Raw genomic sequence first — 53835 nt, 5'->3', positions numbered from 1 at the left:
CGCGGCGCGGCGACCCCGGGCGACTACCTCACGCTGGACGATCTGCGCGCTCTTCTGGAGGGGCGATGAGTTTGACGCGTACGGAATGGGTGGTCCGGACCATCGCCGAGACCGCCATCGAGAACGAGAAGTACTTCGGCGACCTGGACTCCGTGGTCGGCGACGGCGACTTCGGATACTCGCTGGCCCGCGGCTTCGAGAAGCTCCTCGACGGCTGGGACGACCTGGACCGCAGCGACACCGGGACGTTCCTGAAGCGGACCGGGATGGTCATCGCCTCGCGGATCGGCGGAACGTCGGGGCCGCTGTGGGGCACCGCGTTCATGCGGGCCGGAGCCTCCGGCGGGGACGCGGTCGCGAGGCTGAGGGCGGCGATCGAGGGCATCAAGGCACGCGGGCAGTCCGACGTCGGTGACAAGACGTTGCTGGACGCGCTTGTGCCTCTGACGGACCGCCTGGAGTCGGAACTCGGCGACGGCGCGAGCGCGGAGCAGGCGATGCGGGCCGCCGCGGTGGCGGCCCGGGAAGCGGCGGACGCGACCAGCGACATGGTCGCCAAGCGGGGACGCGCGTCGTACACCGGCGAGCGGAGCAGGGGTTCGGTCGACGCCGGCGCCACAGCGGTGGCGGTCCTCGCCGAACGCATCAGCGAGACCTGGCAGAAGCAAGGAGCGGCGTCGTGAAGAAGTTCGTCAACGATCCCAAGAGTTTCGTACCCGAGATGCTGGAGGGCGTCGCCCTCGCCAACCCGGACACCCTCACCTACGTGCCCGCCTACAACCTGATCATGCGTACGGACGCACCACGCGCCGACAAGGTGTCGATCGTGCAGGGGTCCGGCTCCGGGCACGAGCCGGCGCACGTGATGGCCGTCGGCAAAGGCATGCTCGACGCCGCCTGTCCCGGAGACGTGTTCGCCGCGCCACCCATGGACTACGTGTACGAGACCGCCAAGCTGCTCGCCTCCGACAAGGGCGTCCTGCTGCTGGTGAACAACTACACCGGCGACCGGATGGCATTCGACATGGGTAAGGAGATGGCGGAGGCGGACGGCGTGCGCTGCGAGATCCTCACCATCAACGACGACGTGGCGGTGCAGGACTCCACGTGGACCGTCGGGCGCCGCGGGGTGGCCGGCAACTTCTTCGTCATCAAGGCGGTCGGTGCCGCCTCCGAACAGGGCGCCGACCTGGACGAGCTGCTGCGGATCGGCAACAAGGTCAACGACGTCACGCGCACGATGGGCGTGGCGCTGACCGCGTGCACCCCGCCGGCCAAGGGCTCGCCGCTGTTCGAGCTCGGCGCCGACGAGATGGAGTTCGGGGTGGGCATCCACGGCGAGCCCGGACGCGAACGGCGGGCGCTGGCGTCGGCCGACCAGATCGTCGACGACCTGCTCGGCGCGGTGGTGCCCGACCTGCCGTACGCGTCCGGCGACCGGGTGGCCCTGATGGTCAACGGGCTGGGCGGCACCCCGATCAGCGAGCTGTACATCCTGTTCCGGCACGCCCACCGGCGGCTCGCCGAGCAGGGCATCACGGTGGGGCGCAGCTACGTCAACGAGTACTGCACCTCGCTCGACATGGCCGGCGCCTCGATCACCCTGGTCCGCCTGGACGACGAGATCGAAGGGCTGCTGGAGGCGCCGGCCGAGGCCGCCGTCAGGGTCTTCTAGGCCGGGACGCGGCCGGCGATCTCCGGCGCGAACAGGGTCGCCGGCGGGTCGATGAGCTGGGTGACCCGGAGGAACGCGGCGGCCAGCGCCGGGTCGTCGGCCGCGGCCGTACGCAGGCGGAGCAGGAAGGCGCCGCGCTCCGGGTCGAGCATGGACCGGTCGCCGATCGCGTCCGGGAAGCGCAGGTCGTTGGCCATGACCGTGGTCCACGGCACGTCGATGACCGCGGCCGCCTCGGCGAAGAACCGGGCGGCCAGGTCGTCGGCGCCGTCCTTGAGCAGGCGGGCCAGGATGCTCGCCTCCAGCGCGGCCACCGTCATGCCCTGCCCGTAGATCGGGTTGAACGAGCACATGGCGTCGCCGGCGACCAGGAAGCCGGCCGGGAAGCGGTCGAGCCGGTCGTACCGGAACCGGGTGCTGGCCGGGTAGCGCATCTTCATCGGTTCGCCGATCGGGGTAGCGGTCCGCATGATCGTCGCGACGTCCGGGCTGTCCAGCTGCTCCGCCCACTCGATCATGCCCGCGTCGTCGGTCGGCGGGACGGCGCCGAACCAGCCGCTCACGCTGGCGATCCAGGTGTCGTTCTCCTGAGCCAGGACGAAGCCGCCCCGCAGCTTGCCCGGGTACGCGGCGATGGCCGTGCCGTACCGGCCGTCGAGGTGATGCGGCTCGCGGCGGTAGAGACGGCTCACGTACGTCAGCTGGGTCTCGATCCGCTGCTCCTCGACCTCCGGGTAGCCGAGCCGCGTCAGCCAGTGCCGCGCCCGTGAGCCGCGGCCGCCGGCGTCCACCACGAGGTCGACGTCGTCGATCCTGATCTGCTCGCCGCCGGCGGTCGCCAGGACGCCGGTGACCCGGTCGCCGGTCGGCGTCGTCACCAGGTCGGTCACCGCATGGTCGGGCCGGATCCGCACGTTGGGCAGCGCGGCCACCCGCCGGCGGATCGCGAACTCGAGCAGCGGCCGGCTGACTCCCAGCCCGATCATCCCGGACTGTCCCTGGGCCAGCGGCCGGCCGTCGACCCACCACTCCATCTCGTCCTGCACGTCGCAGGTCGGCGCGCTCAGGCCGATCAGCTCCGGGCTGAGCCCCTCGAACAGCTTGTCCATCTCCTGCCGGCCGCGCGCGAGCAGCCCGTGCACCTGGCCGCTCTGCGGCACGCCGCGCCGCGTCTCCGGGCGCTGCGGCAGCACGTCGCGGTCGAGCACGACGACCTCTTCGAACGACTCGTGCAGCGCCCGGGCGGCGAGCAGCCCTGCCAGCGAGGCGCCGACAACCACGGCCCGCCCGTTACTCGGTGTCCACATGCGGCCGAAGCTAACGCGCACCTACCGGACGAAACCAGCAGAAGAGTCGTACGCTCATCGTCCTCTGTGCGGCGAATACGAACTCTTCCGTCCCGGTGAACCGCGGGTCCGCGACGCCGTTGAACATCTAAGTCGTGTTTCAAAGCGCGCCTGGCCGGGTTTTGAAACACGACTAATCGCCGATGTCGTCCCAGTCGCCGCAGCGGCGGCAGGCGCCGCGCCAGTCGTCCGGGTCGGGGTCGTGCTCCCGGCCGGGGAGGAGTCTGCGGTGATCGCAATCGTCGCAGACCTCCTCCGCGTCACACGGGTGGTCCACGCCGATCACCGTACGGATCCGGTGCCGGATCAGCCGGTCCTCGTGGCCGCACCGCCGGCAGATCGCGACCAGCACGCACGGGTCGCCGGCCCTGGTCCGCGGACCGGGATCGTGCCGTTCGCCGCTGTCCGCGGTCTCGCCGCACGTCGTGCACCGGATGACGAAACGACAGGGATGCGAGCTCGCCTCGAAGACCGGGCCGGGGCCGGGACGCGCGCCGATGCGGATCCGCGGCACGGACGTGTGACCGACCCGGCGGCACAGCCGTCGGAAGCCGCGCGGCCACGGCCTGCCGGTGTGCCGGCGACGCCTCAGCAGTTGCCCGATTCCCATGGTCAGTCGCCGTCGTCGTCCCAGTGGCCGCACCGGCGGCACGGGTCGCCGAATTTCGGGTACGGCGGGTCGTGGGTCTCCGACAAGCCGACGTCGTGGTTGCCGCAGTCGTCGCAGATCTCGATGTGACCGCACGGGGTGACGGTCCGCCACGACGGGAGTTTGGCGCGTTCCTCGTCGGTCAGATCCTCGCCGAGCTTGATGTGGACCCGGTGCACGACCGTCGGCCTCCGATCGCCGCAGCGGCGGCAGACGTCCATCCGGACGCAGCCGGCGTTCTTCTCGCCGCTCTCGTCGTGCTCGTGGATCACGGCGGTTCGCAGCACTCGGCCGCAGACCGTGCACGAGGTCTCATAGGTGCAGGAGCCGGCGCCCGGGTATCGGCCGGCCCGCCGGTGCTGCCCGAGCAGGCACGCCGTCCGCCCGGGCGGCAGCCGCCGCAGGCACTTGTCGATCAGCGTGGTGACCAGGCCCCCGACGACGAGAAGGGCCGCGCCGCCGATGAGGTAGAGCAGCGTGGCGAGGGGTTCTCGGTACCATCGCACGCCGTCGAGTGTGGCAAGGCCGCGCGAGCCTCGGCCGGGTGCCGGTGATCAGGCTGTCCGGGACTCCAGGCGGACACGGACCACCGAGTCGATCGCACGCCCGACGTGATCCGCTGTCAAGTGCCGGGCCCGTGCGGCGTCGCCGGCCTCGATCGCGTCGACGATGGCGGCGTGGTCGGCCTCGGAGCGTTCCCGGCCGTCCTCGGTGGCCATCGACAGCCACAGCAGTGGCCCGAACTCGGCCTGCAGCCGCAGTTCCTCCTGGGTCATCCGGGCGGACCGGGTGGCCGCCGCGACCTCCGGGTGGAACTGTGCCTCGGCCCGCCCGGGCTGGGTGATCGGCGCGAAGAAGGCACGGTGAGCCAGGCTCGGCATCGTCCCTCCCCGTAACGGAACCGACCTTGTATTAATAAATATGAAGCCATATGTTTTCGCTCGTGGACACTGTTCCCGCGATCAGGCTCGCCGGTCTGCGCAAGTCGTTCGGGCCGGTCACCGCCGTGGACGGCATCGACCTGGAGATCGCCGACGGTGAGTTCTTCGCGATGCTCGGCCCGTCCGGGTCCGGCAAGACCACCGTGCTCCGGATGATCGCCGGGTTCGAACAGCCCACCGCCGGCGCCGTCGAGCTGGCCGGCGCCGACGTCACCCGGTCCGCCCCGTTCCAGCGGGACGTGACCACTGTGTTCCAGGACTACGCGCTCTTCCCGCATCTCACAGTCCGGCAGAACGTCGAGTACGGCCTGGCCGTACGCGGAAAGGGCCGGACCGAACGACGCGAGCTCGCCACCGCGGCCCTGGCCTCCGTGCGGATGGAGGCGTTCGCCGACCGGCGGCCCACCCAGCTCTCCGGCGGGCAGCGGCAACGGGTCGCGCTGGCCCGCGCGCTGGTCGTCAAGCCGCGGGTGCTGCTGCTCGACGAACCGCTCGGCGCGCTGGATCTCAAGCTGCGGCAGCAGATGCAGGTCGAGCTCAAGCAGCTGCAGCGCGACGCCGGCATCACCTTCGTCTTCGTCACCCACGACCAGGAGGAGGCGCTGACGATGAGTGACCGGATCGCGGTTTTCGACCACGGCCGGATCGCCCAGATCGGCACCCCGACGGCCGTCTACGAGCAGCCGCAGACCGAGTTCGTGGCCGGTTTCGTCGGAACGTCCACTGTGCTCGACCGTTCCGCGTCCGAGGGCGTGCTCGGCCGAAGCGGGACCTTCATGATCCGTCCTGAACGGATCCGTCTTACTCCGGCCGGCGAGGCCTCGGCCAGAGACGAGCGACACAGAACCGGAACCATCGCCGAGGTCGTCTACCTGGGCGCGACCACCAAATACCTCATCGACCTCTCCTCCGGCCACCGCATCACCGCCAGCGAGCCCAACGCGGGCAGCGTGCGGCAGCGCGGCGACCGCGTCCAGATCACCATCCGCCCCGAAGACGCCGTCCCCCTGGAGTGAGTCATGCGCAAGATTCTGGCGATAGCCGTCGTCGCGATGTTGACCGCGTGCGGCACCACCTCGGAATCCCCCACTGAGAATTCCCAGGGCTTCACCGCCCCCAAGCTGCCCATGCACGACAAGCTCGGCCCCGGCGAGGGCGCGGTGTCGATCCTGGCCTGGCCCGGGTACGCCGAGGACGGCTCCAACGACCCGAAGACCGACTGGGTCACGCCGTTCGAGAAGCAGACCGGCTGCCAGGCGACGATCAAGACGTTCGGCACCTCGGACGAGGCCGTGACGCTGATGAAGACCGGTGACTACGACGTCATCTCCGCCTCCGGCGACGCCTCGCTGCGGCTCATCGCGGCCGGTGACGTCGCACCGGTCAACACCGGCCTGGTGCCCAACTACGGCGACGTCACCGCGTTCCTCAAGGACCGGCCGTGGAACTCGGTCGGCGGCCAGATGTACGGCGTGCCGCACGGCTGGGGCGCCAACCTGCTGATGTACCGCACCGACGTGGTCAAACCGGCGCCGACCTCGTGGGCGGCCGTCTTCACCGACGCCGGCAAGTACCAGGGCAAGGTCACCGCGTACGACTCGCCGATCTACATCGCCGACGCCGCGCTGTTCCTGATGAAGACCAAGCCGGACCTGGGCATCAAGAATCCGTACGCGCTCGACGAGAAGCAGCTCGGGGCGGCCGTCGACCTGCTCAAGACGCAGAAGCCGAACGTCAGCGAGTACTGGTCGGACTACCTCAAGGAGGTGCAGTCCTTCAAGAGCGGCAACTCGGTCATCGGCACCACCTGGCAGGTCATCGTGAACACGGCGAAGGCCGAGAAGGCGCCGGTCGAGGCGATCCTGCCGGAGGAGGGCGCGACCGGCTGGTCGGACACCTGGATGGTGGCGGCGAAGGGCAAGCACCCGAACTGCGCCTACCAGTGGCTCAACTGGATCGTCAGCCCGCAGGCCAACGCGCAGGTCGCCGAGTACTTCGGTGAGGCGCCGGCCAACCAGAAGGCGTGCGCGCTGACCGCCGACAAGTCGTTCTGCGAGACGTACCACGCCGGCGACGCGAGCTACGCCGAGAAGATCTGGTACTGGAGCACACCGGTCCCGCAATGTCTCGACGGCCGCACGGATGTCCGGTGCACCGACTACGCCGCATGGACCCGGGCCTGGACCGAGATCAAGGGCTGAGACCTCCTATGCGTACGGTGTCAGCACGCTCCCGCCTCTCGAGCTGGCTCACCCGCACGCCCCGGGCGCGGCTCGCGCTGCTGCTGAGCGCGCCGCTGCTCTGGCTCGGGCTGGCGTACATCGGGGCGCTGGCGGCGCTGCTGATCACCGCACTGTGGAGCACCAACGCGTTCACCGGCCAGATCGAACGCGTCTGGACGCTGGACAACATCCGGATCGTGCTCACCGACCCGGTCTACCGAGCCGTCACGTTCCGCACGATCGGGGTGGCCGTGCTGGTCACCCTGATCGACGCGGCGCTCGCCCTGCCGGTGGCGTTCTTCATGGCCAAGGTGGCGTCGCCACGCTGGCGCCCGCTGCTGGTGGCCGCCATCCTGTTGCCGTTGTGGGCGTCCTACCTGGTCAAGGCGTACGCGTGGCGCAGCATGTTCGGCGGCGGCGGCCTGATCGACTGGCTGGGCGCGCCGTTCGGCATCACTTCGCCGGGGTACGGGCTGACGGCCACCGTGTGCACGCTGGCGTACCTCTGGTTCCCGTACATGGTCCTGCCGATCTTCGCGGGCCTGGACCGCCTGCCCGGTTCGCTGCTGGAGGCGGCCGGTGACCTCGGGGCCCGGCCCGGGCGCATCCTGCGCACCGTGGTCCTGCCGATGGTCTTCCCGGCCGTGGTCGCCGGTTCGATCTTCACGTTCTCGCTGACCCTCGGCGACTACGTGGCCGTGGAGATCGTCGGAGGCACCAAGCAGTTCCTCGGCAACCTGGTCTACGACAACATCGGCGCCGCCAGCAACCAGCCCTTGGCGGCCGCCGTCGGACTCGTACCCGTGGTCGTCATGATCGTGTATTTGTCCCTGTCCCGTCGCGCCGGCGCGTTGGAGCACCTCTGATGTTCCTCACCAAGGGCATGCGGGTCGGGCTGCGGATCGCCACCGGCGTGGTCCTGGCCGTGCTCTACGTCCCGCTGATCGTGGTGCTGATCAACTCGGTGAACGCCGACCGCGCGTTCGGCTGGCCGCCGTCCGGCTTCACGCTCGGCTGGTGGTCGCGGGCGGCACACAACGCCGGTGCGCTCGACGCCCTGCGGACGTCGGTCGTGGTCGGCCTGCTCGCCACCGTGCTCGCGCTGATCCTCGGCACCCTGGCCGCGATGTCGTTGCAGCGCTACAGATTCTTCGGCCGGGACGCGGTGTCGCTGCTGGTGATCCTGCCGATCGCCCTGCCCGGCATCGTCACCGGCATCGCGCTGAACAACGCCTTCCGCACCGTCCTCGGCGTCCCGCTGTCGCTGTGGACGCTGGTGGTCGCGCACGCCACCTTCTGCATCGTGGTGGTCTTCAACAACGTGATCGCCCGGCTCCGCCGGATGGGCGGCGACCTCGAGGAGGCGTCGATGGACCTGGGCGCCGACAGCTTCACCACGTTCTGGCGGGTGACCTTCCCGGCCATGCGCTCGGCCCTGCTGGCGGGCGGCCTGCTGGCGTTCGCGCTGAGCTTCGACGAGATCATCGTCACCCGCTTCACCGCCGGTCAGGGCACCACGACCCTGCCGATCTGGATCCTCGACAACCTCTTCCGCCCCAACCAGGCCCCGGTGGTCAACGTGGTCGCCACGGTCCTGGTCCTGCTGTCGATCGTCCCGATCTACATCGCCCAGCGCCTGGCCGGCGACCCCTCCGGCGGCCGCGTCTAGGGCGCCGGCGCGACCGCTGGCTTCTCCGTCCCACAGGCGGCCGTGGCGAAGCCGAGCAGGGCGGCGAGAGCAGCGGCGAACGGCCGCCGCATCATGGTGAGCCCCTCATGTGTTGAGCTGGGTGTAGACGATGTCGGTGATCGGCCGGAGCTCCTTGGCGGATGGCTTCGCCGCCGTCTCGGGGCTGCCGTACTCGAAGGTCATGGTCCATTCCCCGGCCGGGGAGTCCGGCACTGCCGGCATCTCCCAGACGATCGCGGCGGCCCGGCCCTCGGCGTCCAGCTTCACGTTGTACGGGATCTTCGTCCCGGCGCCCGTGGGCAGGCCGGTGAAGGCCATGCGCGCGACCAACCCGTTGCCCGTGCTGACGGAGCTTCCGTCCAGCGGAGCGCCTTCATCGTCGTCTTAGGGTACGCCCGAGCGGGGTCGCCCGGCGGACGTCCACTGTGGGGGCGGTCGGGCGGCGCACCATGGTGGCCTCCCGGGGGATGTCGGATCAGCCGCGGGAGCCTGGTCGGAAGGCCGCTCACCTGTCACGGTGGTCGGATGAGCCGGGTCGAGATCGTGGTGGGGGACCTTTTCGACAGCGACGCGCCGATGCTCGTCGTCCCGTGCGGTGTCGACGGCTCGATATCCGCGCGTGTGCGCGACCGGGTCTGGGCACTCGGCGTACGGCCGCCGGAGGTCCGCGAGTACGTTCCGGGCTCCCTGGCGCCGGTCACCGCGCAGGACGGTCGGATTCTGCTGTTCGCCATGGCCGCGGAGCCGAGGTCGCGGCTCAATCAGGACAGGGTTCTGGCGCAGACCGCGGAGGAGATCGGGAAGCAGGCCGCCACGGCCGGCTCGGTGGTCGCGGTGCCGCTGCTCGGTACCGGGGCCGGCGGTCTCGAGCCGGAAGAGTCGTTCCGGGTGCTGACCAGCGGTTTCGCCAAGACTGCCGATCCGGATGCCACGCTGCGGGTGCACGTGCTGACCGACGACCTCGCCGACCGGCTGAGTCCGCCGGAGAGCCGGCCCTACAGCGGCGCGCTCACCGCGTTTCTGGCGACGCTGGCCGACGCCGGGCCGCTGCGCGCCGGGGCGGTGATCGCGGCGGCCGACGGACTGCCCGATCTCGACGACGCGGGACCGGTCCGTGACCTCGACGGCCACCTCGCGGTGGTGCGGCAACGCTGGTCGGCGCCTCGGCTGGACGTGCACCACCTGGTGCTGGGGCTCGCCCTGGATGACGATCTCGACTGGCTGCTGCTGAGATCCGGATACGTGCTCAGGCTGGGTGCCGGTTCTGCTTGGGACCAGCTCAGCGACGCGGGCCGGCGGCTCGCCGAGGACCGGCCACTGCTCGCCAGCGCGCTCGGTGCGCCCGCCGAGTGGTCGGCGGAGCTGTCCGGCCCGATCACCGCTCTGGCGTTCGGGCCGCGCGTCGACCGGATCGCGGCCCTCGTCGGCACCGTGGTGTACGACGTCGGCGCGGACGGGAGGACCCGCCGCGTCGGCAGCGTGGACGGCGAGGTCGTCCACCTCGGATGGGACCGCGACGGCATCCTCGCCCTCCGCTTCGACGGCGACGACGCCGACATCGTCCGGGTCGACACCGGCGCGGTGGAGGGCCGCGTCCCGGGCATGAGGAGTGGGCTCCTGGCCGGTGGGTTTCCGGCATGGCTGATCGGGGAGAGCGGCGCGGCCCGGTGGTGGGGCTCGACGCAGCCGGTCGAGTTGCTCGTTCCCGGGGCCGTCGCCGTGCTCGCCGCCGAGGGTTCGGGACGCCGGGCGTTGATCGAGGTCGACGACGAGGCGGTCCTCATCAGCACGCTGACCGATGACCTGTCCGCGGACGGCACAATCCCGGCGATCGTCGCTCGAATGCCGCGGCCGCGCGGCCGCTGTGTCCTGATGTCGGTCGGGCGGCACGTAGCGCTCGCGGCGTCGGACGGCAGCGCCGTCATCATCACCGAGCCCGGCCGGGAAACGATCGCGGTCATCGACGAACACGAGCCGATCGACGTGCTCGCGGCGAACCGGGACGGCCACTTCCTGGCCACCGCGTGCGGGTCGACCGTGTCGGTGTGGCCGGTGGGCAAGACGCGGCCGGTCGCGCAGAGCATCGCCGGGTACGAGCCGGACTCCCGGGACAGCGGCGACCTGCTCGAAGCCGAACGGGACGCGCAGGCCCTCGCCGCGCTGATCGCCTCGGAGAAGCTCCGGCCGCCGCTGGCGATCGGCCTGTTCGGCGAGTGGGGTTCCGGCAAGACGTTCGTGCTGCGGCGGCTGCTCGGGGCGCTGGACCAGTTCGCCGGCGTCGAGGGCTACCTGAACGAGGTCCAGGTGGTCGAGTTCAACGCCTGGCACTACGCCGAGACGAACCTGTGGGCCAGCCTGGTCGACCAGGTTCTCCGCCGGATCACCTCGCGGCCTGACGTGGTCGACGAGATGCCGCACGTGGCCCGGGCCGAACAGCAGGTCGGCGCCGCGGAGGCGGAGGAGGATCGCCGCCGGTCGGTGCTCGAGGATGCCGCCCGGGCCGAGCGGGCGGCGAAGTCACGTCGCACCCGGCAGCGTCTCACCCTCGTGGGCGCCGTCGCGGTGGTCGCGGCCGGTGTGGTCGTCACCGTCGTCGCCGGTGTTGGCGTGTGGCCCGCCATCGTGGCCGGGCTGGCCGCGGCGGCCGGTGTCGTGGCGCAGGTGAAGTCCGCCCACGACCAGGCCGTGCAGGCGGCCGCGGCCGGTCGGAACGCGGCCGGCGCCCTCGACCTGCGGGCCGCCGGACGGCTGGCGCGGGCGGCTGAGGCGGAGCGGGAGGAGGCCGAGCGGGGCGTCCGCGTGGCCGAGGCGAACACCGAACGGCTCAAGGCCGAGCAGGCCGAGCTGCGGAAACAGGCCGAGGCCGACCCACTCGAGATGGTCCTGCGGCAGGCCGCCGAGGTCACCGAGTACCGCGAGCAGCTCAGCCTGGTCACCCGCACCCGAAAGCTGTTCCAGGGGATCGACAAGGGTTTCGTGCAGGGTCGGCGCCGGGTCGTACTGGCCATCGACGACCTGGACCGCTGCCCGGCCGAGAAGGTGGTCGAGGTGCTCGAGGCGGTGCACCTGCTGTTCAGCTTCGAGATGTTCGTGGTGGTGCTGGCCGTCGACACCCGCTGGCTGGAACAGTCTCTGAAGATCCGTTACCACCAGTTGCTCGGCGACTCCGGCTCGGCCGAACCCGCCGACTACCTGGAGAAGATCATCCAGATTCCGGTACGGCTGACACCGCTCACCGAGGGCCTGGTCCGGCAGATGATCACCGGCCTGACCGGCAGTTACGCCGAGCCTCCGTCCGCGCCTGTCCCGGCCGTGCCGGCTGTCGCAGCTCCGGTGCGGCCGGTCGAGACCTCGAAGGCACCGCAGCGGCGCCCCGCCCGGATGACACGGACCAGATTTCCGGCGCGGCTGCTGGAGACGACCGGCGACGAGGCGGCCGCCCTGTCCGCGGTGGCGCCGCTGGTGGTCCGCACACCGCGCACCGTCAAACGTTTCGTCAACACGTACCAGATCCTCAAGGCCCGGACGAAGGACCCGGCGGAGTTCCACCATGCCCGCGGCGGGATCGGCGACCACGAGGTGGTCGCGTTCCTGCTCGCGGTGGTGACCGGCCAGCCCGCTGCCGCGGTGCTGATCAAGGCTCTGCGTACGGATCGACCGTACGCCACGATGGCCGCCTTGCTCGCCGAGGTGCCGGAGCCGGGCCTCGACCCGATCCGCCGCTGGCTGGAGGCGAACCCGCGCTACGGCAATGCGCCCAGCCACCGCTTCGCCGAGTGGGCACCCGAGGTGGCCCGCTTCTCCTTCGTCGCCCTCACCTGAGCCCGCCTACAGCTCCAACAGGAAGCGCTGGAAACTCGGCGACGCCTTTCGGACATCGGGCCCGGAGAGTGCCGGCTGCGGCTTGACGGTCCCGTACTCGTCGAAGGTGAACACCCACCGGCCGGCCTTGTGCTCCAGGCTCGCCGGAATGTCGACGATCAGCTTGAGGATGCGTCCCTGGTCGTCCAGGACGGCGGTGAACGGGATCGCGTAGCCGCTGATCATGCTCCGGAACGTCTTCCGCCCGATCAGCGGGTCCTCCGTGCCCAGCTTCGTACCGTCGATCTTGCCCTTGATCGTCTCGGCGTCGCCCGTCGCCGCGGTGACGCCGGCGAGAAGCCGCTTCATGCCCAGGGGATCGGGGTTCTCCGGGTAGACGATGTAGTCGCTGAGCCCGGCATCCTTGACACCGAGGCGGTACCAGTGTTTGCCGCTGAAGACTTCCTTCGCCTCGCCGGACTGGCCGCGCAGCATGGCCTTGGTGAAGCGGATCTTGATGAAGTTGCTGCCGGCGGCGACCCGGATCTGGACAGGGAACGTGTCGTCGTCGTCCTTGACGGAGATCTGGAAGTCGGCGCTCCTGCTCGGCGCGTGGACCAGGACATGCGAGGTGCTGCCGTCGGGCGCGTCCACGTAGTAGCCGTAGACGCCCGCCTCGATGCCCGAGGCCGCGGCGGCCATGGTCTTCACCGGATCGAAGGGTGCGCTGGGCGAGGAGGACGGGGCGGGAGACGGGTTCGGTGTGCTGCATGCGGCGAGCGGCAGGAGCAGCAGGGCGGCAAGGGTGCGGCGCGGAATCACCGCGGCATCCTAGGGAACTCCCGCCCGGGGTCGCCGGGCGGGAGTCCACTGTGGGGATTTAGCTGGGGACGGTCCACTTCTGGTTGGCGGCGCCCGTGCAGGACCAGATCTGCAGCTTCGCACCGTTGGCCGTGTTGTTGCCGATCACGTCGAGGCATTTGCCGGCGCCGGCGTTGACCAGGTTGCCGTTGGTGGCCGTCCAGCGCTGGTTGGCGCCGGCGAAGCAGTCCCACAGCTGGACCTGGGCGCCGTCGGCGGTGCCGTTGTCCTTGACGTCCAGGCACTTGCCCAGGGCGCGGACCGTACCGTCCGTACCCAAGGTCCAGGTCTGGTTGGGGCCCGCCGAGCAGGACCACAGCTGGGGCAGGTTGCCGTTCGTGGTCGAGCCGTCGGTCACGTCCAGGCATTTGCCGCCCAGGCCGGAGATCGCGCCGGTGCGGCCGTCCGGCGGCGGGGTGGTGCCGCCGTCGCCGGGCCAGGTGAAGGTGGCCATCGCGCCGCCCGCCAGCTGGTAGCCGAACGACTGGCCGCCGTACGAGACCTGGAAGTTCTGGGTGCCGCCGGTGTTGACGGCGACCAGCGCGATGCTGCCGTCGGGGTTCTTGAAGGCGACGTTCTCGATGCCGCCCTCGCCGAATCCGGTGGAGTCGATCCGCACCGCGCCGGGCTTGACGAACTTGCTCAGGTGGCCGAGCACGTAGTACTCGGCGTTGTAGGTGACGCCGCCGCCGTTGGTGGTGACCACGCCCATGCAGTTGCCGCAGCTGCCGATGACCGGGCCGTGGTTGCCGTCCAGCGCCATGTTCCAGGTGGTGACGGTACGCGCCCAGTTGCGCGTGGTGCCGACCGCGAGGTTGCGGCCCTGCCAGCGCAGCGAGTCCGCGAACGTGTTGCCGGACTCGGTGCCCGAGCACTCGGTGAAGAAGATCTCCTTGCTCGGCTGGGCGTTGCGTACGGTCGACTGCCCGCTCGGGTTCCCGCCGTAGCAGTGCCACGCCGACCCGACGACGTTGCCGCTCGCCTGGTTGTTGACGGTCTGCGGGTACGTCGTGTCGTCCCAGTTGTGGTCGTACCCGAGGATCTTGGTCGTGATCCCGGCGTTGCGGAGCTTGGGGCCGAGGTTGTTGATGATCGACACCTGCTGGGACGCGGGCATCAGCATGCCCGGGTAGCCCGGCGGGGAGAAGTTCGGCTCGTTCTGCACACTCAGGTACGCGACGGGCACGCCCGCCGACTGGTACGCCTGCACCGATCTGACCAGGTAGTCCGCGTACACCGGGATCCGGTCGTTCGCCAGCGAGCCGCCGACCAGGTTGTTGTTGGTCTTCATCCAGGCCGGGGCGCTCCACGGCGTGACCATCACGGACAGCTGCGGGTTCAGGCTCCGTGCCTGCTGGACCAGGGGCAGGATGTACGCCTGGTCGTGCGCGATCGAGAACCGCGACAGGCTGGGGTCGGCCGCGCCGTCGTCGTAGGTGTAGAACGACCGGGAGAAGTCGGTCGCGCCGAGCGGCTGCCGCAGCCAGCTCATCCCGATGCCGCCGGACGGGCTGAACAGCGCGTTCATGATGGTGTTGCGCTGCGGCGAGTTGAAGACGTTCCACGCCGCGGCGTCGGTGAACGAGGCGCCGAAACCGACCATCGACTGGTACGTCGTGTTCGGGTTGACGGTGATCACCGGACCGCTGCCGCCGGAGCCGAAGTTCACGGCGGGCTTCTGGGTGAGCAGGTTGGCTCGATCTCCGGTGGTGAGCCAGACGTTGGCCGAGGTCGCTGCCTCGGCCGGGGACGGGACCGCGAGGAGGCCGGCGGCGAGTAGTGCCGCGGCGAGGATGTGGCGCTTCAAGGGGCACCTCCGTGGGGATGAAACAGCATGTAACAAACGTGTTACGTGATGCCTGTGAACATGAGACATCTGCGCACGTGGATTCGTCAAGGTTCTTAATTAACCTTGTGGAGTATGGTGAGATCGTGAAACAGATCGATGTAACAAATGGCTAGCCGTCGCGCTTCGGTCCGCGACATCGCCGCCGAGACGGGCGTGTCCATCGCCACCGTCTCCCGGGTGATGAACGGCCACCCGAACGTCGCGGACCACACCCGCGACCTGGTCCGCCAGGCGTACGAGCGGCGCGGCACCCAGCTGCCCGGCCCGGCCATCGCCGCGCCCGTCCTGGTCCGCTGTCCGTACGTGCTGACCGACTACTTCGGCGCGATCGTCTCCTCGGTGGCCGAGACGCTGAACCGCGACGACGTGCGCTGCCTGCTGGACGCCGGCGAACTGGCCCAGGAGAAATCGGTGCTGCCCGGCCTGCCGTCCCGCCGCGACGTCTCCGGCGCGCTGCTGATCCTCCCGCCCGAGTCCGGCGACGAGCTGGTCGCGTTGCGCCGCAACGGTTTCCCGTTCGTCGTCGTCGACCCGCGCACCCAGCCGCCACCCGACATCGCCGCGGTCTCGGCCGCGCACACCACCGGCGCCCGCCACCTGACATCGCACCTGACCGAGCTGGGCCACCGCCGGATCGGGGTGATCGGCGGCCCCGACGAGTGGCTGGCCGGCGCCGCCCGCCGCGACGGGCACACCGCCGCCCTGGCCCGGGCCGGCATGATCGCCGACCCCGCCCTGGTCCGCAGCGACCACCCGACCACCGAGGACGGTTACCGGGCGGCGTTGCGCCTGCTCGCCCTGCCGGACCGGCCGACCGCGATGATCGGCTTCAACGACAAGGTCGCGGTCGGCATCATGGAAGCGGCGTGGAGCCTCGGGCTGAGCGTGCCCGGGGACCTGTCGGTGGCGGGCTTCGACGACATCGACCTGAGCCGTGCGGTCCGGCCGGCGCTGACCACGGTCCGTCAGCCGCTCTCCGAGATGGGCCGCATCGCGGTGGACATCCTCATGCGCCTGATCGCCGGCCACGAGGTCCACGCCCTGCACATCGAGCTCGCGGTCGAGCTCGTCGTGCGCGACTCGACCGCCCCGCCCCGCGCCTAAGTCCTGTCTCGTGGATCACCCAGGGCTGCGGAGGGGTCCAGAGCGCGCCTGACAGCGCCCGAAAACCACCCAAATACAACACCGGTATTCGGGCGGTTTTCGGTCGTTGTCAGCCACCCTCTGGACCCCGCCTCGCACTTGGGTGATCCACGAGACAGGACTTAGGGGGCGCGGCCGCCGACGACCCCGTTGCCCATGCTCGGGCGCGAAGTTCAGGAGTCGCCGCGGGCATTCCTTCGCGGCGCGATGAAGACGGCCCAGGCGACAATGCCCAGACTCGCACCCAGACCCGAACCTAGCGCGACACCGATACCGACGTTGTCAAAGAAGACCCCGACGACGACGCCGGCAAGAGAGCCGAATGCGATCCAGATCCCGAGATTTTCCCAGATCCCGAGACCTGCGGCGGGCTGGGGCGTGTTGTTGCTCGTCATTGCGGCTCTCCCAAGGACGCGGGCGGACAGGGCTGACAATCTGGCGGCCCATCACGGCGGATGACTGCGTTCGCGTGGTCCGGGGCGGCCGAGTGCCCGCCGCGCCTACGCCGTGGCACGGCGGATGAGCAGGTATCCGCCGGCCGCGAACGCGGCGGCCACCAGGACCGGCCAGCCGGCGAGCAGCGCAGTGGGGGACTGGTCGAGCAACCAGCGGCCGATCACGTGCCATTGCCGGGTCCACGTGATCAGCGCGGCGGCCAGCCCGAGCGCTGTGAAGGCCAGGGTGAGGCCGGCGAAGACGCCGGTGGTGCCCCAGCGCAGGTGCACCGTGGCGAACAGGATCCCGAGGTGGATCACGACCAGCATGGGTACCGCGTACCCGAGCAGGAGCAGCACCGGGTTGGCGTCATCCATGAACGGCAGGCCGAAGTAGCGCATCCCCACCCCCCAGTAGCCGGTGGCCTGTTCCACGGCGCGCAGCAGGCAGAGCACCAGCGCGTAGACCACCGACTGGACGACCGCGAGCAGCGACCAGACCAGGTAGAACTCCCGGCGGGTCACGCTCATGCCCAGCGCGTACGGGAAGATCTGGGTGACCGAGACGGTGGCCATCCCGATCGCGACGCCGTACACGCTGGCCAGGCCGCCGGTGGTCGTCACGCCGTCGCCCGGGTCGTGGTTCGCGATGACGCTCAACAGGTTGATGCCGAACGCGACGGCCGTCATGCTCCACGTCCAGCCCGCGATGTACGACCAGGCCGGCATCTGGAGGTGGGCCACCTGACGGAGGCGGTTCATCGGGCGACCTCCCGGTCCGCCGGCGCCGTTGTCGTCGGCGGTGCGGTCAGGCGGACCACGAGTTGCTGCAACGACAGCGGCTCCAGCTCGACGTTCAGAGCCTGCGCGAGCGTCCTCGCGTGCGGTCCGAGCCCATCGAGGATGGTCGACCGGACCAGGCCGCTCATCCGCTCGCGGTGCAGCTCGGTGCGTCCGGTGGCGAACCCGTCCACCGCCTCCGCCCGTCCGGTGGCCGTCACCGCCCGCCCGCGCAGGTCGTCGGCGTCGTCATCGAGCAGCAGCCGGCCGCGGTCGAGGAGCAGCACCCGCTCGATCAGATCGCTCACCTCGTCGATGAGGTGAGTGGACAGGACCACGGTGCGGGGATGTTCGGCGTAGTCGGCGAGCAGGCGGTCGTAGAAAAGTTGCCGGGCGGCGGGGTCGAGCCCGAGGTACGGCTCGTCGAAGAACGTCAGGGGCGCCCGCGCGGCCAGCCCGACGGTCACGCCGAGGGCCGACAGCATGCCCCGCGAGAGCCTGCGGACCAGTCGCCCGGCCGGTAGCTGGAAGTCCGCGGCGAGGCCGTGCGCGAACGTGTCGTCCCAGTTCGCAAACAGCCGGCGTGCGGTGTGAAAGACGTGGCGCACGGTGTAGAAGTGGGGGTAGCGCTGACTCTCCCGGACGAAACAGACCTTCGACAGGACGGCCGGGTTCTCCACCGGTGGCGCGTCGAAGACCGACACGTTCCCCGACGATGCGAACGCCTGTCCGGTGAGGATCTGCATCAGGGTGGTCTTGCCCGCCCCGTTGCGCCCGAGCAGGCCGTAGATGGTGTGCTCGGCCAGCGCGAAGCTCACGTCGTCGAGCGCCGTGACGTCACCAAACCGCTTGGTCACCCCGTGTGCGGTTACCACAGCCGTCATCTGAGGTCCCTCCCGACAACCGCATCGAATGAATCGATCATCTTCATCAGCTCGTCGTGGCCGATGCCGAGCTTGCGCGCCTCGGCGAGCAGGGGTTCCACGTACTGTTCGGTGAACCGTTCCCGCCGCCGTTCGCGCAGCCTGGCCCGGGCGCCACCGGCGACGAACATGCCGATGCCGCGTCGCTTGTAGAGCGTTCCCTCCGACACGAGCTGGTTGACGCCCTTGGCCGCGGTGGCCGGGTTGATCCGGTGAAAGGCGGCGAGCTCGTTGGTGGACGGGACCTGAGCCTCCTCCACCAGCGACCCGTCGATGATCGAGTTCTCGATCAACTCAGCGATCTGAAGGAAGATCGGTCGGTCGTCGTCCATCGTTGGCTTAGCCGCCCAACTGGTTAGCTACATGTGTGACTAACCATGCAACCGCGAGTCCCGGCTGTCAAGGCAGGCCGTGCGCAACGGCATGCGCGAGGAGTAGGTCGTGTCTAGGGGATCAGCCACGCCGTAGCGCCGGCCGGCCCGGGACGCGACCTGGCCGCGGTCACCAGACGCGCGGCTCGGCGGCGCCCGCGCTCAAGTCGCCGGTCGTCACCTCGCGGGTCTCCGGGTCGATGCTGAACGGCATGAGCACCAGGAGCGCCGCGCCCTCGCGGTGTTCGAGCTCGACGCGCACCGCGTCACCCTCCGGGATGGTCACGGTGGCGACGATCGCCATCGCGCGCCAGTCCTCGGACTGGGCCCGTGCCCTGTCGTAGAGCATGGCGAGCACCTCGTCGGACGCCGGGCGGTCGCCGAGGTCCGGGTCGGTGGCCACCAGCGCGGTCTGACCGTCCGTGGTGACGCCCGCGCCGTACGGGAAGAACTCGCCGTACTTGACCAGGGTCTGCTCGGCGAGCGTCAGGGCCGCGTTGAGCAGCGAGTCCAGGTCGTTCTGGGCTTCTTCGGAGATGGTCTCTCGCCAGGACGTCATGGGCTCAGCATCGCACGCGGGTCACGCGCCGAAGTGGGCGGCCGTGCGGGCTGGAGCGACCACCGCGGGGGAGGGGAGTGGCGGCCGTGCGGGGGCGGTGTCAGGGGCGGAGCGGCGGCCGTGCGGCCGACGATCACTGGCCGAACTGGGCGGCCATGCGGCGGCGGAACGGTGGGACGGCGCTGATCGTGCGCAAGGTCGTGCGGAAGGCGGTGCGGGCGAGGCGGCTGGTCGAGGCGCCCTGGCGGGCGTTGCGCAGCGATAGGCGTACCGCGGCGAAGCCGTAGTTGATCATCTCTTGCTCGTAGTCGTGCAGGGCCGGCAGCAAATCGGCCCGGCCCGCGGTGACCTCGGTCAGCTTGCGGCGCAGCAGGTCAGCGTCGCGCAGAGCCGTGTTGGCGCCCACGCCCGCCATCGGGGTCATGTTGTGGATCGCGTCGCCGAGCAGCGTCACCCGGCTCGTCGGCCACGGCTTGACCGGGGTGGCGCTCCTGATCCGGAGGGCGTTGACCGAGGACGGGTCGGAGCCCGCGACCAGGTCACGCAGCGGGGGCGCCCAGCCGGTCGTGCGCTCCAGGACGAGGGCGCGGAGGTCGGCGTCGTCCAGAGGCGGCAGCGCGGCCGCCTGCTCGGAATATCCCCAGAGGATGTACGGGTCCTCGCCGCGCCAGATGGCCGTGAAGAGCGAGCCTCGGCGCGCCGGGACGACCAGGTTGACGTCGTCGGTCAGGACGCGGGGGAGGGCGGCGCCGTCGAGGCGGTGCTTGCCGGCGATCGCGACGATGCCGGTGTCGGCGCGCCGGGCGTGCGGCAGCAGCTGGGCGCGGACCCGGGAGTTCGCGCCGTCCGCGCCGATCAGGACGTCGGCGGTGTCGGTGCTGCCGTCGGCGAAGTGTGCGACCACCTCGGCGCCGCGGTTCTCGTACCGCACGAACTCCCGGCCGTGGCGGACCACCGGGTCGAGTCCGGACAGCAGCACCTCGCGCAGCTTGATGCGGCTGACCCCGTGGTGCTCGCCGGTGATCTCGGCGGCGTCGAAGCGCAGCAGGTCGTCGAGGTGCTCGGTGGTGAAGCCGAACCCGGCGTCGTCGGGTGAGACGGTGCCCAGGAACGCCGTCCAGTTGCCGGGCGGCAGGCAGTCTCGCAGCGCCCGGCCGCCGTGCGGGTTGATGTGGATGCGGTAGCCCTGCAGCCAGTCGGTGCGGGCCTCGGTGCGCTCGTGCACGGTCACCGTGACGCCGGCCCGGCGGAGCCCGTGCGCCAGGCAGAGCCCGCCGATGCCGCCGCCGATGATCATGATCCGGAGGTTCCCCATGGATCGAGTCTCATGCGAACGAGTGTCTTTGTCAATCGTTCAGTTGATTATTGCAGGTGCTACGGTGATCCGCATGCCGAGGCGTTCACCCAGCGGTGACCAGCGCAAACGTGACCCGGAGCGGACCAAGGAGCGGATCCTCGACGCCGCCCTGATCGAGTTCAGCGAGCACGGTTTCGCCGGCGCCCGCACCGGGGCGATCGCCGCCCGGGCGGGCGTCAACCAGCAGCTGATCTCGTACTACTTCGACGGCAAGGACGGCCTCTACCGGGCGTTGCAGCGCACCTGGGAGACGACCGGCGGCGCCCCGCGGCCGGACCTGCCGATGGCCGAGATCGTCACCGGCTTCCTGCCCGCCGACGAGTCCCAGCGCGCGTGGGCGCGCCTGCTTGCGTGGGAGGGTCTGGCCGCCGGTGAGCCGGACGACGCAGAGACCGGCGACTACTTCGCCGCGATGGTCGACGACGTGCGCCGGCGACAGCAGGCGGGTGAGCTTGCCGAGGATCTGGACCCCGCGTACGTCGGGGTGATGCTCTTCGCGGCGACCCTCGCGCCGTCCGTGCTGCCCCAGATCGTCCGCCGGATGACCGGCCTGCCCGCAGGCTCGCCGGAGTTCCTCGAGAAGTACGCCGACCAGCTGCGTGCCGTGATGGCCCGGCTCACCGATCGGGACTGACCGCACCGAACCAGCGGCCCGCGGCCCGCTCGAACGCCTCGCTGTCCGGGCCGGGATCACCCGCCCAGGCGACGATGCCGTCCGGGCGGACGAGCACGGCGCCCGTTCCGAGGTCGTCGAGCGCCGGCCCGGCCACGTACCGGATCCGGTCCTCCCAGCCCCTCGCCGGCCGGTGCAGACGCCGGTCGGCGCTGAAGTCGAGAACGACACCCCGCCCGTCGCGCAGCAGGTCGCCGAGGGGGGTGCCGTCCTCGAGACGGAACTCCGGGGCGTTCCGGCCGGCCAGCGGATGCCCGTCGCCGAGGTCGTAGCGGATCGACGACCCGGACGTCCGCTCGTACACATAGGTCGTGCCGTCCCGGGTGCCGAGCAGGTCACGGACCAGTCCCTGCCGCGTGCTCCTCCTCCCCGGCCCGCACCACCACGTGGCCGGCCTCCTGCGTGAGGGCGGAGACCGGGACGCCGCGCCGGACCCGCACGCCGAGCTTCGACGCCCGCTCGGCAAGCAGCGTCCCGACCTCTTCCAGGCTGGTCAGCACGCCTTCCATGGCCGGGCTGGGCAGCCGGAACCGCAGCGCGCCGAGGCGTACGGGCGGCATGTCGAGTCGGCCGCCCTGCTCGGCGCCGCTTCCCGGCTGCGCGGCGCCCCCGACCGCACCGATCAGCAGGTCGTCGAGCTCACCCGGCGAGACCGGGCCGCTCTGGGCGACGAGGCTTCGCCGCGGCGTACGCAGAGGGTGAGGAGCTGGACGGAAGAACGGCCGTGACCGAAGTGGGGCGGGCGGTCACTCAGCCAGCGGGAGGCCGGCCGAGGTGAAGGCGCGGCCGTCGTCGGTGACCACGGCCGACTCGTAGCCGTCGGTCACCCGCTCGGCCAGCCAGCCGATGCCCTGCTCGCCCATGGCCAGCGCGGCCGTGGCGTAGGCGTCGGCCACCGCCAGGTCGGGACCGGTCACCGTCACCGAGCGCAGGCCGGTCGCGGGCGCGCCGGTCCGCGGGTTCCAGACGTGGGCGCCGCGCTCGTAGACGCCGGACGTCGCCACCGCGCCGTCGGTGATCGAGAGGACCCAGCAGAGCTGGCCGGCCTCCCACGGGTGGCGGATGCCGACCCGCCACGGGCCGCCGACCGCGCGGATGTCGCCGCCCGCGTTGATGAAGTGGCGGGTCGAGCCGGCCTCGACGAGACGGCGGGACGCCACCTCGACCGACCAGCCCTTCACGTAGCCGGAGGGGTCGAGCGGGCCCGCCGCGTACGCGTCGAAGTAACCGCCCGTGAACTTCCACAGGTCGGCACAGGCGTCCAGCACGTGCCGGAGATCATCGGAGATGTCCGAAAGCGCCAGCGAGCGGCGCTGGAAGCGGTTGACCTCGCTGTCCTCCTTGTACGTGGAGAACCGGGCGTCCACCTCGTGCAGCCACGCGACCACGCCGGGGATCAGGTCGGAGGCGGCCTCGATGCTCACGGCCGTACCCATGACCTGCTCGACGTGGCGCACGGAGAGTGAGCCTACTTCGCGGCCTTGTCCAGTGCCGCCTGCAGACCCTTCACGTACGCCTCGCTGGTCAGCGTCGCCCCGGACACCGCGTCCACGTCGGCACTCTGTGCCTTCAGCGTGGAGGCCTTCAGCGACTCGATGGCCGGCGGGTTGATCGTGCCGCTGTCGTTCGCGGTGGGGTAGCCGGCCTGCACGGAGGCGATCTTGCCGCCGGTGACCTTCAGCGACAGCGAGATCGTGCCGTAGACGTACTTGGCGTCGGCCTTGTAGGTCCCGTTCTTGAACTTGCCCTCGTCCTCTTTCTCTTCGGCCGGAGCTTTCTCGGCCGGGGCTTTGCTCGCCGGCTTCGAGGCAGCGCCGGCCTCGCCGCCGGCAGGCTGTTCGTTGGCGGCGGGCGCGGGTGCGGCGGCAGGGACCTCGGGCGCGGTCACACTCAGCCGGACCCCCACGATGAGGGCGGCGCCGGTCAGTGTGCCTACGGCCGCTGCGGTGCTACGTCGCATCAGAAAACTCCGTCAGAATTCGAAGGGGTCGAGGTGCATCTGGCTGTCCGGCACTTCGAGCTCGCGTAACGTCGCGACGGCCGCGCCCACCAGCCCGGGCGGGCCGCAGAGGTAGATGTCGCGGCGGTTCACGTCGGGGACGAGGCCGAGCATCCCGTTCGGGGTGAACAGGCGGCTCGGGCCGGGGTCGTTGCGGGAGCCGACGATGTAGCGGACCCACGCGTCGCGGCGCTCGGCGAGGTCCTCCAGTTCGGCCCGGAAGACCAGCTCCTCGGGGCGGCTGGCCCGGTAGATCACGATGGTGTCCGCCGGCATGTCCTCCAGCAGCGCCCGGATCGGGGCGATGCCGCTACCGCCGGCGATGAGAAGAGCACGGCGACGGGTACGCCGTTCGGCGGTGAACGTGCCGAAGGGGCCTTCCGCCCAGATCGGCGTGCCCGGCTGCATCTCCGCCAGCTTCGCGGTGTGGCCGCCGACCGCGGTGACGGTCAGCCGCAGCCACTCGGCGTTGGGCGCGGCGGACAGCGAGAACGGGTGCGACTGCCACCAGCCGTTCGCGGTCAGGAAGCGCCACCGCATGAACTGGCCGGCCTGTGCGGGCAGCTTGTCGAGGCGGTTGCCGTCGATGTAGATCGAGAACGTGTTCTGGCCCTCGGCGACCACCTCGGCCACCTCGAAGCGGTGCCGCACGTTCAGCCACACCGGCTCGATCAGGCGGCCCCACGCCAGCGCGGCGATGACCAGGGCGGCAAGACCCGGCCAGAAGATCTTCGCGTACGGGCCGCCGAGGTTGGCGCCGGTCGCGATCTGGTGGCCGTAGCCGAGCAGCAGGACCGCGTACCCGGCCAGGTGGATGAGGTGCCACAGCTCGTACGGCATCCGGGTCCGCAGTGCCCGGATCGAGATCAGGCTGATGAACACGAGCAGGCCGGTCGCGATCAGCGCGCTCATCATGTCGGGGAGCGAGGTGATGATCGTGATGCCCTGCTCGACCACCGGGGTCTCCGCGGTCAGGGCGTACCCGTAGATGATGAACACCGCGTGGGCAAGGACCGTGACCACCAGTGACGTGCCCAGCCACCGGTGCCATTTCAGCAGGTCACGGGATCCGACCCACTCCTCGAGCCAGGACACCCGGCTCATCATCAGCAGCTGGATGAACAGCACGTAGCCCGCGATCAGCCCGAGGATCCGGCCGACCGCCAGCATCAGCGTGGCCAGGTCGTTGACCGTGCCCGCCTCGGTCTCGAAGAGCCACAACGAGACGCTGGCGCCCAGGCCACCGAAGAACAGCAGGACGGTGAGCAGCCGGTTCCCGCTGGTCGCCTCGGCGGGCGGACGGTCGTCGACGGGCGGCAACGACTGCGCCTGCCAGCCGCTCGGATCGGTCTGCGACTCGAGGACGATGTCGCTGCGCTGGTATGCCTCGTCGTTCCACCACTCCAGCGGCTCTTCCCGCTGCCGGTAACGAGGGTCCTCGAAGGTCTGGAACTGCTGGTCAGCGGTGTCGTTGTAGGCCCGCGCCATTCGTCCTCACCCTCAGCATCTGGTCTCGGGTGCCGCACACCCCCCGGTGTCCGGCCGTCTGCAGGTTGTACGCACCGCCGGACGGGATGGCTCAAACATCCGGGCAGAAAGTTCCCTGGGGTAGCGTCTCGTCGTGCTCAAGGTGGTGGGGATCGGTGCAGGTGGATGGTCGGATCTTTCGGGTACGGCCACAGCTGCGCTGAGGTCCGCCTCGGTGGTGATGGGGAGCCGCCGCCAGCTGGATCTGCTGCCTCCCGACGTCACGGCCGAGCGGGTGCCGTGGCCGTCGCCACTGGTGCCGGCCCTGCCCGGGCTGCTCGCCGCCTATCGGGACCGCGAGGTCGCCGTGCTGGCCAGCGGTGACCCGATGTTCCACGGGATCGGCTCCACGCTCGCCCGGCTGCGAGATCTCGGAGTGGTGGGCCCCGGCGCTGCCGGAGCCTCGGACGTCGATTTCGAGGTCATCCCGCATCCGTCGTCGGTGTCGCTGGCCGCCGCCCGGCTGGGGTGGCCGCTTGCCGAGGTGGACGTCGTGAGCCTGGTCAACGCGCCGGTGTCATCCCTGCGGCTCAATCCCGGGCGGCGGTTGCTGATCCTGTCGGCCGGGGCGCGGACGCCGGCGGAAGTGGCGGCCCTGCTCGACGAGCGGGGCTTCGGCGGCTCGGACATTTCGGTCTTATCTGATCTGGGTGGCGTGGGGGAGCGCGTCGGCGGCGATCCGTCGGCACTGAACATCGTGGCCGTCACGTGTCGTGGGCCGGCGACCTCGATAGTGCCGGGATTGACGGATGATTCGTACATATCGGATGGCCAGCTGACCAAGCGTGAGGTCCGCGCCGTCACCCTCGCCACGCTCGGTCCCGCCCCCGGCGAACTGCTCTGGGACGTCGGCGCAGGCTCCGGCAGCATCGCGATCGAGTGGATGCGCGCCCACCCCGCCTGCCGCGCCGTCGCCGTCGAGGCCGACCCCGCGCGAGCCGCGACGATCGAGACCAACGCGGCGCGGCTCGGCGTTCCCGGTCTCACGATCGTCACGGGTACGGCGCCCGCTGCTCTGACCAGCCTCCCGGCCCCGGACGTCGTCTTCATCGGCGGTGGCGTCACCACGGACGGGCTGGTCGAGGCGTGCCTGGCCGCCCTGCCCGCCGGCGGCCGCCTGGTCGCCAACGCGGTCACCCTCGAATCCGAGGCGGTGCTGACCGGCTGGCACGGCAAGCTCGGCGGCGAGCTCACCCGGGTCGCCGTGCAGCGGTCCAAGCCGGTCGGCGGCTTCACCGGCTGGCACACGATGATGCCGGTCACGATCTACGCGGTGGTCAAGCCATGAGTGTTCACTTCATCGGGGCGGGCCCCGGAGCCGAAGACCTGATCACGGTACGCGGCCAGCGCCTGCTCGCCTCCTCACCCGTCTGCCTGTACGCCGGCAGCCTCGTCCCGCCCGGCCTGCTCGCGTACTGCCCGCCGGACGCCAAACTGGTCGACACCTGGCCGCTCGATCTGGACCAGATCGTCGCCGAGATGGTCGCCGCGCACGCCGCCGGCCAGGACGTGGCCCGCCTCTGCTCCGGCGACCCGTCGGTGTTCAGCGCCGTCGCCGAGCAGATGCGCCGCCTCGACGCGGCCGGCGTCCCCTACGACGTGGTCCCCGGCGTCCCGGCCTTCGCCGCGGCGGCAGCCTCCCTGGCCAGGGAGTTCACCGTGCCCGGCGTGGCGCAGACCGTGATCCTGACCCGCACCGCCGAACGGGCCACCGCGATGCCGCCCGGCGAGGACCTGGCCACCCTGAGCGCGAGCCGCGCCACGATGGTCCTGCACCTGGCCATGCAGCGCATCGACGCGGTGGTGGCCGAGCTGCTGCCGCATTACGGCCCGGACTGCCCGGTGGCGATCGTGGCCCGAGCCAGCCGCGACGACGAGGTGATCCTGCGCGGCGCCCTGTCCGACATCGCCGCGAAGGTCCACGAATCCGGCATCAGGCGCACGGCGGTGATCGTGGTGGGCGCGGCGCTCACGGCCGCCCAGTTCCCCGACAGCCACCTCTACTCCACGAGCCGCCCCCGGTGACGCCTCCACCAGCGCCGCCGCCGGTGACGCCGCCTCCACCAGCGATGCTTCCTCGGGGTAAGCAGAGCAAAGCGCCGCTCAAGGTGTTGATCCTCGGCGGCACGACCGAAGGGCGGCTGCTGGCCGCGGCCTGCGCCGAACTGCCGGACGTCGTCACGGTCAGCTCGCTCGCCGGGCGCACCAACGATCCGATCATCCCGGCCGGTGAGCTGCGGATCGGCGGCTTCGGCGGCGTCGAGGGTTTGGTGGCCTACCTGCGCGCGGAACGGATCGACGCGATCGTCGACGCCACGCACACCTTCGCGCGGCGGATGACCGGCAACGCCTGTGCCGCGGCCGGGCTCACGGGCGTACCCCTGCTGATCCTGCGTCGGCCGGGCTGGACCGAAACCGCCGGCGACGCGTGGCACCGCGTCCCGGACCTGGACGCCGCCGCGGAGCTGCTGCCTCGGCTGGGGCGGCGCGTCTTCCTGACGACGGGCCGGCAGGAGATCGGGGCGTTCGCGGCGCTGGACGAGCTGTGGTTCCTGGCCCGGTCGGTCGAGCCGCCGGAGCCGCCGATGCCGCGCCGGCTGGAGGTGCTGCTGGACCGCGGCCCGTTCACCGTGGCAGGGGAGCGGGAGCTGCTCGCCGCGCACCGCATCGACGTGCTGGTCAGCAAGGACAGCGGTGGCGCCGCCGCCAAACTGACCGCCGCCCGCGAGCTGGGTGTGCCGGTCGTGCTGATCGACCGGCCCGAGCCGCCACCCGCGCCGATGGTCGCCACGGTGCCCGACGCGGTCGCCTGGCTGATTGCGCGGACTTGGGGTACGGCGTCATGATTTGTCGATGACTTCCGCAACGACATCGCTCGATGTCCGCGTGACCGGCCGCCGAGTGGTGGCGACGATCATCGACGGCTTCGTCTTCGGGGCTGTCAACAGTGCGCTCGGCTGGGCCACCGGGGCGAAGTCGGCCTCGTCCAACTTCGAGCTCACCACGCTGCCGACGGACGGCAGCCTGTGGTTGCTGGCGTTCGTCCTGGTCTACTACGTGGTGCTCGAGGGCTTCACCGGCCGCACGGTGGGCAAGCTGATCACCGGCATCCGGGTGGTCGACGACCGGACCGGTCACGCCCCCGGGCTGGTCTCGGGCATCGTCCGGACGCTGCTGCGGCTCGTCGACGGCCTCTTCGGCTACATCCTCGGCCTGATCATCGTGGTCAACTCGGACCGGCGCCGCCGCCTCGGCGACATGGCCGCGAAGACCCTGGTCGTCCGCGCCCGCTGACCGAGTGGCCCGGCTCAGCCTGTGGTTACGGGCAGGGAGCGGAGGCTGCGGCTCGACTCGTCCGGCAGCCAGTCCAGTTGATCGAGCGGCACCGCGGGACCGAGCCGCCGGAACCGGCTCATCAGTGCGCCGATCGCCACCTGGGCGGTCACCCGGGCCGGCGCCGCGACCGCGCAGGGGCGCCGACCGTACCCGAAACCCAGGTGAGGGGCGTCGTCCCGGAGCAGGTCCAGCCGGCCCGGCTCGGGAAAGCGGCGCCGGTCCCGGTTGGCCGCGGCCAGGCCGGCGACCACGATGTCACCCTTCGCGATCACCGTGCCGCCGACGGTCAGCTCTTCGGTGGCCCGGCCGGGCGCCGAGCGCGTGAGCGGCCCGTCGAAGCGGACCAGTTCCTCGACCGCGGCCGGCAGCAGCGCGGGCCGGGCACGCAGCGCCGCCCGCTGCGGCGGATGGCGGAACAACGTCACCATCCCGGTCCCGATCACGTCGGCCACCGGACGGGATCTCCCGGGATCCCCGGCCAGCTCGGTGATCACCGCCGCCGCCAGGGGCAGCGCGAAGTCCTCGATGAGGTCACCGCCGTCGCCGAACCCGTCCAGCAGCCCGGCCGTGATCTCCGCGATCCGCGGGCGCAGCTCCTCGGCCCGCTCCGGACGGAACTCCGGCGGCACCGGATCGTCGTCGAACAGCCGCTTGTCGGCGAGCGCCGCGCGGGCCTCCGCATAGCGGGTGACCAGCCAATAGTCCGGTTCGTCGGTCCGTCGCACGAGGTGCATGGCGGCGCCGTCCCGCAGCCGGGCATAGTGCGGGTGCGGATCGGCGATCGACTCTGACGTGTTCACGGCCCGCGAACTTTAGCTCAGTTCGTCCGTACATGTAGGACAGTGTTGCGGCGGTTTGCCCTCCGAACCTGCCTTGACCAGCGCGGCAATGATGCGTAGATGACCGGCTTTCGGTCGCGTCGCAGGAACCTCGCGATCGCGGTCAGATCGCGTCCGCTGCGGGCACGGGAGCGGGGGCGAGCACGATGTCGAAGCGGACCCGGGACCACGCGGCGCCGCCCACGTCGCGGCCGTCCGGCGCCGGCGTCCCGGCGGACTGTGCCTCGAATCGTTTGACGAGCGAATCGCGTACGCCGAAGACGCTGTCGCTCGTCAGGAGCGCGTCGCCCTCGACGAAGATGTGCGTGACCAGCGTGCGGAATCCCTCGGCACGCACCAGGAAGTGCAGGTGCGAGGCGCGCATCGGCGAGCGGCCGGTCGCCTCGAGCAGGCGTCCCACCGGGCCGTCATGCGGGATCGGGTACGGCGTCGGCGTGATCGCCCAGAAGCGGTAGCCGCCGTCGTCGCCGGAGAACAGGTGACCACGCGCCGCCACCCGCGCGTCGGTGTACTGCACGTCGTAGAAGCCCTCGTCGTCGGCCTCCCACACCTCGATCCGCGCGTGCGGGACCGGACTGCCACCGGTGTCGCGGACCGTGCCCTCGACCCAGCAGGGTTCGCCGGGCGCGCCGTGAGCGATGTCGCCGCCCTGCTCGACCTCCGGTGAACCCTCGACGAAGAACGGGCCGACGACCGTCGCCTCGGTCGCGTCGGCGTACGCCTCGTTGTTGACCGTGATGGTCTGCATGGAGAGGCCGAGCACGTCAGAGAGCAGGATGAACTCCTGCCGCCGCTCGTCGGTGAGGTGCCCGGTGGCGGTGAGGAACTCGATCGCCCGCCGCCACTCCGTCTCGGTCAGCCGGGTCTCGCGGACGAACGCATGCAGGTGCGTCGTGAGCGCCCGCATCAGCTCGCGCAGCCGCGGGTCGGGCGTGCCGCCGAAGGACGCCAGGACGCGCTCGACCAGTTGCGCCTCTCGGTCCTGCTGTTCGGTGCTCATCGCGGATCCCCTCCGGACCAGGCGTTTCGGAGCAATGCGGTGAGGCGCGCGCCGTCGACCGGCGCCGGGTTCTTCTCGGGTACGGCGGCCAGCACGGCATCGACCGCAGCGGGCAGATCCGCCTCGCGCAGTCCGAGCTCCCGCAGCGATCGCGGCGCGTCGAGCCGGTTCTTGAGTCGCAGCAAGCCCTCCACGGCCGTCGGCGCCTCGAACGCGGTGGCCAGCGCCGGCGCCGCGAACTCGTTGAGCGCCGTCACATACGGCAGGACGATCGCGTGCGTGGCGGCGTGCGGCAAGGCGAACATCCCTCCCAGGACGTGGCAGATCTTGTGGTGCAGGCCGGATCCGGCCGACGCGAAGGCGACCGCCGCCAGATACGCGCCGTACAGGACGTTCTCGCGTCCCTCCACATCGGACGGCGCGTCGAACACCCGTGGCAGTCCCACGTTCAACGCCCGGACGCCCTCCAGCGCGAAGGCACGGTTGATCGGGTCGGCGCGCGGCGCCCACAGGGAGTCGACGCAGTGCGCGAGCGCGTTCAGGCCCGAGGCGACACTCAGCGGGACCGGCAGCGAGAGTGTCAGGCTCGCGTCGTACACGATCGCCCGTGGCAGCACGCGCGGATCGGTGCCGGTGGTCTTGCGACCGCCCTCGGTCAGGCCCCACACCGCGGTCGCCTCCGAGCCCGCATAGGTCGTCGGCACCGCGATGATCGGCAGGCCGGTGGTCAGCGCGACGGCCTTGGCCAGGCCGGTGGTGGATCCGCCGCCGACGGCGACGAGGATGTCGACCCCCTGCTCGATCGCCGCGACACGGGCGCGGCCGGCGACCTCGACGGGTACGTGCATGACGACCTCGGTATGGCGGACGGCGCCCGCGAGCTCGATCGACGTGCCGGTCGAGATCAGCATCGGCCGCGTCGCCCCGAGCCGCTCCACCTCGGCCGACACGTGGTCGGCGGCGGCGTACGCGTCGAAGATGACCCGCTGCGGAAGTGACTCGTGAGTGAACTTCAACTCCGGCGTCCCGGAATCGTCAGCAGCGCCGAGCGCAACGCGGCCGGCGGATCGGCCGGCGGGTCCGCGGGCAGGCGTGTCGCACGCCAGCCGATGTGCTTGTCCGGCCGCACCAGCACCACGCCGTCCTCCTCGACCTCACGCGCCCGCGTCCAGTCGTAGTGGAGATCCGTGACAGCACGGCCGGGCCCGATCACCACGGCCTCCAACGGTACGCCCGGCGCCGGTCGCGTGCTGCCGTCCGGCACGATCGCCGCCGCCGCGTAGAACTGGCCCATGTCCACGCCGTGCGCGTTGAACTCGTAGTACAAGAACTGGACGAACTCCCGGCTCGATCTGTTCGCCGTACGCTCTCAGTCCCGTTCGAAGGGGTACTGCTCACCCGCCTCGACCGCGACCGGCAGGCGGTTCTCCGGCGGTGGCAGCGGGCACGTGGCGAACTCGGTGTACGCGCACGGCAGGTTGGTGGCCCGGTTGAAGTCGAGGACGACGGTGCCGTACGGGCCCGGCGTGACGGTAACCGAGCGGTTCGCGGCATAGGTGGTCACGCCGGACGTCTCGTCGGTGAACAACGCCAGGTACGACCCCTCGGTCCGGCCGTTGAAGACCGTCAGCGGACTTCGCCTCAGACGAGGCCGCCCATCTGGGGGTCGGTGATGCTGTCGCGGCCGTTCTCCAGGTGGCCGGCGAACTGCTGGGTGTGGCCGCCGTCGAACTTCACCGTCAGGTCGTGCCAGCCGTGGGTGCGCTGGACATTCCATGACCTGGTGACCGAGCGGCCCGCCGGGATCGCCACGGGAGTGCGTTGGCCGGTGTAGCGGTCGGTCACGGTGAGCGTGGCGCGGCGCGTACCCCGGTTGTCGAAGGTCAGGGACACCCGCGAGGCCCGTGCCTCCACGCCCAGCTCGACCCGGACTGCCGGCGCCTTGGACGCGAGCCGGATCGCGCGGAAGAAACCGTTGGGGCCGTGTACCTCGATGTCGTCGCTGGTCCACGTGCCGGAGAGGCGCTTGCTCGGGGACACCGTGTAGGTGCGCGGGTCCGAACCGGTCGCGCGCACCTGGAAGACCGCGGTCTGGCGGCCGGTATTACCGAACTGGATCGTCACGGACGCGTTCGTTGCGGCCCCGTTCGTCACGGACCCGTTCGTTGGGAACCCGTTCGTGACGGACGTGTTCGATGCGGACGTGTTCGTGGGGAGTCCGTTCGTGACGAACGCGTTCGCGTGCAGCTCGTAGGGGAGGGCGCGGGCCGGGCGGACGCCCCGCTCCTGGCGCGGCAGTCGCTGGTCCTCGGGCGGGACCGGCACCTCGTCCGGCTTGCGGACCAGGTCGTCCGGCTTGAAGGCGTCGGTGCCGGGCAGGTGGATCGGGCGCGGGCGGTTGGGCGTACGGAAATCGAAGGCCCCGGTGAGATCGCCCGTGACCGCGCGCCGCCACGCCGTGATGTTGGTTTCGACCAGGTCGGGGCGGCGGTCGGCGAAGCGGGCCTCGAGGAAGCGGATCAGCGACGTGTGGTCGAACAGCTGCGAGTTGACCCAGCCACCGCGTGTCCACGGCGACACGACGATCATCGGGACGCGCATGCCCAGGCCGTAAGGTCCGGCCGGATAGCGCGCGCTGCCGGGGAAGATCTCATGGGTCACGGGTACGGTCGACAGCCCCTGCTCGGGAGTCTGCGGCGGCATCGGCGGCACCAGGTGGTCGAAGAAGCCGCCCTCCTCGTCGTACGTGACGAACAGCGCCATCTTCGACCACACCTCGGGATGCTCAGCGAGGATGTCGATGACCTGCGAGACGTACCAGGAGCCGTAGGACGGTTCCCAGTTCGGGTGCTCGGTGTACGCCTCCGGCGCCACGAGGTAGCTGACGCTGGGCAGCCGGTCGCCGGCCACGTCGGCCCGGAACTGTTCCAGCAGCAGGTCGGGCGACCGGCCGTGCGCGTCGACGTTGGTGCCCGACTTGGCCTTGTCGGCGAGCGGCTCGCCCGGCCGCGCGTTCTGGTACTGGTGGAAGTAGAGCAGCGCGTTGTCGCCGTAGTTGCCGATGTACGGATCCGAGGTCCAGCCCCACGACCCGGCCGCGTCCAGGCCGTTGCCGATGTCCTGGTAGACCTTCCAGGAGATGCCCGCCCGCTCCAGGCGCTCCGGGTACGTCGACCAGTCGTATCCCGCCTCGGCGTTGTCCACGACCGGCCCGCCGCCGCGGCCGTCGTTGCCGACCCAGCCGCTCCACATGTGGTACCGGTTCGGATCGGTCGGACCGAGCAGCGAGCACCGGTAGTTGTCGCAGACCGTGAAGGCGTCCGCCAGCGCGTACTGGTAGGCCAGGTCGTCGCGGGTGTGGTAGGTCATCGCGGTGACGCCCTTGGCGGGCACCCAGCCGTCGTGGTGTCCCTTGTTGACCGCGGCGTGCCCGTCGGACCAGCCGTGCGGCGGGTCGGGCAGGTAGGTCTGGCCGAGGTCACGCACCGGCGGGCGGAACGGCAACAGGTCCCGGCCGCCGGGGCCGTTCGGCTGGTGCCACACCGACTTGCCCGAGGGCAGGCGTACGGGGTGCGGGTCGGCGAATCCGCGGACGCCCCGCAGCGCGCCGAAGTAGTGGTCGAAGGACCGATTCTCCTGCATCAGGATGATGACGTGTTCGACGTCGGCGATCGTCCCGGTCCGGTCGTGCGCCGGGATCGCCAGCGCCTTGCCGAGGTCCAGCGGCAGGGCCGCCGCCCCCGCGATCTTCAGGAAGTTCCGGCGATCGAGAGCAGCCATGTTTCGGAAGCTATCGATGCGATGTGGACCCTAGGTGTCCAGTACGTAGAGGGCGAACGGCTCTCCTCCGACCAGGATGTCCTTCGTGTACGCGAACCCGAGCCGCTCCATCACCGCACGTGAGCGCAGGTTGCCCACCTCGGTGAACGAGACGACCTCCCGGGCACCGAGCTCGCCGAACGCCAGGTCACAGCCGGCCCGCCCGATCTCGGTGGCGTACCCCCGCCCGTGGAAACGCCCGCGCAACGCCCAGCCGACCTCGAGCCGCTCACGCCCGTCGACGGTGGCCCGGGACAGCCCGCCCCGGCCGACGCACTCGCCGCTCGCCCGCTCGTAGGCCATCCACTTGTGCACACCGTCCCGCCGCCAGCCCCCGGCGATCCGCGCGGCCTCCGCGGCGGACGCCTCGCGGGTCCACTCGCCGTACCACTCGGCGACCGCCGGGTCGGTGAGCACGGTGTGCAGGTCATCGGCGTGCCGAGGCTCGATCGGCTCCAGGCGTAACCGCTCGGTGAACGTCAGCGCCGGCATCGCGGGGCGCAGTGCGAGAGGACCCGCTTCCACGCCGGCACGAGCAGGTCGTGACCCCCGCCGGGCTGCATCTCCAGACGCGCGTCCGGCAGAGCGCGCTGCCACCAGGTGCCGTGCCGTGATCCGGTCAGCGGATCCTTGTCGCCGAAGATCAGGAGCGTCTTGGCCGGGACGCCCGGCGCCGGCCGGTCGTCGCCGGGGATCGGGGTCGCGATCAGCGCCACCCGGTCCACCACCTCGGCGTTGCGAGCGGCGAAGTCCAGCGCGGCCAGTCCAGCGTTCGACCAGCCCACGACCGCCACCGGCCCGTCGTCCGGCGGCGCGGACCCGGCGTCGTCCGCGGCCAGCAACGTGACACCCCGCGCCCAGGTCAGCTCCGGTCCGGGATCCGTGTCCGCGCCGAAGAGCACGATCGTCCGGTCCAGAACCCCGTCCACCAGCACCCGCATCGCCGCACCCTAAGCCGTCTCCCGCGCTCCGCGCAGCCCTGGGCGAAGGACGAGCCGCGGCCCAGCTTCTCGCCGGGACTGGCGTGGCCCAGCTTCTCGCCGGGACCAGCTCGGCCTAGCTTCTCGCCGGGACTCGCGTCGTCCTGCCGGTCCGGCGGAGGGCGGTGGCGCCCGCGGCAGCGGTGAGGACGGCGACGGCCAGCAGGAAGGCTCGATCGGCCGGGGTTTCGGCGTTGCCGGCCAGGCCGAACAGGGTGTGGCCGACAACCGCGCCGACGCAGGCGGCGAAGAGGTGCCGCGGCGTCCAATCCGGCGCGGCCGACCATCGGCGCAGGGTGAGGAGCGTCGCGGCCACGACGACGGCGGCGCCGGCCATCGGCAGCAGGGACCAGGCGCCATGCGTGAAGAGCGGTTGGCGGGCGCCGGCGAAGGGCCAGACGAGCGCGAGGAAACCGAATGAGGCGACCGCGGCGGCACCAGCCACGGTCGGCACGCGCGGGGCAGTGGCCCCGATCCGCGGGCGCGGGGAAGCGGCCCCGATCGGCAGGCGCGGGGGAGCGGCGGGCCGGGCGTCGTCGGATTCGGGCTCGGCGGCGCGGGCCGGGCCGACGCGGATCCGGAGCGCGAGCACGGTGACGGCGGCGGCCGCGGCGGCGATGAGCAGCACCGCGAGCAGGGGCATCGTGTAGCCGGGGTCCTCCGACGCGGGCACCACGAGCCGGATCAGCGCGGCGCCGAGCAGGGCGACCACGCCGGTCGCGATCAGGCCGCCGCGGCGCAGGTACGGGCGGGTGCCGTGGGCGGCGAAGAGGAACTCGACCACGACGACGGGCACCGTGATGCTGAAGACGGCGTGGTAGACGAGGTTCAGCTCGGTGTAGGCGGTGTTCAGGCCGAACAGGCTCGGCGCCCAGCCGGCCGCGCCGTACAGATGCGGGCTGGTCAGGCTCTGCAGGGCGAGCCCCTCCTCGACCAGCCCGTAGGCGACGCCCAGAAGCAGCAGGTTGGCGAGGCCGCCGCCGGTGCGCCGGACCACCTCGCGGATGAACAGCGCGCCGCCGCCGTAGATCGGCAGGAAGAACAGCACCACCCACGCCTGCCCGAGCGGGATGTTGCCCAGGCTGACCTCCGCGACGAACGGCGCGACCACGACCAGGAGAAGTGCGGCGCGGCGGTTGCGCGGGCGGGGGTCGGGCTCGACAGCAAAGGCGACGCGTACGACCCGACGGTTGACCGCCACGATCAAGGCGGCGAGGACCGCCAGCTGGACGCCCTGCACCACCCGCAGCCACGGCGGGTACTCGGCCGTCGCCAGCACCCAGCCGACCGCGACGAGACCGGCCACCGAGACGATGCGGACCCGCCGGAACGCCCGCGCGGCGCCGGCCAGCAGCTGCCGGACGACCCAGATGTAGAGGACCGCGACGACGGCGACCGGGATCGGGCGGGTCCACAGTGTCATGGCCAGCGTGTGCGGGTCAGCGTCCGGGCGGCGGGCCTGCTGATAGGCCAGCACGTCGTGCCGGAAGAGCAGCGTGAGCAGGGCGAAGACGACGCTGACCGCGAGGCTGGCGATCAGCAGGGCGACGACGAGGCGGATCGCGCCGCGCTGCGAGGAGGTCATACTCCGACGCTAGGAAGGCGGCGGGCTCGGGGCGTCCGGCAGAGGAATGATCCCTGGTCTACGACTTCAGGATGAGGGCCGGGGGCGGACCAGACCAAGGTCGTACGCGAGCACCACGGCCTGGACCCGGTCCCGGACGCCGAGCTTGCGCAGAATGGCCGAGACGTGGGTCTTGACCGTCGCCTCGGTGACGACCAGACCGGCGGAGATCTCGGCGTTCGAAGCGCCGCGGGCCAGCCGGGTGAGGACCTCGCGTTCGCGGTCGGTGAGCCGGTCGAGAACAGCCGACGACGCCGGCGGGGTCACGTCGGTGGCCACGAAGCGGTCCAGCAGGCGGCGGGTCGCGGTCGGAGCGAGCAGGGCGTCGCCGCGCGCCACCACCCGGATCGCCTCGACCAGGTCGGCCGGGCGGACATCCTTGAGCAGGAAGCCGCTGGCGCCCGCCCGCAGTGCCGCGTACAGCGGTTCCTCCAGGTCGTACGTCGTCAGGATGATCACCCGGGGCGGGTCCGCGGTGGCGGTCAGCCGGGCGGTCGCGGAGAGGCCGTCGGCGCCGGGCATCCGCACGTCCATCAGCACCACGTCCGGGCTGGTCTGCGCGGCCAGCCGGACCGCCTGGTCGCCGTCGCCCGCCTCGCCGACCACGGTGAGGTCGTCCCGCGCCTCCAGGATCATCCGAAAGCCGGACCGGACGAGCGCCTGATCGTCAGCGATGAGCACCCTGATCGTCACGCCGGCTCCCTCGGCACGCCGGCTCCCTGATCGTCACGTCGCTTGCTCGTCACGCCGGCTCCCTGATCGTCACGACGGCTCCCGGGCCGGCAGCCGGGCCTCGACCTCGAAGCCGCCGCCCGGTGCCGGCTCGGCGCGCAGCGTGCCGCCGAGCAGATCGGCGCGTTCCCGCATGCCGAGCAGGCCGTGCCCGTGCCGGTTCACCGGTCCGCCGCCCGGGCCGTCGTCGCTGACCAGCACAAACACCTCCGTCCCGCGAATCCGGATCAAGATCTCCGCGTGCGACGCCCGCGCGTGACGCAAGATGTTCGTCAGGGCTTCCTGGATGATTCGGTACGCCCCCAGCTGCACGCCCGGTGCCACCTCCTCGAAGCCGTCGCCCTCGCACCGCACGGTCACCGGCAGCCCCGAGTCCCGCATCGTCCCGGCGAGCCGCTCCACATCGGACAAAGTCGGCTGTGGCCCGGGCAGCCCGTAATCGTTCGGCGGCCCCGCATCCCCGCCCGCATCCCGGCCCCTGCCCGTGCCCGCATCCCGGCTCCTGCCCGCACCCCGGCCCTTGCTCGTGCCCGCATCCCGGCCCGCATCCCGGCCCCTGCCCGCATTCCGGCCCCTGCTCGTGCGCTTCGGGCCGCGGCCGTCGACCGCTTTCCCCCGGTCGTCGAACGCGTTCCCCGGGCCGCGGCCGTCGACCGCGTGGTCCGGGTGCGGGTCGTCGTCCGCGCGGACGGTGCGCAGGAAGAACCGCAGCTCGGCCAACGCCTCCCGGCCCGCCCGCTCGGCCCGCCGCAGCCCCTCGCGCGCCTGGGCCGGGTTGATCTCGAACACGTCGTCGGCGGCCGCCGCCTGCACCACCATGACCGACACCGTATGCGACAGCACGTCGTGCAGCTCGCGGGCGATCCGGGCGCGTTCCTCCAGCACGGCCTGGCGCCGTTCGGCCTGCCGTCGCGCGCCGCGGGCTCGGGCCCACGCACCCCAGCTCCAGGCCAGCAGGGCCGCGCCCAGCCAGAGCGCGGCCAGATCCCAGCGGCCCCGTGCGACAGCCGGCCCGCACACCGCGAGCACCGCGACCGCCAGCATCCACCAGGTCTCCGCGGCCGGCCGCATCCACGCGTAGGTGCACAACACGACGAACGCGAGACCGGGACCGAACGCCGGGAACAACACCTGGAGCGCGGCACTGACGACCAGCACGCCGAGGGTCGCCGGGGCGGGCCGGTCACCGAGCCACCAGAAGGCCGCGGCCTGCACCGCGACCAGCAGCCCGGCGACCACGCGTGCCGGGCCGGCGCTCAGAACGGCCGGTCCGAGCACCAGAACCGACGCCGACACCAGCACGGACGCCACAGCGAACAGCACCCGCAGCCGCTGCGGGAACCGCGCCGTGTAGCCGTCACCCATGTCGCCCAACGCTACTGCCCCCGGCAGCGAGGCCGCTCCACGCCACTGCCGCTCCACGGCACAGCCGGGCCGGGCCACGGGACTGCCGCTCCACGGCACAGCCGGGCCGGGCCACGGGACTGCCGGGCCACGCCACTGCCGGGCCGGGCCACGCCACTGCCGGGCCGGGCCACGCCACTGCCGGGCCGGGCCACGCGCTGCGGCCGGAACGCGGCAACGGCCGTGACCCACCACTCAGATCCGGGAGATGGCGGGACTCGGCCGTTGCGGTTGCGGACTTCTGTCGCGCGTAATCAAGAAACGGTTTTGATCTTCGACGCGGGCTCGGGAACGCCGCCGGGGTCGGGCTCGGTGGGTTCGGGGATCGGTTCGGGAATCGGCACGGGCTCGATCGGGGGCGGGGGTAAGGGGTCGGGGGAGTCCGGCTCGAGTTCGCCGGGGTCGTCCGGGATCGGCGCGCCCGGGTCCAACGGCGGGTAACGGTCCGGATCGGGCTCTACGTTCCGCAACATCGACCTCGTCTCCTCTCCGTAGCGACCGGCGGCCGCTCGTGACCGGATCCAAGATCAAGCTCCGTACCCGCGACCGGCCCGGATAAACCTGGCACCGGCAGTCCCAGGAAGAGCAAGGCGCTGCCTGTCCGGCGGCGGCGGGCGCACAGTCGATGCATGACGAACAACCTGCCCGGCGGCACCTTCCGCGTCGCCGACCTCGAGTTCACCCGTGTCGGCTACGGCGCGATGCAGCTGGCCGGCCCCCATGTGTTCGGGCCGCCGAAGGACCGCGACGAGGCGATCCGGGTCCTGCGCGCCGTGATCGAGCTGGGCATCCGGCACATCGACACGTCCGACTACTACGGCCCGCACGTCACCAACGAGCTGATCCGGGAGGCGCTGCACCCGTACCCGGAGGACCTGGTCCTGGTCACCAAGATCGGCGCCCGCCGCGACGACCAGGGCGGCTGGCCCGAGGCCCGGGAGCCGCACGAACTGCGCCAGCAGGTGCACGACAACCTCGAGCGGCTCGGCGTGGAAGCCCTCGACGTGGTCAACCTGCGGCTCGGCGGCTTGATGGGACCGGAGCCGGGCTCGATCGCCGACAAGGTCGAGGTGATGGCCGAGCTGCGGCAGGAGGGCCTGATCCGGCACGTCGGCCTCAGCACGATCAGCGCGGAACAGCTGGCCGAGGCGCAGGCGATCGTCCCGATCGTGTGCGTGCAGAACATGTACAACATCGCTCACCGTGAGGACGACGCGCTCGTCGACCGCACCGCGCAACAGGGCATCGCCTACGTCCCGTACTTCCCGCTGGGCGGCTTCAACCCTCTCCAGTCCGAGGGGCTGGCGACGGTCGCGAAGTCGCTGGACGCCACCCCGCTGGCGGTCGCCCTCGCGTGGCTGCTCCAGCGCTCGCCGAACATGCTGCTCATCCCGGGCACGTCGTCGGTCGCCCACCTGCGCGAGAACGTCGCGGGCGCCGGCCTCGAGCTGCCGGCCACCGCGATCGAGGCGCTCGATAACCTCGCTGGATGATCATCCCCCAGATGTACGCCGACCCGTTCCGCCCCGCGGGGTTCTGATGCCCGCGGGGGCGGACGAGTGGTTGCGGGGACCGGCGCCGGAGGGGCGGCTGCCCCGGGAACGGCTGGAGGAGCGCATCCTCCAGCTGCTGCGGTCGCAGAACATGTGCGTGCTGGCGACCGCCGGCCCGGACGGCCCGCTGGCGACGCCGGTGCGCTACTACCCGTACGAGCTGGCTGTGATGTTCACGGCCGGGCCGCGGTCGCCGAAGATGCGCAACATCGAGGCCGACCCGCGGGTGTCGGTCGGCGTGTTCGCGCCGCTGGCCGGGCTGGCCAGCAGCCGGGGCGCGCAGCTGTTCGGGCGGGCGCGGGTGCTCGGCCCCGACGATCCGGAGCGGGAGCGGTACTGGTCCGCGTTCCGCTGGGAGAACGAGCACGTGGAGCGCGGGCGCCCGGTGTCGGAGCCGCCGCGGGACACGCTCGTGGTGATCGAGCCCGACCGGATCGTCTACACCGAACACTGGCTGCGCCGCGAGGGCTTCGCGCCACGCCAGTTCTGGCACGTCTAGAGACTCTTCGCGGTGGAGGTCCGGCTCGCGTTGCCGGTCTCCTCGCGTTGCCGGGTCTCCTCGGGTTGCCAGGGTTCCTCGGGTTGCCGGGGCTCCTCGGGTTGCCGGGTCTCCTCGCATTGCCGGGACTCCTCGCATTGCCGGGACTCCCTCGGGTTGCCGGGGCTCCTCGGTGCGTGCGCTTGTTGCCGGCGCTTTCGCCGGGTGTGGGCTTTCGGTTGGTCTGCCAGGCGCCCGGGTGCCTGCTCACCGTCGCTGCCGCCGCTCGCGGCTCTGCCCGGGCGCGGTCAGTGGTAGCCGGGCACGAGAGTGGTAGCCGTAGCCTGCGGTGGTAGCTGGGCACGAGGGTGGTAGCCGAAGGCGGCATCCGACCTGTTCGGCCCGCCACGACCGCTCTGGCCGACCGTTCTCGCGCGGCCGGTGGTAGGACCAGGCGCTATCCGAGACCGCTGACCGCTCTGAGCTACCACGCGCGCGGACCGTGGTAGCCCAGCGCGGCATCCACGCCGAAATACCGCCCTGGCCCACCACCGCCTGCCTGGTCTACCACTCACGTCCGCTCCTACCACCAACCGCGCCCGGCCACCAACCGCGCCCGGCCACCAACCGCGCCCGGCCACGGCCGCGACCGGCCGCAGCAACGGTGAGCAGGCACCCGGGCGCCTGGCAAGCCGCCCCGACCCCGCACCGGGCGCGGGCGACGGCAATCAGGGTGAGCAGGCACCCCCGCCCCGACCCCGCACCGGGCGCGGGCGACGGCAACCAGGGTGAGCAGGCACCCCCGCCCCGACCCCGCACCGGGCGCGGGCGACGGCAACCAGGGTGCAGCAGGCGCCCGGGCACCTTGCATACCCGGCAGCGCGGCCTGACCAGACCTCAACCTCGAAGGGTCTCTAGAGCGGCAGCAGATCTTTGGCGAGGGCACGCCTGATCCGCCACTCTTCCTGGGAGAAGCCGGTCCGCCAGGGGAAGCCGCCGTTCGCGAAGACGTGGTTCAGGCCCCGGGCCCGCCTGGCCATCTCGTTGCAGACCAGCGCGGCTTCGCCGGCCAGGTCGTCATCCTGCCGGATCGTGGCGCCGAGCTATCGCAACTCGTGCCAGACCTGGTTCCGTCGGCCGGCACGGTACCGGTCGAGCCATCGTGGTGACGTCATGCCGAAGATGATCTCGCATCCCGGTCGTGCGCGGGGGCCTCTCGCGTGGGGACGGTCCGCGCGGGGACTTCTCGCGTGGGGACCTCTCGGGTGGAGGCCTCTCGCGTGGGGACGGTCCGCGCGGGGACCTCTCGCGCGGGGACCTCTCGGGTGGAGGCCTCTCGCGTGGGGACGGTCCGCGCGGGGACTTCTCGCGTGGGGACCTCTCAGGTGGAGGCCTCTCGCGTGGGGACCTCTCGGGTGGGGACCTCTCGCGTGGGGAGCAGAAGCAGGATCGAGAGGATCAGGACGACGCCGAGGCTGGTCACGTTGCCGATCTTGTCGATCATGGGGAAGGCGCTCAGGTGCAGCGAGTGCCACAGGAAGTGCTGCGCGTTGAACATCAGCCAGGCGCCGCCGGTCACGGCCATCGCGGTGGCCGACGGTCGGCGGAACGCCCACACGCTCACCACCAGCAGGGCCAGGTAGAGGGCACCGACGTCGCGGGTCAGGTGCTCGTTGTACGGGCCGAGCATGGACACCCAGTTGCGGCCGGGCAGCGGGAAGTCGCGGTAGAACGACGCCGGGAAGGCCGCCGCCCAGACGCCGACGTAGGCGGCAGAGACGGCCAGCAGGGCGGCGATCACGCGCTTGATCGGAAGGCTCATGCCAAGCGGACGAGACGGCGCCGGCGAGCGTGACAGCCTGGCCGGGATGTGCGGCCGTGATCACATCGGGACGGCGCTCAGGGGGTGTGCGGCGGAGCTCGGGGGCTCAGGGGCGTGCGGCGGAGCTCGGCGGCTAAGGGGCGTGCGGCGGAGCTCGGGGCTCAGGGGTGTGCGGCGGCGATGACGCGGGTCAGTGCCGCGTGCAGGGTCCGCAGGTCCTCGATCGGCAGGCCGAGGCGCTCGACGACCGCGGGCGGGATCTGCTCGGCCCGGCCGCGCAGGGCCTGGCCCTCGGCGGTCAGCGTGATGGCCAGGCTGCGCTCGTCGGCCGGGTCGCGCTCGCGGCGCAGGTACCCGATCGTCTCCAGGCGCTTGACCAGCGGGGACAGTGTGCCGGGATCGAGTTGGAGCAGGTCGCTGAGGCGGCGTACGGACAGCGGGGCGTACTGCCAAAGGGCGAGCATCACGAGGTACTGAGGGTGGGTCAGGCCCATCGGCTCGAGCAGGGGCCGGTAGACGCCGACGACGCTCCGGGCGGCCACCGAGAGCGCGAAGCAGACCTGCTCCTCGAGGGCCAGGGGGTCGGTTGGATCACTCACGCTATGAGCCTACCAACTATTGGTGTACAAATGATTTGTAGGCCAATGGTTTGGAGGCAGTGATGCGTGATCGGTTCGCGGCGTGGTTCCACCGCACGTTCGACGACTGGTTCTTCCGGTCGTTCATCGGGCCGGCCCAGACCAAGGGCGCGATCCACGGCGCCGACCAGGTCGCGCGCGAGCACTGGAAGCAGGACCTGGAGAGGCGCAAGCAGTACACGCGCGAGCAGCGCGCCCTCCGCCGCTAGGTTCGGCCACGGCCGCGAGCGGCGGCAATCAGGGTGAGCGGGCACCCCGGCGCCTGGTTCCACGGCGTCAGGCGGGCTCCGGCCGATCGCGAGACGCGGCCTCGGGGAGGCCGGCCAGGATCGCGTCGACCGTCTCCTCCGGGGTCTGGTCCGAGGTGTCCAGCCACAGGCCGATGCGCGGCGTCTCCGCCCGCAACGAGGAGTCGAGGTCGGCCGGCGTCCACTCGCCGTACCCCTGCTTTGGTCTCAGCTCCTCGCGCTCGGCCAGCACCTCGACCCGCGGCGCCAGCACGACGACGTGACGCGGGCGGGCGGTCAGCAGGTCGACGAAACGGGCGAGATCAGCCCCGAGGATGACGTCCTGGACGATCGCGGTGAAGCCGGCCCGCGCGTACTCGTCGGCCACGGTCGCGGCCAGGCGGTATCGAAGCGCGAGCTGCGCCTCTGCCTCCGCGGACGGTGGATGGCCGAAGTCCGCGCGGCCCGAGACGATCATGCGACGGAAGAGGTCACCCCGGACGTGCGCGGCGCGCGGCAGCCGCTTGGCCAGCGCCTGCGCGACCGTCGACTTGCCCGCGGCCATCGCCCCGGTGATCACGATGACGCCCCCGTTGTCCATCCGGGCGATGCTAACCAGTCACTGATCGCAGTTGCTCCATGACGGAGAATGCTCGGCATGACGACTGTGGTGGGTGGCGGGCCGCGCCGAGTGATGGCTCTGCACGGATGGTTCGGGTCGGCACGGGACTGGGGCGGGCTGCCCGGCCTGATCGACATTGAGCGGTTCAGCTACGCGTTCCCCGACTACCGCGGCTACGGCGACCGCAAGGACGTGACCGGCGAGTACAGCATCGCCGAGATCGCGGGCGACGTGCTGGCTCTGGCTGACGAGCTCGGCTGGGACACGTTCTCGCTCGTCGGTCACTCGATGGGCGGGATCGCCGCGCAGCAGGTGCTGGCCACCGCGCCCGGGCGGGTGGAGCGGCTGGCCGGCATCAGCCCGGTCCCGGCGAGCGGCGTGCCGTTCGACGACGACGGGTGGGCGCTGTTCAGCGGCGCCGCCGAGAACCCGGGCAACCGCCGCGCGATCATCGACTTCACGACCGGCGGACGTGCCTCGGCGCACTGGCTCGACACGATGGTCGCCGCGTCCCTGTCCGGCTCCACGGTCGCGGCGTTCGGCGCGTACCTCCCGGCCTGGGCCCGGACCGACATCAGCGCGGAGATCACCGGATCCGGCATCCCGGCGCTGGCGATCGTCGGCGCGCACGACCCGGCGCTGGGCGAGCAGGTGATGACGGGCACGTGGCTCAAGCACTACCCGAACGGCCGGGTGGAGGTCCTGCTCGACGCCGGCCACTACGGGATGTACGAGTCCCCGGTCCGCCTGGCGCGGCTCCTCGACGACTTCCTCGGCTAGGTGGTGTCTCGTGGATCAGCCAGGGCTGCGGCGTGGCCGATCCACGAGACACGACCCCTAGCGGGCCGATCGCCGACGAGTACGTGGCGCGCGGCTGCGCGATCGCGAGACGGAGCTGCCGAGGCTCAGGGAGTCGCGAGCTGGCGGTCGTGGAGACGGGAGAGCAGCAGCAGGCTCGTGACGGCGCCGACGCCGGCCAGGAACATGTCCCACTGGGTGTCCCAGACGTCGCCCTGGGTGCCGAGGAAGTCGTCGGCCGAGGAGCCGCCGATGACGGCGGCCAGCCACTCGAACAGCTCCCAGGTAGCGCTGACCGCCATCACCACGCACAGCGTGAGCGCGAAGAGCCAGCGCCCGGGGCGCAGCGGCGTGCGGCGCAGCAGGACCTCGCGGGCCACGATCGCCGGGATGAAACCCTGCGCGAAGTGGCCGAGCCGGTCGTACGGATTGCGGGCCAGCCCGAGTGCGTCCCGCACCCAGTCGCCGGCCGGCACCTCGGCGTAGGTCCAGTGCCCGCCGATCATCAGGACCACCGCGTGCACCAGGATCAGCCGGTACGCCAGCGGCGTGAGCGGGAACCTCCGGTACGTCGCGACCAGGACGACAGCGGCGATGAGCGCGGCGAGCACCTCCAGCAACCAGGTGCCGGGGGACGCCGCCCCGAACGCGGAGACGACGAGGGCGACGACGCCGATCGCGAGAAGGACGGCGGGTTCACGACGACGCGGCGGGGCGGGGGCAACGGCTGGGGTCACGGTCACCGGGCCAGTCTCGCCGAGCGGCCCGCGACCGCGCATGGGTACGCCTACTCAGGGCGTGGCCGGTATTCGTCCACCAGGGTGCGGACGTCGTCGACGGGCTCGTCGATGGCGGCCCACTTGGCGCGGATGCGGGTGAGGTAGGAGCGGACCGTCGGGATGGTCACGGCCATCCGGCGGGCGGTGGCGGCGAGGGTGCTGCCGGTGCCGTACAGGAAAAGGGCGCGCGCCTCCTGCGGGGACAGCTCCGGAGGGTCGTCGTTGATGATGCTCATCAGCTCGGCCGTGAGCGCCGGCTGCCCGCCGTACACGCTCCGGATGGCGTCGGCGAGCTTGGTCGCGTCGTCGTCCTTCACCAGATACCCGCCGGCGCCGGCGCGGACCGTCGCGCGCACGTGACGCCGGTCCCCGTGCACCGAGAAGACCAGGACGCGGACGCCGTGGCCGCGGAGCTTGGCCACGTTGGCGGCCGCCTCGGTGCCGTCCTCGAGGCGCAGGTCGAGCAGGACGACGTCGGACTCCGGCGCGACGGCCAGGTGTTCGCTCAGGGTGGTGGCGGTGTGCACGATGACGATGTCGCCGGTCCCGGCGAGCAGGGCACGCAGGCCGGCCGGCACCAGCTTGTCGTTGTCGATGACCGCGACCCGGATCACGCCGGCCACCGCAGGTCGACCCGGGTGCCCTGACCGGGATGGCTGTCCACACCGGCCGTGCCGCCGACCTCGTGCATGCGCGCGGTGATGGAATGCCGGATGCCGTAGCCGTACGGCGTCGTGTCCGGGTCGAAGCCCTTGCCCTGATCGACGACCGCGACCGTGACGGTCGGGGTGGACCGCCGGTCGGTCAGGGCCGTCAGCCGTACGCGGCTGCTGCCGGCGTGGCGGGCCACGTTCGCGAGCGCCTCACCGGTCGCGTGCCGGAACGCGTGCAGAACCTCGGCCGGCAGGGCGTCGGGAAGGTTGGCGAAGTGGTACTCCACCCGCAGCCCCTGCGCCGCGCTCTCGTTGCCGGCCTCGATCAGGGCCAGCGAAAGCTCGGTGAGGGTGCCGTCGGGGTCGTCGGGCGTCGCGCCGCGCAGCACGTTGGCACTGATCGCGGCCTGGCGGCGTACGCGAGGATCGGGGTGCCCTGCCGGGCCTTGACCCGCGATCGCCGTGAGCAGACGCAGCGGCCCGTCGTGCAGGGCCCGGTGCCGGCGGAGCTGCTCGTGGAAGTGGCGGATCCGGCTGCGCCGGGCGGCGAGACGCTCGCGCGCGGCGATCACCTGCTCGGTGGCCACGTCGACGGCGTCCGCGACCGCGCGCAGGCGGCGGATGAACAGGCAGCAGCAGGCGGCCGTGACCACCTGCCAGCCGATGATGTTCACCGTGGAGGCCACCTCGGCGTAGTCCATCGACGCGAACTGGGCCACGGTGAACGCCGCCGCCAGCGCCAGGCATCCGGCGATGGTCGCCCGCCACGACGCGGTGGCCAGGGCCACGGCGACCGCGGTGGACACGGCGACCGGTTCGAAGTCGGGCACCGCCACCGTGGCGAACGCCTCGTCGGTCAGCGTCCACGGCAGCACCGCCACGGCGATCGAGGTGACCGCCACATCGGCGGCCAGCACCACGCGCGGGATCGGATCGTGTCGGGCGACGACAGGCAGGAACACCACACTCCACAGTGCAACAGTCAGGTAGGTGATCGCGGCCACCGGCTTGTTCGTGTACCCGTCGGCCCGGGCGAGCGCCGCGATGCTCAGGCCGACCATGCCCAGGGTGCCGAACCGGGACAGCAGGACCACGCCGGTGGTGATCGCCCGGATGCGCTGGTGGAGGTCGACCGCTCGCGGTAAAACCTCCGGCTCGCTGTCCACGCCCGCAGTTTGACACGCGTCCCGACCACGGTCCATGCCGCACAGGTGCGGCATGGACCGGCCCTGTCGCGGGTCTCACACTCGGGGAGCAGGAGCCGAAGAAGGAGGCGTTTCCGTTGTACGAAACCGGTGTCCAGAGCAATCCGGAACCCACTCAGCCCACCCGGCCGCGCAAGGCGACCATGCTGTCCATCCTGCTCATGGCGTTCGGCGGCCTGGGCTTCCTGTTCGCGATCCTGCTGATGTCGCTCGTCACCGACTCGCACGGGGCGTCGGTGCCGGCCTACCTGTACATCCTGGTCTTCGTCCAGTTCGCACTCTCCGGGGCGCAGGTGGTGAGCGGCGTGTTCGTCTGGCAGGGCCGGAACTGGGCCCGGGTCCTGGCGATCGCGTTGTGCTCGCTCAACATCGTCGGCGCCCTGGTGTCCCTGTTCACCGGCGCGATCCTGCAGGCCATCTCCGGCATCGCCATCAACGCCGGCCTCATCCGCCTGCTCAACGACTACGAGGTCCAAGTGTGGTGTGACAAGTAGCGTCCTCATCGCCGGCGGGGCGGGCACGGCGATCCTGCTGCTCACCTACCTGGTGGTCCGCCTCTCGCGGTGGGCCCGCGAGATCCCGACCGATGCCACGCCGGGGCGCGCTGATCTCCTCGGCGCCATCGGCGTCGTGGTCACCCCCATCTCCGAGCACGGGTACGGCGAGGTGCGCGTCCGCGTCGCCGGCCAACCGGTGAAACTGCGCGCCCGGGCGGCGGGTGCGCTTCCGCTCGGCGCCGCGGTCTTCGTGATCGAGGCAACCAGCCACACCAGCGTCGTTGTCGAACCTTTTTGAGCTAGGGGCGTTCTTGATGTCTGTGCTGATCGCCGCCGCCGGCGGCGCCCTGTTCGTCCTCTTCGTCGTGATGTCCGTGCTGTCCCGGATCAAGGTCGCCGGCCCCAACGAGGCGTTCATCATCACCGGCCGCAGAGGACGGTCGGTCACCGACTCGCGCGGCGGCCGCTCCACCGACATGTCCGGTCAGAAGGTCGTGATGGGCGCCTCGGTCTTCGTGGTCCCGGTCGTCCAGCGCAAACAGTCGCTGGACCTGTCCAGCCGGCGGATCTCCGTCGACATCCAGGGCGCGGTCAGCAAGCAGGGCATCCGCGCCAACCTGCACGGGGTGGCGATCGTCAAGGTCGGTGGCACCGAGGACGCGGTCCGCGCGGCCGCCCAGCGCTTCCTGCACCAGCAGAAGGAGATCGAGCAGTTCACCAGGGAAGTGCTGGCCGGCTCGCTCCGCGCGATCGTCGGCCGGCTCACCGTCGAGGAGATCATCGGTGACCGGGTCGCGTTCGCCAACGCGGTCGCCGAGGAGGCCGAGCACTCGATGACCAACCAGGGCCTGGTGCTGGACACGTTCCAGGTGCAGGACATCCTCACCGAGGGCAGCTACCTGCAGGACCTGGGCCGTCCCGAGGCGGCCCGGATCCTCAAGGACGCGGCCGTCGCCGAGGCGCGGGCGACCCAGGCGTCCGAGGAGGCCCGGCTGCTCGCCGAGGAGGCGATCGCCACCGCCCAGCGCAACCTGGAGCTCAAGAAGGCCTCGATCCGCGCGGAGGTCGACGCGGCGCAGGCGCGCGCGGCGCTGGCCGGTCCGCTCGCCAAGGCCGAGCAGGAACAAGGGATCATCTCCGAGCAGCAGAAGGTCGCCGAGCGCCGGGCCGAGCTCAAACAGCGGGAGCTCGACATCGAGGTACGCCGGCCGGCCGAGGCCGAGCGATACCGGGTCGAGCAGGCCGCCGAGGCCGAGCGCGCCCGCCGGTCCGCGCTGGCCGAGGCGGCCGAACGGGAAGGGCTCGCGGACGGCGCGGCGGTTCTGGCCCGCGGCCGTGGCGACGCCGAGGCGATGCGCCTCAAGGCCGCCGCGTTCGCCCAGTACGGCGAGGCTGCGGTCCTCGACCTGCTCAGCGGCGTCCTGCCCCAGGTGGTGGAGGCGGCGAGCCGCCCGATCGGCGCCATCGACAAGATGACGGTCATCTCCACCGACGGCGCGTCGACACTGACCCGCTCGGTCGCGAACAACGTCGCCCAGGGCCTGCAGCTCGGCACCGACCTGACCGGCGTGGACTTCGCCGGGCTGCTGGGCCGGCTCGACCGCACCAAGGACGCCGAGCCGGGCGGGTGACGTCACACTGTCCGGGTGCGAATTCTCAAACGGACAACGCTCGTCGTCATCCTCGTGCTCACCGGACTGACGGTTTCATCGCCGGCGCACGCGGGTGAACGCGGCACCTGGTTCTCCACGCGGGCCGGCATCGCGCTGGACCGGGTCATCAGCGCCGACACCGGGCAGGGGAGCGCCTTCCAGTACGGCGCGGCCCTGTACGCGTCCGGGCGGATCTACGGCTGGCAGCACAGCCGGACCGCCGCGTTCGCCGCGCGGGTGCTCGCCGAACGCAAGGCGGCGACCCCACTCACCACTCACGCCGGTACGACGTGCAACTACGGGCTGGACAGGGAATACGACGCGTTCAACGACGGATCCGTCAACCCGATCACGACCACGTACGCGGTCACCCTGGCCGGCCACGTGGGCGACTCGCTCCGGCTGGCGTACAAGGGTGGCACGCCCGGCGTCGCGCGGGCGGACGTGCAGTGCATCGTCGACGCGCTGACCCAGTTCCCGACGGTGCCGATGGGCAAGGGCGTCTGTGTGGCGTACAGCGATCAGGCGGCGGACGTCGCAGCAGGATGCGTGCACAACGTCAACAGCGGCGTCGCGTGGTTCCTCGGCGAGGCGAACAAGGACGGCTTCGGCGCGACCGGCATGCAGCGGCGGATCACCAACATCGTGCTGGCCGAGGCGGTGGCGTACCACCCGGCGCAGTTCGCGTGGCCGTACATCGAGGGGCAGACCGAACCGCAGGACGTGGACCACGGCTCCTACTCGTCCGAGGCGATGATGTCGCTGGCGTTCTGGCTCGGGCGCGAGCCCACCTACGTGGCCATGACGACGACGGCGCCGGCCGGCTCCAGCGCCACCCAGCTGGACCAGTACGCCGTCGCGCACCTGCGCCTGGCCGGCGCCAACTTCGGCGCGTCCCTGCCGGGCACGACGGTCCGGAACGATCCCGACGTGTCCCTGTGGTGCCAGCTCTCCGACCAGCACCGCGCCGAGATGGACGCGCTGCTCAGCCGCAGGACCGGGCTGGAGGCGGCGCAGTGGGCTCAGTACGGCGCCCGCGCGGCGCGCGCCTGCGCGGCCCAAGAGGCCTAAGAGCGCATCTCAAGGTGGTTCCACACCGCCGGCCCGCCGCCCGGTCCGAGGACGAAGCTGCTCCAGCCGAGGACGTTGTTGACGGGTCAGGATCCTGGACGGTTCAAGCCGGTCAGGCCAAGGAGTTGCGGGTGGCGGTGACGAACCGCCAGAACAAGTCCGTGGTGGTGTTCTTGCGCCCGGCGGCCGTGTTGGTCCCGAACATCGCGTCCCGCAACGGGGTGGTCAGCTCCAGCTGCGCGCCGGCCCCCGTATAGGTCCGGTTGCAGATGTTGCGGGTGTCGGTGCCACCCAGATCCGGGACGTCGGCCGCGTCGATCGCCGTGATCGCGATCTCCGACTTGCCGAACTCGGAGATCAGGCGCGCCTTCAGCGCACCGTCGCGCCCGCCGACGAGCACCGCCTGACTGTTCGCCGGCAGCCCCGCCTGCTCCTCGGTGCACCCGTGCAGCGAAACCGCCCGGGTGGCGCCCGCGGTGAGCAGGACGGCCACCGGGTCATCGCAGTGCGTCGCGGTGACGTGCAGCTGCCCGTTCCCGCTCCGCCGGAGGCCCTCGAACATCCAGAAGTCGTGCGCCGGCGCCGTCACCGCCAGCGTCGCCGGGTGATAACCGGCCACCGCCAGGCACAGCTCCGAACAGCCGAGCTCGATCCCGCCACCGTGCAGCGCGAGGATCACCGTCGCCGGGAACCCGTCCACCGCGGCAGCCGAACTGTCGTCGAAGGCCGCGTGCCGCCTGTAACGCCGGCCGTAGTCGACCCCTTCGGCCAGCTGCGGGGCGGCGTAGAGCGCGGTGTTCGACGCGTACGCGTCATCCGCGGCACTCGCCACCCCCGGCGCCATCCACTCCAGACCCCCGACGGCCGCCGCCGTCCCGCCGAGTGCCACCAACGCCTGCCGTCTCGAAATAGCCCTCATGGCTTTCCTCCCCGTGTCGCTACCCACCCTAGATCCCGGGCGTCGCCGCCGAACCGTTCGATCACTATGGCGTGGTGGGTTGCGGCGGCCCGTCGAATCCGCCGTCCAGCATGCGAGCGACCAACTCGCCGCGACCGCGCACGCCGGTCTTCGCGAAGACGGATTTGAGGTGGTCCTGCACGTGGTGGTCGCGGGCTGCCTGGTCGCCGGTCAGCGAGGACTCCGGTACCGAGAGCTAAGCCACCCGGGCGATGCGGGCCGGGCCGGGCGCGGGGACGGCGTCCGGGTGGAGGATCGCGGCGATGGCCTCGACCCCGTCGACCAGGCGGGGACCGGGACGCACGACCAGGCCGTCGCCGTCGATCGCCCACACCTGGGCGTCCGGGAAGTGCGGCGTGACGCGCTTCGCCTGCTCCGCGGCGCCATCCAGGTGGAAACCACAGGGCGTGACGATCACGTAGTCGGGTGCGGTCGCGGCCAGGGCGTCCCAGGTGGTTTCGGCGGAGCGTACCCCCGGATTTGCGCCCACCGCCTCACCTCCCGCCGCGCTGACCAGGTCGGGCACCCAGTGGCCGGCGGAGAACGGCGGGTCCACCCACTCGACGAGCGCCACGCGCGGCCGCTCACGGTCCGCGACGGCGGCGGAGACCTCGGCGAGTCGGTCACGCAGGGTGCGCACCAGGCTTTCGGATCGCTCGGGTACGCCGGCCCGCGCGCCGACCTCGAGGATCGTGGCGAGTACCTGGTCCAGCGTGTACGGGTCGAGCGACAGCACGTCCGACCGGCAGCCGAGGTGGCCGAGCGCGTCCTCGACCTGCCCGGACGGCAGCGCGCAGACGCAGCAGAGGTCCTGCGTGAGGATGAGTTCCGGGTCCAGCCCGGCGAGCGCCCCGGCCCGCAACGTGTAGAGGTCCTCGCCGGCGGCCATCTGCTCCTTGACGTACCGGTCGATGTCGGCCGGTGTCATCCCGGAGGTGTCCCGCCCGCCGACGACGACCGTCTTGTCCCGGCGGGCGGAGGCCGGCTCATCGCACTCGAAGGTGACCCCGACCAGGTCGTCACCCTGCCCGAGGGCGTAGACGATCTCGGTGGCCGAGGGCAGGAGTGACACGATCCGCATAGGGTCGAGGGTATGACGTGGGCGACGTATGGATCCTGCCTGGTCTTCGCCGTGGTTTTGGGGATGGCCCGGGCGCGGCGCGTGCAGACCCGCCGCCGCGTGGGTCGCGCCCCGGACGCCGTCACCGGGGTGGCCCTGCTCGGCTTCAGCGCCCCGCCGGCGACCGAGTGACCGCCAGCCGCAGCTCGGTCAGGTAACGCTTGACGACGGTCCCGCCGTACCGGCGGTCGATCAGCTGCGCGATGCATTCCAGCAGCCGGTCACGCTGGGCGGTGGGCAGGGCCAGGGTTCCCGAGTACGTGAGGAGGACGTCCACGTACTCCGCGGTGGAGTAGGTGAGGTCCCGCTCGTACCGGTGGAAGGTCGCCGGGCCGAACCACCCGCCGAGGTCCTCGTCATCCTCGGGTATCACCTCCGCGGGTGACAGACGCACCCCGGGCGGCGTGGCCGGGTCGAACCGCTCGTAGCAGCCCTGCGCGTCGGCGAAGAACCGCTCGGTGCCACCGGCGACGTGATGCGTCGCCACGGTGGCGAGGACTCCGCCCGGCCCGAGCGCCGCGGCCGACTTCGCGATCCGGACGACCGGGTCGAGCCAGTGGAACGAGGTCGCGGCGAACACCAGGTCGAACGGCTCGTCCGGCAGCGGCCACTCCTCGAACGCGGCAGTGACCACCTCGACGTCGTCGAAACGGGCCAGGTTCCGCCGCGCCACGTCCGCCAGGTTCGTGCCGAGCTCGACCGCCGTGATCCGGTAGCCGCGCCCGGCCAGCGAGACCGTGGCCTGTCCCGTGCCGCAGCCGATCTCCAGCACCCGGGCGCCCGCCCCGAGCCCCGCCGCGGCGAGATCGTCGAACATCCGCTCCGGATAGCGGGGCCGGGCCCGGTCGTACCGCAGGGCGTCCTCATTGAAGGTTCTGCGCAACTCCATGGCCCTATGGTCCGCTGCTTCAGACATTTTGAGTCGCACAGGGCCACGCTCGGCGGCGCGTAGAGACCCTTCGAGGTTGAGGTCTGGTCAGGCCGCGCTGCCGGGTGTGCAAGGTGTCCGGGTGCCTGCTGCACCCTGGTTGCCGTCGCTCGCGCCCGCTGCGGAGTCGGGCGGGGTGCCCGCTCACCCTGGTTGCCGCCGCCCGCGCCCGCTGCGGGGTCGGGGCGGGGGTGCCTGCTCGCCCTGGTTGCCGTTGCTTGCGCCCGGTGCGGGGTCGGGGCGGCTTGCCAGGCGCCCGGGTGCCTGCTCACCGTTGCTGCGGCCGGTCGCGGCCGTGGC

At 71.4% G+C, this 53835-nt stretch carries 63 protein-coding genes (1 of these 63 only partly in view); 24 read left to right on the top strand and 39 right to left on the bottom strand.

What is annotated here, in order from left to right; genetic code table 11:
* The 3 genes in view from QSK31_RS23755 to dhaK are tightly spaced (each overlapping or abutting the next) and all read left to right on the top strand, a layout consistent with a single transcriptional unit that may run on beyond the window.
* Positions 1 to 69 carry the 3' portion of an HAD-IA family hydrolase gene (locus QSK31_RS23755; protein WP_285686501.1) on the top strand. It extends 684 nt beyond the left edge of the window, so 69 of the gene's 753 nt are visible here — the last part of the coding sequence; the start codon falls outside the window, past its left edge; it ends in the stop codon at positions 67 to 69.
* On the top strand, positions 66 to 683 hold the full coding sequence (gene dhaL, locus QSK31_RS23750; RefSeq protein WP_285686500.1) for a dihydroxyacetone kinase subunit DhaL: 618 nt from the start codon (positions 66 to 68) through the stop codon (positions 681 to 683). Before QSK31_RS23755 ends, dhaL begins: the two co-directional genes overlap by 4 nt.
* Positions 680 to 1675: a dihydroxyacetone kinase subunit DhaK gene (dhaK, locus tag QSK31_RS23745; RefSeq protein WP_285686499.1), complete on the top strand. Its 996-nt coding sequence runs from the start codon at positions 680 to 682 to the stop codon at positions 1673 to 1675. The genes dhaL and dhaK overlap by 4 nt, the downstream gene beginning before the upstream one ends.
* Here dhaK and QSK31_RS23740 read toward each other — a convergent pair.
* From QSK31_RS23740 to QSK31_RS23725, 4 genes are all read right to left on the bottom strand, one after another.
* Entirely contained in the window at positions 1672 to 2982 is a 1311-nt protein-coding gene (locus QSK31_RS23740) for an FAD-dependent oxidoreductase (protein WP_285686498.1), read from the bottom strand. The genes dhaK and QSK31_RS23740 overlap by 4 nt on opposite strands.
* A gap of 172 nt (positions 2983 to 3154) precedes the next feature.
* Complete coding sequence (locus QSK31_RS23735) at positions 3155 to 3631, bottom strand: hypothetical protein (protein ID WP_285686497.1); 477 nt, start codon at positions 3629 to 3631, stop codon at positions 3155 to 3157.
* Between the two features lie 2 nt (positions 3632 to 3633).
* Positions 3634 to 4176, bottom strand: coding sequence for a hypothetical protein (locus QSK31_RS23730; RefSeq protein ID WP_285686496.1), 543 nt, complete (start codon positions 4174 to 4176; stop codon positions 3634 to 3636).
* Between the two features lie 48 nt (positions 4177 to 4224).
* Complete coding sequence (locus tag QSK31_RS23725; protein WP_285686495.1) at positions 4225 to 4551, bottom strand: FCD domain-containing protein; 327 nt, start codon at positions 4549 to 4551, stop codon at positions 4225 to 4227.
* Positions 4552 to 4613: 62 nt separating this feature from the next.
* On the opposite strand from QSK31_RS23725, the gene QSK31_RS23720 reads away from it, so the two are divergent.
* Genes QSK31_RS23720 through QSK31_RS23705 form a run of 4 tightly spaced genes read left to right on the top strand, consistent with a single transcriptional unit; the run spans position 4614 to position 8502 of the window.
* On the top strand, positions 4614 to 5627 hold the full coding sequence (locus tag QSK31_RS23720; protein WP_285686494.1) for an ABC transporter ATP-binding protein: 1014 nt from the start codon (positions 4614 to 4616) through the stop codon (positions 5625 to 5627).
* A gap of 3 nt (positions 5628 to 5630) precedes the next feature.
* Positions 5631 to 6812 carry an ABC transporter substrate-binding protein gene (locus QSK31_RS23715; RefSeq protein ID WP_285686493.1) on the top strand — a complete coding sequence of 394 codons (1182 nt, stop codon included), beginning with the start codon at positions 5631 to 5633 and terminating at the stop codon, positions 6810 to 6812.
* A 17-nt stretch (positions 6813 to 6829) separates the two neighbouring features.
* Positions 6830 to 7699: an ABC transporter permease gene (locus tag QSK31_RS23710; protein WP_285686492.1), complete on the top strand. Its 870-nt coding sequence runs from the start codon at positions 6830 to 6832 to the stop codon at positions 7697 to 7699.
* Complete coding sequence (locus QSK31_RS23705; RefSeq protein ID WP_285686491.1) at positions 7699 to 8502, top strand: ABC transporter permease; 804 nt, start codon at positions 7699 to 7701, stop codon at positions 8500 to 8502. Before QSK31_RS23710 ends, QSK31_RS23705 begins: the two co-directional genes overlap by 1 nt.
* A 105-nt stretch (positions 8503 to 8607) precedes the next feature.
* On the opposite strand, the gene QSK31_RS23700 is transcribed toward QSK31_RS23705, so the two are convergent.
* Positions 8608 to 8841: a hypothetical protein gene (locus QSK31_RS23700; RefSeq protein ID WP_285686490.1), complete on the bottom strand. Its 234-nt coding sequence runs from the start codon at positions 8839 to 8841 to the stop codon at positions 8608 to 8610.
* 207 nt (positions 8842 to 9048) lie between these two features.
* Here QSK31_RS23700 and QSK31_RS23695 point away from each other — a divergent pair, with 207 nt between their 5' ends.
* Positions 9049 to 12345, top strand: coding sequence for a KAP family P-loop NTPase fold protein (locus tag QSK31_RS23695; RefSeq protein ID WP_285686489.1), 3297 nt, complete (start codon positions 9049 to 9051; stop codon positions 12343 to 12345).
* Positions 12346 to 12351: 6 nt separating this feature from the next.
* Here QSK31_RS23695 and QSK31_RS23690 read toward each other — a convergent pair whose 3' ends face one another.
* Positions 12352 to 13146, bottom strand: coding sequence for a hypothetical protein (locus tag QSK31_RS23690; RefSeq protein WP_285686488.1), 795 nt, complete (start codon positions 13144 to 13146; stop codon positions 12352 to 12354).
* 58 nt (positions 13147 to 13204) lie between these two features.
* Positions 13205 to 14992: a ricin-type beta-trefoil lectin domain protein gene (locus QSK31_RS23685; RefSeq protein WP_285686487.1), complete on the bottom strand. Its 1788-nt coding sequence runs from the start codon at positions 14990 to 14992 to the stop codon at positions 13205 to 13207.
* A 147-nt stretch (positions 14993 to 15139) separates the two neighbouring features.
* Between QSK31_RS23685 and QSK31_RS23680 the strand changes: the two genes are divergently transcribed.
* Positions 15140 to 16138 (top strand): LacI family DNA-binding transcriptional regulator, encoded by a 999-nt coding sequence (locus QSK31_RS23680; RefSeq protein ID WP_285686486.1) that lies wholly within the window; start codon positions 15140 to 15142, stop codon positions 16136 to 16138.
* 212 nt (positions 16139 to 16350) lie between these two features.
* Here QSK31_RS23680 and QSK31_RS23675 read toward each other — a convergent pair whose 3' ends face one another.
* The 6 genes from QSK31_RS23675 to QSK31_RS23650 all read right to left on the bottom strand — a co-directional run bounded on the left by QSK31_RS23675 (position 16351) and on the right by QSK31_RS23650 (position 20559).
* Complete coding sequence (locus QSK31_RS23675; protein WP_285686485.1) at positions 16351 to 16572, bottom strand: hypothetical protein; 222 nt, start codon at positions 16570 to 16572, stop codon at positions 16351 to 16353.
* Between the two features lie 105 nt (positions 16573 to 16677).
* Positions 16678 to 17373: an ABC transporter permease gene (locus QSK31_RS23670; protein WP_285686484.1), complete on the bottom strand. Its 696-nt coding sequence runs from the start codon at positions 17371 to 17373 to the stop codon at positions 16678 to 16680.
* Positions 17370 to 18275 carry an AAA family ATPase gene (locus QSK31_RS23665; protein ID WP_285686483.1) on the bottom strand — a complete coding sequence of 302 codons (906 nt, stop codon included), beginning with the start codon at positions 18273 to 18275 and terminating at the stop codon, positions 17370 to 17372. The genes QSK31_RS23670 and QSK31_RS23665 overlap by 4 nt, the downstream gene beginning before the upstream one ends.
* A complete protein-coding gene (locus QSK31_RS23660) occupies positions 18272 to 18646 on the bottom strand; it encodes a GntR family transcriptional regulator (protein ID WP_285686482.1) in 375 nt (124 codons plus the stop codon). Before QSK31_RS23660 ends, QSK31_RS23665 begins: the two co-directional genes overlap by 4 nt.
* A gap of 169 nt (positions 18647 to 18815) precedes the next feature.
* Positions 18816 to 19244: a hypothetical protein gene (locus tag QSK31_RS23655; RefSeq protein ID WP_285686481.1), complete on the bottom strand. Its 429-nt coding sequence runs from the start codon at positions 19242 to 19244 to the stop codon at positions 18816 to 18818.
* A gap of 133 nt (positions 19245 to 19377) precedes the next feature.
* Positions 19378 to 20559, bottom strand: coding sequence for an FAD-dependent oxidoreductase (locus QSK31_RS23650; RefSeq protein ID WP_285686480.1), 1182 nt, complete (start codon positions 20557 to 20559; stop codon positions 19378 to 19380).
* Between the two features lie 73 nt (positions 20560 to 20632).
* Here QSK31_RS23650 and QSK31_RS23645 point away from each other — a divergent pair, with 73 nt between their 5' ends.
* Positions 20633 to 21235, top strand: coding sequence for a TetR/AcrR family transcriptional regulator (locus QSK31_RS23645; RefSeq protein ID WP_285686479.1), 603 nt, complete (start codon positions 20633 to 20635; stop codon positions 21233 to 21235).
* On the opposite strand, the gene QSK31_RS23640 is transcribed toward QSK31_RS23645, so the two are convergent.
* Positions 21219 to 21578, bottom strand: a complete 360-nt coding sequence (locus QSK31_RS23640; RefSeq protein WP_285686478.1) for an aromatic-ring hydroxylase C-terminal domain-containing protein — start codon at positions 21576 to 21578, stop codon at positions 21219 to 21221. The genes QSK31_RS23645 and QSK31_RS23640 overlap by 17 nt on opposite strands.
* Positions 21579 to 21630: 52 nt before the next feature.
* Here QSK31_RS23640 and QSK31_RS23635 point away from each other — a divergent pair, with 52 nt between their 5' ends.
* Complete coding sequence (locus tag QSK31_RS23635) at positions 21631 to 22002, top strand: hypothetical protein (protein ID WP_285686477.1); 372 nt, start codon at positions 21631 to 21633, stop codon at positions 22000 to 22002.
* 18 nt (positions 22003 to 22020) lie between these two features.
* Here the strand turns inward: QSK31_RS23635 and QSK31_RS23630 are convergent, their stop codons facing one another.
* Genes QSK31_RS23630 through QSK31_RS23620 form a run of 3 tightly spaced genes read right to left on the bottom strand, consistent with a single transcriptional unit; the run spans position 22021 to position 24761 of the window.
* Positions 22021 to 22710, bottom strand: coding sequence for an FAD:protein FMN transferase (locus QSK31_RS23630; protein WP_285686732.1), 690 nt, complete (start codon positions 22708 to 22710; stop codon positions 22021 to 22023).
* A 32-nt stretch (positions 22711 to 22742) separates the two neighbouring features.
* A complete protein-coding gene (locus QSK31_RS23625; protein WP_285686476.1) occupies positions 22743 to 23234 on the bottom strand; it encodes an FMN-binding protein in 492 nt (163 codons plus the stop codon).
* A 12-nt stretch (positions 23235 to 23246) separates the two neighbouring features.
* Positions 23247 to 24761: a ferredoxin reductase family protein gene (locus QSK31_RS23620; RefSeq protein WP_285686475.1), complete on the bottom strand. Its 1515-nt coding sequence runs from the start codon at positions 24759 to 24761 to the stop codon at positions 23247 to 23249.
* Between the two features lie 133 nt (positions 24762 to 24894).
* On the opposite strand from QSK31_RS23620, the gene cbiE reads away from it, so the two are divergent.
* From cbiE to QSK31_RS23600, 4 genes are read left to right on the top strand one after another with little or no spacing between them, the layout of a single operon-like run.
* A complete protein-coding gene (gene cbiE / locus QSK31_RS23615) occupies positions 24895 to 26088 on the top strand; it encodes a precorrin-6y C5,15-methyltransferase (decarboxylating) subunit CbiE (RefSeq protein ID WP_285686474.1) in 1194 nt (397 codons plus the stop codon).
* Positions 26085 to 26825, top strand: coding sequence for a precorrin-4 C(11)-methyltransferase (gene cobM / locus QSK31_RS23610; protein ID WP_285686473.1), 741 nt, complete (start codon positions 26085 to 26087; stop codon positions 26823 to 26825). Before cbiE ends, cobM begins: the two co-directional genes overlap by 4 nt.
* Before the next feature lie 44 nt (positions 26826 to 26869).
* On the top strand, positions 26870 to 27646 hold the full coding sequence (locus QSK31_RS23605; protein ID WP_285686472.1) for a cobalt-precorrin-6A reductase: 777 nt from the start codon (positions 26870 to 26872) through the stop codon (positions 27644 to 27646).
* 7 nt (positions 27647 to 27653) lie between these two features.
* Positions 27654 to 28094: an RDD family protein gene (locus QSK31_RS23600; RefSeq protein WP_285686471.1), complete on the top strand. Its 441-nt coding sequence runs from the start codon at positions 27654 to 27656 to the stop codon at positions 28092 to 28094.
* 14 nt (positions 28095 to 28108) lie between these two features.
* On the opposite strand, the gene QSK31_RS23595 is transcribed toward QSK31_RS23600, so the two are convergent.
* From QSK31_RS23595 to QSK31_RS23540, 12 genes are all read right to left on the bottom strand, one after another.
* A complete protein-coding gene (locus QSK31_RS23595; RefSeq protein WP_285686470.1) occupies positions 28109 to 28936 on the bottom strand; it encodes a cytochrome P450 in 828 nt (275 codons plus the stop codon).
* 142 nt (positions 28937 to 29078) lie between these two features.
* Positions 29079 to 29975 (bottom strand): hydroxyquinol 1,2-dioxygenase, encoded by an 897-nt coding sequence (locus tag QSK31_RS23590; protein ID WP_285686469.1) that lies wholly within the window; start codon positions 29973 to 29975, stop codon positions 29079 to 29081.
* Positions 29972 to 30991, bottom strand: a complete 1020-nt coding sequence (locus QSK31_RS23585; RefSeq protein WP_285686468.1) for a maleylacetate reductase — start codon at positions 30989 to 30991, stop codon at positions 29972 to 29974. Before QSK31_RS23585 ends, QSK31_RS23590 begins: the two co-directional genes overlap by 4 nt.
* Complete coding sequence (locus QSK31_RS23580; RefSeq protein ID WP_285686467.1) at positions 30988 to 31302, bottom strand: aromatic-ring hydroxylase C-terminal domain-containing protein; 315 nt, start codon at positions 31300 to 31302, stop codon at positions 30988 to 30990. Before QSK31_RS23580 ends, QSK31_RS23585 begins: the two co-directional genes overlap by 4 nt.
* A gap of 42 nt (positions 31303 to 31344) precedes the next feature.
* Positions 31345 to 31605, bottom strand: a complete 261-nt coding sequence (locus QSK31_RS23575) for a DUF1684 domain-containing protein (protein ID WP_285686731.1) — start codon at positions 31603 to 31605, stop codon at positions 31345 to 31347.
* An 11-nt stretch (positions 31606 to 31616) separates the two neighbouring features.
* On the bottom strand, positions 31617 to 33755 hold the full coding sequence (locus QSK31_RS23570; protein ID WP_285686466.1) for a phosphocholine-specific phospholipase C: 2139 nt from the start codon (positions 33753 to 33755) through the stop codon (positions 31617 to 31619).
* A 30-nt stretch (positions 33756 to 33785) separates the two neighbouring features.
* Entirely contained in the window at positions 33786 to 34319 is a 534-nt protein-coding gene (locus QSK31_RS23565; protein ID WP_285686465.1) for a GNAT family N-acetyltransferase, read from the bottom strand.
* Positions 34274 to 34735, bottom strand: a complete 462-nt coding sequence (locus QSK31_RS23560; protein WP_285686464.1) for an alpha/beta fold hydrolase — start codon at positions 34733 to 34735, stop codon at positions 34274 to 34276. Before QSK31_RS23560 ends, QSK31_RS23565 begins: the two co-directional genes overlap by 46 nt.
* 115 nt (positions 34736 to 34850) lie before the next feature.
* Positions 34851 to 36359, bottom strand: a complete 1509-nt coding sequence (locus QSK31_RS23555) for an AF_0692 family protein (protein ID WP_285686463.1) — start codon at positions 36357 to 36359, stop codon at positions 34851 to 34853.
* 66 nt (positions 36360 to 36425) lie between these two features.
* Entirely contained in the window at positions 36426 to 37091 is a 666-nt protein-coding gene (locus tag QSK31_RS23550) for a response regulator (RefSeq protein ID WP_285686462.1), read from the bottom strand.
* A gap of 69 nt (positions 37092 to 37160) precedes the next feature.
* The gene (locus tag QSK31_RS23545) at positions 37161 to 38495 is read right to left on the bottom strand and encodes a histidine kinase (protein WP_285686461.1); all 1335 of its coding nucleotides are present in this window, start codon (positions 38493 to 38495) and stop codon (positions 37161 to 37163) included.
* A gap of 293 nt (positions 38496 to 38788) precedes the next feature.
* Positions 38789 to 39007 (bottom strand): hypothetical protein, encoded by a 219-nt coding sequence (locus tag QSK31_RS23540; protein WP_285686460.1) that lies wholly within the window; start codon positions 39005 to 39007, stop codon positions 38789 to 38791.
* Positions 39008 to 39163: 156 nt separating this feature from the next.
* Between QSK31_RS23540 and QSK31_RS23535 the strand changes: the two genes are divergently transcribed.
* Both QSK31_RS23535 and QSK31_RS23530 read left to right on the top strand, forming a co-directional pair.
* On the top strand, positions 39164 to 40027 hold the full coding sequence (locus QSK31_RS23535) for an oxidoreductase (protein ID WP_285686459.1): 864 nt from the start codon (positions 39164 to 39166) through the stop codon (positions 40025 to 40027).
* A 46-nt stretch (positions 40028 to 40073) separates the two neighbouring features.
* Positions 40074 to 40586, top strand: coding sequence for a pyridoxamine 5'-phosphate oxidase family protein (locus QSK31_RS23530; RefSeq protein ID WP_285686458.1), 513 nt, complete (start codon positions 40074 to 40076; stop codon positions 40584 to 40586).
* 893 nt (positions 40587 to 41479) lie between these two features.
* Here QSK31_RS23530 and QSK31_RS23525 read toward each other — a convergent pair.
* The 3 genes from QSK31_RS23525 to QSK31_RS23515 all read right to left on the bottom strand — a co-directional run bounded on the left by QSK31_RS23525 (position 41480) and on the right by QSK31_RS23515 (position 42986).
* Positions 41480 to 41605 (bottom strand): hypothetical protein, encoded by a 126-nt coding sequence (locus QSK31_RS23525; protein WP_285686457.1) that lies wholly within the window; start codon positions 41603 to 41605, stop codon positions 41480 to 41482.
* Between the two features lie 341 nt (positions 41606 to 41946).
* On the bottom strand, positions 41947 to 42387 hold the full coding sequence (locus tag QSK31_RS23520) for a hypothetical protein (RefSeq protein WP_285686456.1): 441 nt from the start codon (positions 42385 to 42387) through the stop codon (positions 41947 to 41949).
* 161 nt (positions 42388 to 42548) lie between these two features.
* Positions 42549 to 42986, bottom strand: coding sequence for a MarR family winged helix-turn-helix transcriptional regulator (locus QSK31_RS23515; RefSeq protein ID WP_285686455.1), 438 nt, complete (start codon positions 42984 to 42986; stop codon positions 42549 to 42551).
* Between the two features lie 62 nt (positions 42987 to 43048).
* On the opposite strand from QSK31_RS23515, the gene QSK31_RS23510 reads away from it, so the two are divergent.
* Positions 43049 to 43234, top strand: a complete 186-nt coding sequence (locus tag QSK31_RS23510; RefSeq protein WP_285686454.1) for a hypothetical protein — start codon at positions 43049 to 43051, stop codon at positions 43232 to 43234.
* Between the two features lie 67 nt (positions 43235 to 43301).
* Here QSK31_RS23510 and QSK31_RS23505 read toward each other — a convergent pair whose 3' ends face one another.
* Positions 43302 to 43853 carry an AAA family ATPase gene (locus tag QSK31_RS23505; protein ID WP_285686453.1) on the bottom strand — a complete coding sequence of 184 codons (552 nt, stop codon included), beginning with the start codon at positions 43851 to 43853 and terminating at the stop codon, positions 43302 to 43304.
* 57 nt (positions 43854 to 43910) lie between these two features.
* On the opposite strand from QSK31_RS23505, the gene QSK31_RS23500 reads away from it, so the two are divergent.
* The gene (locus tag QSK31_RS23500) at positions 43911 to 44654 is read left to right on the top strand and encodes an alpha/beta fold hydrolase (RefSeq protein WP_285686452.1); all 744 of its coding nucleotides are present in this window, start codon (positions 43911 to 43913) and stop codon (positions 44652 to 44654) included.
* Between the two features lie 125 nt (positions 44655 to 44779).
* On the opposite strand, the gene QSK31_RS23495 is transcribed toward QSK31_RS23500, so the two are convergent.
* Genes QSK31_RS23495 through QSK31_RS23485 form a run of 3 tightly spaced genes read right to left on the bottom strand, consistent with a single transcriptional unit; the run spans position 44780 to position 47270 of the window.
* Complete coding sequence (locus QSK31_RS23495; protein WP_285686451.1) at positions 44780 to 45415, bottom strand: DUF2238 domain-containing protein; 636 nt, start codon at positions 45413 to 45415, stop codon at positions 44780 to 44782.
* A gap of 44 nt (positions 45416 to 45459) precedes the next feature.
* Positions 45460 to 46065, bottom strand: a complete 606-nt coding sequence (locus QSK31_RS23490; protein ID WP_285686450.1) for a response regulator transcription factor — start codon at positions 46063 to 46065, stop codon at positions 45460 to 45462.
* Positions 46062 to 47270 carry a sensor histidine kinase gene (locus QSK31_RS23485; RefSeq protein WP_285686449.1) on the bottom strand — a complete coding sequence of 403 codons (1209 nt, stop codon included), beginning with the start codon at positions 47268 to 47270 and terminating at the stop codon, positions 46062 to 46064. Before QSK31_RS23485 ends, QSK31_RS23490 begins: the two co-directional genes overlap by 4 nt.
* A gap of 116 nt (positions 47271 to 47386) precedes the next feature.
* Here QSK31_RS23485 and QSK31_RS23480 point away from each other — a divergent pair, with 116 nt between their 5' ends.
* From QSK31_RS23480 to QSK31_RS23465, 4 genes are read left to right on the top strand one after another with little or no spacing between them, the layout of a single operon-like run.
* Entirely contained in the window at positions 47387 to 47803 is a 417-nt protein-coding gene (locus tag QSK31_RS23480) for a hypothetical protein (RefSeq protein WP_285686448.1), read from the top strand.
* Complete coding sequence (locus QSK31_RS23475; RefSeq protein WP_285686447.1) at positions 47793 to 48104, top strand: NfeD C-terminal domain-containing protein; 312 nt, start codon at positions 47793 to 47795, stop codon at positions 48102 to 48104. Before QSK31_RS23480 ends, QSK31_RS23475 begins: the two co-directional genes overlap by 11 nt.
* 16 nt (positions 48105 to 48120) lie before the next feature.
* Positions 48121 to 49437, top strand: coding sequence for a flotillin family protein (locus QSK31_RS23470; protein ID WP_285686446.1), 1317 nt, complete (start codon positions 48121 to 48123; stop codon positions 49435 to 49437).
* 15 nt (positions 49438 to 49452) lie between these two features.
* On the top strand, positions 49453 to 50529 hold the full coding sequence (locus tag QSK31_RS23465) for a hypothetical protein (RefSeq protein ID WP_285686445.1): 1077 nt from the start codon (positions 49453 to 49455) through the stop codon (positions 50527 to 50529).
* 112 nt (positions 50530 to 50641) lie between these two features.
* Here the strand turns inward: QSK31_RS23465 and QSK31_RS23460 are convergent, their stop codons facing one another.
* Both QSK31_RS23460 and QSK31_RS23455 read right to left on the bottom strand, forming a co-directional pair.
* Entirely contained in the window at positions 50642 to 51448 is an 807-nt protein-coding gene (locus QSK31_RS23460; RefSeq protein WP_285686444.1) for a poly-gamma-glutamate hydrolase family protein, read from the bottom strand.
* Between the two features lie 235 nt (positions 51449 to 51683).
* Positions 51684 to 52568: an ABC transporter substrate-binding protein gene (locus tag QSK31_RS23455; protein ID WP_285686443.1), complete on the bottom strand. Its 885-nt coding sequence runs from the start codon at positions 52566 to 52568 to the stop codon at positions 51684 to 51686.
* A 12-nt stretch (positions 52569 to 52580) separates the two neighbouring features.
* Here QSK31_RS23455 and QSK31_RS23450 point away from each other — a divergent pair, with 12 nt between their 5' ends.
* Positions 52581 to 52739: a hypothetical protein gene (locus QSK31_RS23450; protein WP_285686442.1), complete on the top strand. Its 159-nt coding sequence runs from the start codon at positions 52581 to 52583 to the stop codon at positions 52737 to 52739.
* On the opposite strand, the gene QSK31_RS23445 is transcribed toward QSK31_RS23450, so the two are convergent.
* Entirely contained in the window at positions 52714 to 53496 is a 783-nt protein-coding gene (locus QSK31_RS23445) for a class I SAM-dependent methyltransferase (protein WP_285686441.1), read from the bottom strand. The two genes, QSK31_RS23450 and QSK31_RS23445, sit on opposite strands and share 26 nt — an antisense overlap.
* Positions 53497 to 53835: the final 339 nt, after the last annotated feature.

This window comes from Actinoplanes sp. NBRC 103695 (assembly GCF_030269485.1).
GTDB lineage: Bacteria > Actinomycetota > Actinomycetes > Mycobacteriales > Micromonosporaceae > Actinoplanes.
Note: the sequence above shows the minus strand (reverse complement) of the source record. Positions and strands in the feature narration are given on the sequence as shown.

Bases quoted from the DNA above. Each gene is read 5' to 3' on its own strand.
- QSK31_RS23460 (WP_285686444.1), bottom strand. From the start codon at position 51,448: ATGAGGGCTATTTCGAGACGGCAGGCGTTGGTGGCACTCGGCGGGACG.
- QSK31_RS23470 (WP_285686446.1), top strand. From the start codon at position 48,121: ATGTCTGTGCTGATCGCCGCCGCCGGCGGCGCCCTGTTCGTCCTCTTC.
- QSK31_RS23605 (WP_285686472.1), top strand. From the start codon at position 26,870: ATGCTTCCTCGGGGTAAGCAGAGCAAAGCGCCGCTCAAGGTGTTGATC.
- QSK31_RS23665 (WP_285686483.1), bottom strand. From the start codon at position 18,275: ATGACGGCTGTGGTAACCGCACACGGGGTGACCAAGCGGTTTGGTGAC.
- QSK31_RS23735 (WP_285686497.1), bottom strand. From the start codon at position 3,631: ATGGGAATCGGGCAACTGCTGAGGCGTCGCCGGCACACCGGCAGGCCG.
- QSK31_RS23660 (WP_285686482.1), bottom strand. From the start codon at position 18,646: ATGGACGACGACCGACCGATCTTCCTTCAGATCGCTGAGTTGATCGAG.
- QSK31_RS23545 (WP_285686461.1), bottom strand. From the start codon at position 38,495: ATGGGTGACGGCTACACGGCGCGGTTCCCGCAGCGGCTGCGGGTGCTG.
- QSK31_RS23505 (WP_285686453.1), bottom strand. From the start codon at position 43,853: ATGGACAACGGGGGCGTCATCGTGATCACCGGGGCGATGGCCGCGGGC.
- cobM (WP_285686473.1), top strand. From the start codon at position 26,085: ATGAGTGTTCACTTCATCGGGGCGGGCCCCGGAGCCGAAGACCTGATC.
- QSK31_RS23525 (WP_285686457.1), bottom strand. From the start codon at position 41,605: ATGGCCAGGCGGGCCCGGGGCCTGAACCACGTCTTCGCGAACGGCGGC.
- QSK31_RS23675 (WP_285686485.1), bottom strand. From the start codon at position 16,572: ATGACGAGCAACAACACGCCCCAGCCCGCCGCAGGTCTCGGGATCTGG.
- QSK31_RS23695 (WP_285686489.1), top strand. From the start codon at position 9,049: ATGAGCCGGGTCGAGATCGTGGTGGGGGACCTTTTCGACAGCGACGCG.
- QSK31_RS23590 (WP_285686469.1), bottom strand. From the start codon at position 29,975: ATGAGCACCGAACAGCAGGACCGAGAGGCGCAACTGGTCGAGCGCGTC.
- QSK31_RS23500 (WP_285686452.1), top strand. From the start codon at position 43,911: ATGACGACTGTGGTGGGTGGCGGGCCGCGCCGAGTGATGGCTCTGCAC.
- QSK31_RS23510 (WP_285686454.1), top strand. From the start codon at position 43,049: ATGCGTGATCGGTTCGCGGCGTGGTTCCACCGCACGTTCGACGACTGG.
- QSK31_RS23560 (WP_285686464.1), bottom strand. From the start codon at position 34,735: ATGCGGGTGCTGGTGGACGGGGTTCTGGACCGGACGATCGTGCTCTTC.
- QSK31_RS23715 (WP_285686493.1), top strand. From the start codon at position 5,631: ATGCGCAAGATTCTGGCGATAGCCGTCGTCGCGATGTTGACCGCGTGC.
- QSK31_RS23630 (WP_285686732.1), bottom strand. From the start codon at position 22,710: ATGGGTACGGCCGTGAGCATCGAGGCCGCCTCCGACCTGATCCCCGGC.
- QSK31_RS23450 (WP_285686442.1), top strand. From the start codon at position 52,581: ATGACGTGGGCGACGTATGGATCCTGCCTGGTCTTCGCCGTGGTTTTG.
- QSK31_RS23705 (WP_285686491.1), top strand. From the start codon at position 7,699: ATGTTCCTCACCAAGGGCATGCGGGTCGGGCTGCGGATCGCCACCGGC.
- QSK31_RS23530 (WP_285686458.1), top strand. From the start codon at position 40,074: ATGCCCGCGGGGGCGGACGAGTGGTTGCGGGGACCGGCGCCGGAGGGG.
- QSK31_RS23620 (WP_285686475.1), bottom strand. From the start codon at position 24,761: ATGGCGCGGGCCTACAACGACACCGCTGACCAGCAGTTCCAGACCTTC.
- QSK31_RS23740 (WP_285686498.1), bottom strand. From the start codon at position 2,982: ATGTGGACACCGAGTAACGGGCGGGCCGTGGTTGTCGGCGCCTCGCTG.
- QSK31_RS23650 (WP_285686480.1), bottom strand. From the start codon at position 20,559: ATGGGGAACCTCCGGATCATGATCATCGGCGGCGGCATCGGCGGGCTC.
- QSK31_RS23655 (WP_285686481.1), bottom strand. From the start codon at position 19,244: ATGACGTCCTGGCGAGAGACCATCTCCGAAGAAGCCCAGAACGACCTG.
- QSK31_RS23520 (WP_285686456.1), bottom strand. From the start codon at position 42,387: ATGAGCCTTCCGATCAAGCGCGTGATCGCCGCCCTGCTGGCCGTCTCT.
- QSK31_RS23670 (WP_285686484.1), bottom strand. From the start codon at position 17,373: ATGAACCGCCTCCGTCAGGTGGCCCACCTCCAGATGCCGGCCTGGTCG.
- QSK31_RS23600 (WP_285686471.1), top strand. From the start codon at position 27,654: ATGACTTCCGCAACGACATCGCTCGATGTCCGCGTGACCGGCCGCCGA.
- QSK31_RS23725 (WP_285686495.1), bottom strand. From the start codon at position 4,551: ATGCCGAGCCTGGCTCACCGTGCCTTCTTCGCGCCGATCACCCAGCCC.
- QSK31_RS23555 (WP_285686463.1), bottom strand. From the start codon at position 36,359: ATGACCTCCTCGCAGCGCGGCGCGATCCGCCTCGTCGTCGCCCTGCTG.
- QSK31_RS23680 (WP_285686486.1), top strand. From the start codon at position 15,140: ATGGCTAGCCGTCGCGCTTCGGTCCGCGACATCGCCGCCGAGACGGGC.
- QSK31_RS23700 (WP_285686490.1), bottom strand. From the start codon at position 8,841: ATGGCCTTCACCGGCCTGCCCACGGGCGCCGGGACGAAGATCCCGTAC.
- QSK31_RS23625 (WP_285686476.1), bottom strand. From the start codon at position 23,234: ATGCGACGTAGCACCGCAGCGGCCGTAGGCACACTGACCGGCGCCGCC.
- QSK31_RS23570 (WP_285686466.1), bottom strand. From the start codon at position 33,755: ATGGCTGCTCTCGATCGCCGGAACTTCCTGAAGATCGCGGGGGCGGCG.
- QSK31_RS23645 (WP_285686479.1), top strand. From the start codon at position 20,633: ATGCCGAGGCGTTCACCCAGCGGTGACCAGCGCAAACGTGACCCGGAG.
- QSK31_RS23455 (WP_285686443.1), bottom strand. From the start codon at position 52,568: ATGCGGATCGTGTCACTCCTGCCCTCGGCCACCGAGATCGTCTACGCC.
- QSK31_RS23535 (WP_285686459.1), top strand. From the start codon at position 39,164: ATGACGAACAACCTGCCCGGCGGCACCTTCCGCGTCGCCGACCTCGAG.
- QSK31_RS23540 (WP_285686460.1), bottom strand. From the start codon at position 39,007: ATGTTGCGGAACGTAGAGCCCGATCCGGACCGTTACCCGCCGTTGGAC.
- QSK31_RS23445 (WP_285686441.1), bottom strand. From the start codon at position 53,496: ATGGAGTTGCGCAGAACCTTCAATGAGGACGCCCTGCGGTACGACCGG.
- dhaL (WP_285686500.1), top strand. From the start codon at position 66: ATGAGTTTGACGCGTACGGAATGGGTGGTCCGGACCATCGCCGAGACC.